Genomic DNA, 40,903 nt, shown 5'->3' on the forward strand with positions numbered 1-40,903 from the left:
AACTTCCTCCAGGGCGCCGGTCTTGCTGAACGGGGCTCCCCCGCAGCGGTCGCCGCAAGATCCTCCCGTGTCCTCCGGTGCCGGTCAGACACCGGGCGTCTAGCGAGCTAGACGATTGCTGCCGCCATTTACCGGCGGCTTGTATCTAGTCTGCTAGACGGACGTGATGAACATACGCCTGATCACACGTGGGATGTCAAGTAGATTGGGGTGTGGGAACCTCTCCTGCTGTGCGCCCGCTGGTCGCCTTCCCTATCTAGCCGGGTAGACAATGGAGGTGGTTCAATGATGAACATCAACGGCAGACAGGAGCAGTGATCGCGATGGGTGAGGCGAACCCCAGCAGCGGTCGGCACGCCAACACCCTGGCGGGACGCCTCGACTTCTTGATCGAGACGATCCACCCGGCGGGCCGCGGCCCCTACACCTATGCCGAGATCGCCGAGGGGAGCAGGAAGGGGGAGGGCCCCTCCGTTTCGCACGGCACCGTTCAGACGATCCACCGCGGAAGCAACACCAACCCCGGCCTCGACTCGCTCCGGGCCATCGCCCGGTTCTTCGGCGTGACCGTCGGGTACCTCGCCGACGGAGAGAACTTCCAGGCGGTCGAGCGGAGGATCGAGGAGCGCGTGGCGCAGCTGCGCAGGGAGATGGAGCGCGCCCAGGCGACCGACGAGTTCGCTCAGGCCCTGGAGGACGAGGACGTGAAGGCCGCGGCGTTCCGGCTGTCGGGCCTCTCGGCCCGTTCGATCAAGACCGTCGGGGCGTTCATCAAGCAGCTGCGCGAAGTGGAAGGGCTGCCGGAGGTCCCGCCGAAGAAGGGGCGCCGGAGGAGGTCGTGAGAGGAACTTCACTCTCATTTGGTGCATAGAAGACCTTTTCGGCACGGAAGTGCCCCGATGTCTTGTCATGCACCAAACAGATCATTCCGGCCGTCGGGGTGATCCGTTTAAGCTGCGAACCGGCGAGCAGCGCTCCGATGCGCTTCGCGGCCGTGAACGGAAAAGCCCTGCCTGGGCGCCCCGTCCACGGTGCCGGATGTGGAGGACAAGGGTCGGGTATGCGCTGGTGGAGGCGGGCAGACGCCCACTGTGCCGCCATAGCCGACCAGCTCGTCATCCCCCAGCCGTTCGATCTTGCAACCTTCTGCGCGGGCATCGCGGAACAGCGCGGCCGGCCGCTCATCCTCCTCCCGCTCGACGGCCCCCCGGACCCCTCGCTCCCGTGCGGCATCTGGATCGGCCTCGACGCCGCCGACCTGGTCTTCTACGACGCGGCAGCGGCCGAGATCCTCAAGGTGCAGATCATCCTGCACGAGATCTCCCACATGCTCCTCGGACACGTCGCGCCCGAACTCGCCATCGGCGACGGCGCGACCGAGGAAGAAGTCGACCTCGCGGCCCAGCACTTCCAGACCCTGCTGGCCCGGACCCACGACGCCGTCTCCGCCCTCGACCTGCCCGAACTGCCGGTCGCCTCCATCATCCGCGCGGAAGCCGCGCGCATCCGCTCCATGGCCACCCAGGCACAGCCCATCGACGACGAGCTCGGGCTCGACATCGACCGCATCGCCAGCCTCATGGGCCGCTCGAAGTTCGCGAGCCCGCAGGAGCGCCAAGCCGAGACCCTGGCCACTCTCATCCACGAGCGAGCCAGCCGCCACATGACGCACTCCACCTCCACCGAGGCGGAGGACCGTCTCGTGCGCCTCCATGACGCCCTCGGGCACCCCGTGCGAAACACATGGTCGTGAAGTGAAACGAATAGAAATCGCCGTCCTGGTCATGCTCTGGGCGGTCACCCTCTGGCGTGTCCCCTCGGCGATACGGACCGTCAAACAGAGAGCCCTGTGGGTCTCCATCGCGGGCCTCACGCTGTCCATGACCTTCCGGTACCCCGACGTCATGGACTGGGTGAACGCGCGCAGCGGCATCCCCAACGTCGCCACCCTGCTCAAGCACGTCTTCGGCATCATCGCCGCCGGCGCCGTCGTCGACTTCGTGATCGCGATCAGCCGCCCCGAGACCGACCGCAGGATCCGCCCCCGGCACCTGGTCGGCCTGACCGCCGTGGCCACCATGAGCGTCCTCTTCGGCTTCGTCCCGGAGCACCGGGTCATCGAGTTCTACGAGGAGAACGTCGGCAACGTCTGGGCCTCCCTGTACTACGCCGTCTTCATCGTCTACCTCGGCTACGCGATGGCGGTCGCAACCTGGCTCTTCTGGGACAGCGCCCGCCACGCCAGCACCCGGCCCCTGCGCGTCGGAGTCCGCCTCATGGGCATCGGCACCGCGATCGGTGTCCTGTACGCCGCCACGCGTGCGACCTACATGGTCCTGCGCCTCACCGGCCTCGCGGACAGCTCCAGCGACTCCGCGGCCGACGCGGTCACGGACCTCTGCAAGTACGTCTCCATCGGCCTCATCCTCGTCGGCAGCAGCCTGCCGGCCTTCGGCGTCGCCCGCAGATCCCTCCAGGACTGGCGCTCGCACCGAGACCTCCAGCCCCTGTGGCGAGACCTCACCACCGCAACCCCGGACATCGTTCTCAACGCCCCCCTCCCCCGCGGCCCCCGCGTGCGCCTGCACCGAACAGTCATCGAACTCCGCGACGCCGCTCTCGCGCTCGCCCCCTACGCCGACGAAGACCTCAAGGAACGGGCCGGTGCGGCGGCGCGCACCCGCGTCGCCCGTGACCCGGAAGCGGCCGCCGAAGCCCTCTGGCTCAAGGCCGCGATGGAGAACAAGGCCCGCGGCGCCGAACCCGTCACCGAAGCCGCCCCCACCAGCCACCAGGCCGACGACGAAGAGATCGCGGGCGCCGACTTCGACGCCGAGGTCGCCCGCCTCCTCCGGCTCTCGGAGGCGTTCTACTCGCCCGACAGCGACAGCGCCCTCGTCTCCAGCGTCCGTCAGGAACAGAAGTGACCCACGCCCCTCACGAGTCGCGGGCGGCTCGACTCATCACCGACGGCCTGGACCCGAAGACCTGGATCATCGCCGACACCCTCCTGATCGGATGGCACGCAGACGGGGTCACCGGAATCGGATGGGGACTCCTCGGATGCCTCTTCGCCGCCGTCATCCCCGTCCTCTTCATCAAGTACGGCATCCGCCGGGGACGCTGGGCTGACCGCCATCTCGGGCAGAAGCAGCAGCGCATCGCCGTCATGATCTTCATCCTCTCCTCGGTGGCCATCGGGATCGGCCTGATGGCCGCCTTCGGCGCCCCGCGTACGATGATCGCGCTGATCGCGGCCATGCTCGCCACGCTCGCGGTACTCCTCGCGGTGACCGCCGGCAGCGGAGAACAGGAGGAGTCGAGCCGCACCTGGAAGCGCAAGATCAGCGTCCACGCGGCCGTCGCCTCGGGCAGCGTCGCCATGCTCGCCCTCGCGTACGGGCCTTGGGCCCTTCTCGCCTACGGGCTCGTTGCCCTGGTGGGATGGTCCCGGGTGGAGCTCAAGGACCACACGGTCGGCCAGGTCCTCGCCGGCACCGCCACAGGAACTGCGACAGCCGGATCCGTCTTCTGGCTGCTCGGATAAGCCCCCGGCGGCAACCGAGAGCCACCGCGCCCCCGTCGACCGAATCGGTCGACGGGGGCGTCTGTTCGCGGGGCCGTGCCATGCCGACGGTCGGCCTCCGCCTGCGTACGCCTCGGCAGGCTGCTGGTACAGCCGCTGGAGACTGGGGTGCCCTGCGCGGAGTCATCTTGCGGCCCATCTGCGCGGCGTCGGCCCGGGACCTCGAAATGTGCGTTGACCAGGGGTTTCTCGTGATGAACAGCCTGGCCAGCCAGCCTGGAAAGTGGCCAACCGGGACTGCGCCGTCGAACCCTCGATTCATGTCCTCTGAGGGGTATGTCATTACTGTGAAGACAGATCTGGCAGGGTGTTGGGTATGCCCAAGGGAAGTGCAGCACCTCTTGAAGACCGAGACACCACGCCGATCGTGAGGCGGGTACGGAAGCGGCTCGCCGAGGCCGGCGACGGAGACTTGGAGCTCTTCCCGGCACCTGAAGACGTGTACGGGGTACTGGTCTACGTCCGGGAACACGAGTCACTCCTGGAGAAGCCGGTGGAGCGACTGGAGGCGCTGCGCAAGCGCACCCAGGAAGACGAGGAACGCCTCGCTGCGGCACGAGTCGCGCTTCAGGAGCACGCCCTCGACCGTGTCCTGCTCATTCGACGAATGCGCCAGCTGCTGGACGTCCAGGAGGCCGCCGTTCTCGACGCCTGCACCCGCGCCAAGATCACGGGCCAGACCGTGGCGAAGGCGATGGGTCTGGAGTCGCGCGGTGGCCCAGCACTCCGGCGAGAGCGCCTGCGCCTGGCGATTACCTCCGGATGGGAAGTACGAACTCCCCGCATCGCAAAGGAGCGAGAGGAGCAAGAGGCGAAGGAAAAGGAAGAGGTCATGTCGGGCCACGCCCGCGTGCGCCAGGTCGCGTTGAACCTCCTTTCCCACCGCCCTGCCTTCATCGAAGTCGAGGACTTGGATGAGTGGTGGGACGACCTCCAGTGGTACCTCGACGGCAACGACTCGGACTCCCTGGCGCAAGCGAGCGTGCTCACCCACCTGCGACTGATCGTCAGAGACCTCCGGACTCAGTCCATCCTGGCCTCGATGCCCCCGTCCGCCGACGCGCGAGCGCTCCAGTCGCTCGCCGAGGCGGAAGCAGCGACGAAGTGGTGACCTTGATGGCTGCCCCCATCAAGGACCGTGTATAGGTACGCAGTTCACCTGACCGTCTGCGGGCGCATGCCGAGAGGCATCTCCCCATGCGCAGCCAGCTGGCTGACAGGAGCCATGGGCGGGTAGGCCGCGTAAGTGTCCGGTTGAAGGCGGGCCGCCTGAGGAGATCGGGCCGGCGAGCAGCCGAGCCAGCCGTCCTGCAACGCAGCACATTCAGATTGGTAACTACCGTGTCGGAGCAACGTTGGCGGGGCGAAGTGACGCTTCGTACCTGCCGGGAGCGCGCGCGGTGTCGGTGACTGTGCATTTCCTGGAATGCCTGTCCCGGAATTCTGCGGCCCCCATCATTGTCTGCTGCATACCTGCGACCTGGCATTTGGTCTTGATGGCGTGCTGCCCGTGGAGCGAGCTGGTTGTGCTGACGGGCTGCTGGCCGACCGGGGCGTCTAGGATCCTCAAATGAGACGTAGCGTCTCGCTTCGACGTCTCGGCGTGACACCCTCTAAAGGTAACGAAATCGCAACACAAGCCTTCTGACCTGCGGTTTTCACAAAATCACATACCTCACTCACCTACTCACCCCGGAACTCAGCCCTTCGGTGGGGTGCGTGTGGAGTGAAGTGAGGGTGATGAAGGAGTCGCTCTGGGGTGCTCGACGGGTAGGGCACCGGGGGGAGTTTTTGTGCAGGGTTCATCCCTTGCTGACTGGCGATTAGGGGAACACTCAGTTACGAGAAGTGATCGCCGGAATGGATGGTTGGTGAGGGTGTCATCGGCAGTAGAGAGCTGGAAGGGGGATCTGAAAGGAGCACGTCACACTGACAACTGACTTCATGTGTCATCCCAGCCAGCCGCTCGGGAGTCGTGTAGTCTCACGCCGAGATCAGCCTGGCTGAGGTGCGATCTGTCGTGCAGGGGACGTCTCCCCTGCCGGAGGGGGGAACCCTCTGAGGCAGGTCCAGCACATGCATCCGACCGCCCCTAAGACTGCGGAGACGTCTTGGAACTCTTCGAATTCGCGGACCTCAGCGATCGACTTCCCGAGATCGCCGGTTTCGATGACGACACGACAGATGACGAGATTCGTGAACTCGTTGAAAAGCTCCGACCCCATCTGCGCAACGTCATAGGGGTCACTATCGGCAAGGGTGGCCAGGGTAAGACCACGCTCTCGTCGAACATCGCCTACATGCTCGCCGAAGAGCAGGAGAAACGAGCAAGGAACGGCAAGTCCGCCAAGCCGGTTCTCTATGCAGAGCTCGACGCCAACGGTAACGGTCGCCGCGAGTACGGCCTGCAAGGCGGCGAATTCGACGACAGTGGTGCCCGGTTCGTCCAGTCGATCGTCGCCGACGGGCCGTTCACTGTCGTCAAGAACGTCCGCCCGTACCTGGACACGACCATCGGCGGGCCGAAGATTGGTGACCTGAACCGGCACGTAAACCGACTGCACTCGGCGCACGGTAAGAGCGCCTTCCTGCTGCTCGCACTGCTGCTTGCGCAGATCTCGCACCATTACCGGTGGATCGTCCTCGACTTCTCGCCTGGCGACAAGGAGATCCAGAAGCTCGGCCTGGCCACCACAACCCATCTCGTTGCGCCGATCATGGACGACGACAACGGGACACTGGACGGCCTTTCCGCCCTCGCCCGTCTCATTCGCATGATCAACAAGCTGCTCAACCCCGAGGCTGCTCTCGCCGCCATCGCCTTCCTGGGCTTCCCCAAGGTTCACGACAAGCAGACATCGAAGCTGGAGCTCGTCCGCGAGAAGATCCTCAACCAGCTCAGCAAGGCCAATATGGACCCCGATTTGATGCTGAGCGAGCACATCCGCAGGGCCGAGGGTCTCGCCACCCAGTGCCGCAACCAAGGCCGCCCTGCGCGCGAGATGGCTCGCGCGGCCACGGGAACCCTTGTCCATCATGAGACGGAACAACAGGTCCCGCGTCCACGCGACGAAAAGGGTCGCCTCATTGACCCGGAGATGGCCGTGAAGCTCGCGGGCGACTACGGCACCGTGGCTGTTCAGATGATTGCGCGTGTACGGGCCCGCAATAACGAGCTGAAGGCAGCGGAAAACCAGCGTCAGGCGTCGAAGATGGAGGAGGCATCCGCATGAGCAGCACTGCACGAAGGGCCAACCAGAAGGCCGTGGCCGGCGGGTCCAAGCAGGAGAAGGAGACCACTGACCCCTCGAAGAAGGCCGCCACTCCGAACAAGCACCTCATCGTTCCCGACCTGGACTTCGATGGAGGCGACGATGACGACGATGACGACGATTACGGCCCGCCGAAGTTCGAGCCTTCGAAGAAGGGCGCCGCGACCCCCGCGCCTTCTCTGCCTCAGCAGGCAGAGAAGGAGCAGCTTCCCCCGGTGGTAGCCGAGCCTGAAGTAGCCGAACCGGCTGCCGCTGTCGCCGTCTCGGGAGAAGCCGAGATCCCGCAGCAACCGGAGAAGGTGCAGGCTCCTCAAGAGCCGGCTGCCGTCGACGCCCCGCGGCAGGAGGAGCGCGCCGAGCCCGAGCCGACCGCCGCGATCCAGGGCTCCTCAGAGCCGCTGCCCAAGGAGCCCGACGTGCTGGTGGGAGGCCCGGTGCAGCTTGCCTCTGCGGATAACCAAGTCCAGCGTTTGGCTGGTCAGGTCGGTGGGGTAGCCGTACCGGGCTCGGCGCTGGCCCCGACGCGCTTCTCGGACGGTACCCGTGGTGGGCACGCGACCGCCACGGAGGTCTACGGCGGGTCTACCGGTGCGAGCCTGCAAGTCCGCCGTCCTGGCCGACGACGGGTCCGAGAACCGTTCAACCCGGAAGTGCAGCCGAGCGGCCCCACCGCGGCCATGCTGGAGATGGCCGAGCGGGCACCGGGCTACGCGGCGCTGCTTACCGTCTACTCTGCCGCGCAGACGAAGATGGAGCCGTTCGGCGACCGGAACATCCATCTGTACGGGCTTACCGCCGACGATGCGGGTCTCCAAGTCGTGTCGGATAAGGCGCTGTTGAAGACCATCTCCGGTCACGAGCCGAAGCTGACGCTCGCGCACTACGTGGACGCGGCGCTGGAACCCGCTCTTGCTCCGCTTAACCCCTCAGGTACCGATCGCCAGGAGATGGAGGACGAGCGGGACTACGTGTGGCAACTGGCACAGGGCGCACTGAAGTACCGGAGGTACGTGCTCAGCGATCCGCAGACTGCGGCTTTGCCCAAGTACAGGGCCAAGAGCCTTCTGCGTACGCCCGTGAACGAGCGGTTCACTCGCATGCTCAACCTGATTGATTCACTTGCCGGGATAAACGCCAAGCCCTTCGAGATCGTCAGCGCCATTGTCGCCGGCTATCTGGAGAAGCTCCCGACGGAACAGGACGGCATGAAGAAGGTCTTCGAGAAACACCTGATGACCTCGATCCACTGATCCGAGCCCCTTTTAAAGCGTAAAGGGAGAAGAGCCAGCAGGGGAGCACGGCATGAGTCCGTGCCTCACTGGTCCGGCTCTCACTCAGGCCGCCGCCGAGTAACGATGCTCGGCGGCGGCCTGCTGCGCTCTCCAATGGCAGCGGGGTGGGCTACGTGCCGAAGGGGCTTCTTCGCTTGGATCGTCTGGGTCGGAAGCCACTGACTGGTATCCCGGCCCGAGCCGACGTGCGGCACGCCCCCGAGCCCCCAGGCTCGTATGAGTGCGATGCACGATCGCCTCCCACATCATGGTGTGCCCGCACGGCCGCGCCTACCGTGCGGGCATGACGACACAGGTGAACGGGGCAGCGGTCTTCGGCGCTGCGGGCCAGCGCGGGGAGAAGGACTACTACTGCGATGCCTACTCGGTGTTCCGCAGCGCGGCCGGGTCGGTGGGCGCGGTCGTGGTCGACGGGGTGGGCGACTCGGAGGAGATCGCCCGGGACATGGACCGTCTCGCCTGGGCGATGTCCCGGACGACCGCCCAACGCGGTTCGTCGGCCGGGATCATGGCCGGCCATCATCTGCTCGTGGACCGGGGCGCCGACGGGAAGGGGCCGAGCGCCGTGGCGGTCGCCGCAGACCTCCGGCCGGGACGACCCACCGGGGTTTCATGGGCCGGAGACTGCGCCGCCTTCGGCGCGAACGGAAAGGGCGGCCTGACCCGGTACACCGACGAGCAGACCGTCGGCGAGCAGCTGGCCCGCAACGGCGGTGTGCCCTTTGAGGTGTCCGAGTCCCACCGGAACTGGGTAGCCCTCGGCCTGCCCGAAGCGAGCGTGTGGACGGTCTACCGGGTAGAGATCCCCCCGGAGGACACCGTGATCCTTCTCAGCGATGGCATCGTCGACCAGCTTTCGCCCGGGGAGATGGACGCGCTGGTGCGGGTCAACGCCGAACGGCCGCCGCGGTTCCTGGCGCAGGCCCTGGTCGATGCGGCACGGCCATCCGGACGGCGGCGCCGGGATGATGCCACCGCCGTCGTCCTGCGGCCCCTGATGTAGGACGGACGCCACGGCAACCCCGGCGTTGCGGGCGGCGGAACACGCGGTCCTCATTCGGAGAGATGCCGGGCTCGGCCGTATCCCTCCGGTCTGCCGCCCGGAGACCGCTCAACCGGCCGCGGGTTCTTGCCGCATGGGGCCCGGAACGGCTCGTGGGGTGTGCCGGGTTCCGTGCCACCGTTCAACTCGGGTGCGCTCTGGCAGGGCTGTCGCATCGCTGCTGTGCTCGTGTCGGGAAGGACCTGAGGGCGCGCGTCTTGGCCGTCTGCGTCAGCCGGCGGGGACGGTCTCCTCACCTCGTGATCACGACGATGCGGAGGGTGGTGGCTTGGTGAGCGGTGGGCGGAGGTTCGGGACCGCCGGGTCAACTGGCGGGCGGGGAGGGTGGAGTGCGGTGGTGTTCGATCTGTTCGGCACGTTGGTGGACGCTCCGTCGGGGCCGGAGCGTGCCCGGCTCGCTTCCGGGCTGGAGTGCGCGCTCGGTGTCGCGCGGGGGCGGGCGCGGGAGGCGCTGTCCGCGTCGTGGCGGGCGCGGCACGAGGGGGCCCTGGAGACCGTGCCCGACATCGCACGGGACCTGGCCGGCCGGTGCGGGGCTCGGGGACCGGATCTGGACCAGGCCGTCGCGGTCCTGCGGGAGCACGCCCGAAGGCGACTGGAGGCGGCGGACAGTGTGCTGGGGGTCCTGGGCGGTCTGAGGCGGCGGGGGGTGCCGGTGGCGGTGCTTTCGGACGCGGCGGCGGAGACGGCGGAGGCGTGGCCGGTGTGCGCGCTGTCCGGGCTGGTCGACGCGGTGTTCTTCAGCTGTCGTGAGGGCGCGGTCAAGCCGTCGCCGGTGCTGTATATGAGGGTGCTGGCGGCTCTGGGTGTTCCGGCGGACCGGGTGCTGTATGTCGGGGACGGTGGCGGGGACGAGCTGGCGGGTGCGCGGAGGGCGGGGATGACGGCGGTGGGGGTGCCGTGCCGGGGCGGGGTGTCGGCGGTGGCGTACGGGGTGCGTGCGTGGTCCGGTGCGTGTGTGGGTGGGATGGAGGAGGTTCCCGGGCTGGTCTTCGGTGGTGTGCTGCCGCCGGTTCGGGTGCGTCCGGGCGCGTAGGAACGAGCGGGGAGGGCGGGACACCTGGTGTACGCCGGCCCGCCCTCCCCGTGTTGCCGTTCCCTACGGGGCGTGGGCGGCGGCCCGCGCGGGCTGTCTCCTGGTTCAGAGGTGCTGGTGGAGGCGTTCCAGGGCGGTGCGGGGGTGTTCGAGGACGGCGAGCGGAGGTGGGATGGGTTCGTCGAAGGGGTCGTGGCGGCGGCGGTGGAGGGCGGCTTCGACCAGGCGCCAGCAGGTGCTGTGCCCGACGACGGCGAGGGTGGTGTCCGGGGGGAGGGTGTGGTGGAGGTCGAGGAGGCGGGTGAAGACGCGGAGTTCGACGTCGCGCAGTGACTCGCCGCCGTCGGGCCGTACGTCGTACGCGGTGTCGGTGGCTGGCCAGTGGGGGTCGTGGGCGAGGTCGGTGAACGGGGTGAGGGTGTAGCGGCCGAAGTGCCGTTCGCGCAGCTGTTCGTCCGGTAGGGGGCGAACGCGGTGGGGCAGGCCGATGAGGTGGGCGGTGCGCAGGGCGCGGGGCTGGTCGCTGCTGTGGAGGGCGGTCGTGGGGCCGAGGGCGAGGGTCCGGCCGAGGTGTTCGGCCTGCTGGAGGGCTTCGGGGAGGAGAGGGGAGTCGGTGCGGCCCATGAGGATGCCGTGGGCGTTGGCGGTGGTGCGGCCGTGGCGGATCATCAGGAAGCGGCCCGGCGCGGCGGTCATGACGGGCTCCCGGCCGGGGTCCAGCCGCCGGCGGTGCTGATGATCACTTTGAGGCGGTCGGGGGCGGGCTCGGCGTAGGTGCGGTACGCGGTGGTGGCGTCGGTGACGGGGAAGGTGTGGGTGATCAGCAGTTTCAGGGTGTCGAGGTGGGTGGTGAGGTAGTCCGCGGCGGGGGCGAACACCTGCTGCCAGGGCGGGGTGATGCTGGCCTTCAGGGTCAGGTTGGCGCGCAGGAGCTGGTCGTAGGGGAGGGCGTATTCGGCGTCGTCGGGGACTCCGAGGGCGAGGACGGTGCCGCTGTGCCGGGTGGACGCGATGGCGTCGCGGAGCGTGCGCTGCTGGTGGCCGACGGCTTCGACGCAGATGTCGGCCGGCTCGTGGGCGCGGGTCCGGGTGGTGAGGGCGGCGGCGGTGTCCTGGATGTGGCGGGTGATGCCGAAGGCGCGGGTGATGCCCTGGCTTCGGGGGGTGGGGTCGACGCCGGTGACGCGGGCGCCGCGGCGGCTGAGGATGTGGGCGCAGATCAGGCCGATCGGGCCGAGTCCGATGACGGTGACGCGGGCGCCGTCAAGGTCGGCGTCGAGTTTCGCCGTCGCGTACAGCATGGTGGCGATGGGCTGGATGAGGGTGGCCTGGGCGTCGGTGAGGTGGTCGGAGTTGATCGGGTGGGTGGTGTCGCGGTGGGCCCGGTAGATCTCGGCGAGGCCGCATTCGTCGTCGGGCATGGCGAGGACCCGCTGGCCGGGGTGCAGGCCGGTGTCGGGGGCGGCTTCGGCGATGGTGCCGACGCATTCGTGGACGGGGAAGCCGGGCCGGCCGGAGCGCGGGTCGGCGGTGCTGCGGAACTTCGGCAGGTCGCTGCCGCAGAGCGCGGCGGCGGCCAGGCGGACGGTAACCTCGCCGGGCCGGGGCCGGGGCGCGGGGGTGTCGGGGACGGGCTCGAACGTCTGGGGCGCGCGAAGACGGAGGGCGTGCACGGCCGGGTTCCTTTCGTCGTGGGCCCGTGCCCCCGGGGCCGGCGGTTCAGGCGGTGCCGGGGCGGTGGAGGAGGGCCGTGATCTGGGCGGCGAGGGCCTGGATGTCGATGGTCTGGAAGTCGGTGGTGTCGACGGTGAGGACCGGTCCGGGCAGGTCCAGAGGCTCGTAGCGGCCGGCCAGCAGCTCGGCGCGGAATTCGGCGGCGTTCTGGTCGTCGCAATGCCCAGGGTGCCGCTCGGCGGAGGCGGAGCGGACGGTGAACCGCTCCAGCAGGACGGGGCCGTCGGCGACGCACTGGACCTGCACCACGGCGCAGCCGGTCTGGTCGATGAGGCGGCGGAAGTCCGCGGTCGCGTGGGTGCGGCGGAAGTTGGACTCGGTCACGCAGTCCGCGCCGGCGGTCAGCGCGGCTTCGAGGAGGGTGAACAGCACGGTTGCGGACGCGGCCCCGAGTTCTTTGGAGCGTTGCCGGTCGGACCAGCCCAAGGTGTCGAAAAGCGCCTCTTTGATCATGTCGCGGCTGTAGAGGGGCAGGGTCAGCAGCTTGGCGAGCTTGGTGGCGAGGGTGGTCTTCCCGGTGCCGGGGGGTCCGGAGACGATGACGACGACGGGCTGGCGGGTGGGGGGCACAGGAGGGCCTTCCGGGACGGGGTGAGCGTGAGGTCGGCCGGCGTCTGCACGTGGAGCCAGTCGCCGGTGAACTCCGCGAAACCTACCGCCCGGTGGGGTGTGAGCGCGGCCAGAGCGCGGGTGTGGCTGATCGGTTCGGGGCCGGTGCGCATGAGGGCGAGGACCTGGGGGGTGATCAGGTAGGAGTCGACGACTTCGAAGGCGCCGTCGTCGCGGTAGGGGGTGCGGTGCCAGGAGGCGACCGTGTCACCCGAGGGGGTGAGGGTGTGGTGGGACTCGGTCCTCCACCGCCGGCTGCCGACGGCGATGGGCCGCCGGTCGCGGGTCCACTGCGCGAGCAGGAGGGGCAGCAGCCGGGTGTAGGGGAGCAGCACGTTCCCGGCGATGATCAGCACGGGCGGGGGAAGGCGGTCGGCGAGGTGCAGCACCCCGGCCGCGCCGGGCTCGCTCTCCTGCACGGCCCGGATCCGCGGGTCGATGCGCTGCTGCCAGCCGGGAACCGCGTTCTCGACGTCCACGGCGCGATGTCCGGTGAGCAGCCGGATCGGGGCCGGGGCAGGAAGCGCGGGACATGCCTGGGTCAGGACGAGTTCGAGGAGCGGCGTGCCGGCAACGGGGTGCATGGTCTTCTGCCGGGTTCGGCCGGCGGGGCCCAGGCGGCTGCCCAGCCCGCCGCACAGGACGATCAGCGCGGTCACCGGCCGGTTCACCCCTCGCACTGGGGCAGGACGCGGGAGGCGAGCCATTCCAGCAGGTGGAGGTCCTCGGTGCAGACACCGAGGTGGGTGACTCCGGCCGCGGCGCGCCGCCGGAGGGCGTCGGCGACCTGGCCGGGGCTGCCGCCGACGGTCCACCAGTCCCCGTCCGGCTCCAGCGGCACGGCGGGGCCGAGGGCACGGATCTGGAGGTGGAACCCGCACAGGGGCGCGCCGGGCGGGCGGGCGGCGCGGGCCGTGGCGATCTGGGCGGCGACCGAGTCGGCCGACGGCGTGACCCCGTGCAGGCGGCGCCGGGTGGGAACCGTCAGCGCGACCTCGTCGGCGTGCCGGGCCGCCAGGCGCAGCAGCGCGGACGTGCCGGCCGCGACGATCAGCCGGGGCGCCTGGGTGCCGTCGGCCAGGGTCCGCGCCAGCGTGCCGTCGCGCCCGTCGGGGGCGGTGGTTCCCGGGAGCGGCCACGCCTGCCGAAGGAGTTGGAGGGTTTGTTCCAGGGCGCGGATCCGCGCGCCGGCGGGACGGGCGGCGGGAGCGAGGACGTCGAGGTCGGCCGGCTGCCATCCGGCGCCGATGCCGAGCTCGAAGCGGCCGCCGCTGATCTGCTGGAGGGTCACCGCGCTGCGCACCGTGTGCGCGGGCAGGCGCAGCGCGTCTAGGACGGTCATGGTGCCGAGGGCGATGGTGGTGGTGTCGGCGGCGATCCTCGCCAGCAGGGCGAAGGGGGCGGGGACCGCGGCCGTCCCATGGTCGTGGGGGCGGGTGAGGTGGTCTGGCAGGGTGAAGGAGGCGTAGCCCATCGCCTCGATCTCCCTGGAGGCCCGTACGGTCGTCGTGATGTCCTGTCCGGGGGGCGGGGTGTACTGGACGCCGATCCGCGGTCGGGTCACGGGGTTCCTCCCAGGGCGACGAGGTTGCTGACGGGCGGGTAGAGCGCGGGCACCCGGGGCGCGGGTGGGGTCAGGACGACCGGCTTGTAGCCGAGTTTGGTCGCCGCCTGATACGGCCACCGCTCCTCCGGTCCCGGTCCCGGTCCCGGCCCCGGGGCGGGTCCGGAGCCGGTCGTGCCGCGTACGAGGTGCTGGAGGAGGGTGAACAGCTCGACGCCCAGCGCGAAGTTGTCCGCCTCGTCCTTCGGCAGGTGGGCGTGGGGCAGCGCGAGCGCCTGGGCGATCCGGCCGTGAAGGCCGGGCCGGAACAGCGCGTTCATCAGGAAGCTGATCTCCAGGCCGTAGCCGGGGGCCAGTTCCATCGCGGACCAGGCCGCCAGCGTCGCGCCCTGGTCGCCGTGCAGGAGGAAGGAGAACCGGCCCAGCCAGTGCTCGGCCAGGTGGTTTCGGCGGCTGGCCAGCCACAGCGAAAGCGCCCGGGAGGAACGGCCGCCGTGCTTGGTGACCTGCTCGACGGCCGCCTCCAGCTCCGCGAACCCGGCCGGGCCGAGCGCCTCGTGCAGGGTGGTCCGGGTCGGGGCGCACCCAGCCGGGAGACGTTCGGCGACCCGGGGTGCGGACGGCAGGCGCCGGGCCCAGGCCGCGTCCAGGAGATCCGCGAACCCCCACGTCCGCCCTGCTTCCGGATCCTGCGCCGCTTTGGCCAGGTCGGTGTCCACGGCGAGCCGGAGGCTGCCGCCCTTGGCGAACCGCACCCCGGCGAACCGCTCATCGGCACACGGCACCCCGGGAGCGCTGAAACCGAGCGCCCACGGGGCGAACAGCGCGAGGACGTTCTCCGGGTCGTAGACGAGATAGTCGCTGTCCACGAAGACGACGAACCGGCGCTCCCCGTCCCCCGGCTGGTCCGCGCGCAGCAGGGCCAGGCAGGACAGCAGGTGCTCGCTCTTCCCCGCGTCCGGGAGCGGCGCGCCGCCGTCGGCCCGCGCCAGGGGCCGGTGCGGGCCGAGGACCGGGACATCGAGAGGGGCGGTGAGCGCGGCCGGGGCCGGGCCGCCCTGGTAGCTGACCGCGAGCTCCACCCCCGCGAAGGTCTCCCGCAGGACAGCCAGCGCGCGGCACAACCGGATGGTGGTCGCGAAGCGGACGGGATCATGCCCGTGGCACAGGACGATCACATGGACCCGCAGCCCATGGCGGCGCATCGCCGCCGAGATCCGGTTCTCCGTCCGGGCCCGGGCGGCGGCGCCACGGCCCAGCAGCGTCTCCAGGTCCACGTCCACGACCTTGTCCGCAGCGGGGGCGAGCATCACTCCACCCCCCGCCCGGCGGTCTCGGCCGCCGCGTACATGCGGTCGATCACGTCGGCGACCATCGCCGCCTCCCGCCCCGGGCACAGCGGATCTCGGCCGTCGCGGACCGCGGTGACGAAGTCCTCGTACATCGACGGCCCCGGGCCGAGTACGGGAAAGGTGGTCTCCTCGTGCCGGCCCCGGTTCCCGCGCAGCAGGGTGAGCCGGTAGTCGCGGTAGGAGTCGCCGATGTTGGTGACCCGTACAGTGCCGCGGGTGCCGCGGATCTCCAGCAGGACGTCCTCGGCGCGCGGCAGGTGCCCCATGAAGCTGGTCTCCACCGACAGGACCGCGCCCCCGTCCAGGTGCAGCATCCCCACCGCGGTGTCCTCGACGTCCCCGCCGTCGGCCCGGCCGGCCAGGAGCCGGCGGCTCGTCGCCGCCGTCAGCTCCCCCACCCGCGGGAAGCCGAGCATCCACAGGACGAGGTCGATCCGGTGCGTGCCCAGGTCCAGCAGCACCCCGCCCCCGGCGGACGTGCGTTTCCGGTACCAGGACCCGGGCGCGTTGTCCCGGCGCAGCCACACCGTGCGGGCGAAGTACACCTGGCCCAGCACGCCGTCGCGCACCAGCTCCCTCGCCGCCCAGTGCGCCGGGTCCGCCCTGAAATCGTGCAAGGCCGCGAGCACCAGACCGCGTTCGTCCGCGAGGCGCACCAGCCCGGCGGCCTCCGGCCCGGTGAGCGTCATCGGCTTCTCCACCGCCACGTGCTTCCCGGCGAGCAGGGCCCGCTCGGCGAAGTCGGCGTGCAGTCCGTTGGGCACCGACACCACCACCGCGTCCAGCCCCGGGTCCTCCAGCAGCCGCCCGTACTCCGCGACCGCGACGCACCCCGGCCCCGCGTCCGCCCGCGCCGCCTCCCTCCGCGCCCCGTCCAGATCGCACACCGCGGCGACCGTCGCGCCGGGCGCCTGCTCCCAGCCCCGCACATGCCGCGCGCCGTGCCGCAGACCGACCACGCCGATCCGTAACCGCTCCTCCACCGTGCTCCTCCTTCTCCTCAGGGGCCCGTCGTGTCCCCCGGCCGTGCGAGGCCGGGGACCGGGCCCGTCCGAAGAAGACCACCACCACCGGGCCTGCCGGAAGACGCGACGGAGGTTGAACGGTTGCAGGCGCGACCACATCAATCCGCCCGGATTCAGGGGCACTTACGCTCGCGCCGAGAGGTGATGCGATGCCATCGAACCGTGCTCCCAACGCCGCGCTGCGCCACCTCGTCCGCGAGGCAGACATCAAGTACGAGGCGCTCGCCACCCGCGTCAACGCCCTCGGCATCCAGTACGGACTCGCCCTGCGCTACGACAAGACCTCGGTCAGCCACTGGATCCGCGGCACCGCACCCGCCGGCATCGTCCCGCTCCTCATCTGCCGCGTCCTGGCCGAACGCCTGCGGCGCACGGTCCACCCGACCGACGCCGGGTTCGCCCCCACCGGCACGAACGAAGCAGAAGCAGGTCTTGCCTACCATCCCTCGCTCGCCTCTACTGTGAAGGAGATCGAGCTTCTGCGGAGGTACGACATGGAACGCCGAGAGTTCCTGCGCTCCTCCACCTACGCGAGCGCGGCCGTCGTCGCCGCCAGCGGCCACTGGCTCGACCGCCCCCCGGACCCGCCGGCCACCCGCACCGCCACCTCACCGCGCGTCGGCACCCCGGACGTCACCCGCGTCCGCGCCACCCTCACCGCGTTCCAGGACCTCGACGTCGCCCACGGCGGCGGCCACACCCGCCCCCTGGCCCTCCACTACCTCCGCTCCGTCCTCGACCTCCACGACGGCAACTACACCGAGACCACCGGCCGCGCCCTGCGCCGGGCCACCGCCGAACTCCTCATCGCCATCGGCCTCATGTCGTACGACGTCGGCCACCACCAGGCCGCCCAGCGCTACCTCATCCAGGCCACCCGCATGGCCCAGGCCGCCGACGACCCCCCGCTCGGCGCCCGCGCCCTCACCATCCTCAGCCACCAGGCCCTCCACCTCGGCCAGCCCGCCCACGCCGTCGAACTCGCCCGCCGCGCCCGCAACGGAGCACCCCGGGCCACCCCCGGCGCGAAAGCGGTCTTCCATGTCTTCGAAGCCCGCGCGCACTCCGGCACCGGCGACATCCCTGCCGCGGAAGCGGCCATCAAACGGGCCGAACACCACTTCGCCCGCGCCCGGCCCGACGACGAACCCGACTGGACCCGTACCTACACCCGCGCCGAACTCGCCGGCGAGATCGCCTGGACCTACCGCGACCTCGGCCTCCCGGCCCAGACCCGCCGCTACGCCGCAGAAGCCGCCGCCCACCCGGCCACCATGCTCCGCGCCCACGGCTTCAACCACGCCCTCCTGGCCACCACCGCCCTCCAGGACAACGACATCGAACTTGCCTGCGCCCACGGACGCACCGCTCTCCACCACGCAGCCCAGGTCATGTCCGACCGCGTCCAGGACAGCGTCCACGACGTCCTCACCCGCCTCCGCCCCCACGCAGCTCACCCCCGGGTGAAAGACCTCGCCGACGAGTTCACCGCCGCCTTCCCCCACCGGTGACCCCGGGGAAGGACAGTCCCGTGCAGAGCGATCGCGTCCGTCCGTGGAGCGCCGACGGGGGCACACCTCGACCTCCTGCCCTCCGCCGCCGGCCCCCCAGGCTCGGGACAGCACCGGTATGGACACCGCACCAGGGCCGCCCGCTCCTCGGCCAACGGCCCGCGACGCAGCGAGCCCACCGACAAACACTGCTGAACCGGCAGCCACCCCCGGTCCGTGCCAGGAGTACGATCAGCAAAAGCTGAACGTGTTCAAAATGAAGGAGAAGGCCATGTTCGAGCGAACCGCGCCCATCCCGGCCGACTCGCCGGCCACGCTGCTGGGCCCCGCGGCCCTCGCCTTCGGCACCATCGCCGCCCTCGGGGTGACCGTCCCCGCGTTCTTCTTCCTGACCCCGTTCGCCGCGCTCGCCGGCGCCCTCGCCCTCACCTTCGGCGTGGCGGGCATCCACTACGGACGGCGCGGTGTCGGGCGCCTGTGGGTCGCGGCGGCCGGAACGGCCCTCGGCCTCATCGGGTTCGTCACCTTCATCGGGTTCCTCATGATGTTCGCCGCATAGCTGATCGGCTCAGTGCCCGCGATGCATCGCTGGATGGTGGGCCAACACCGTGCCGAGCATCTACGTACCCTGTCGCCCCGCCCAGGCCGACGGCACACTCCCGCGGCCGTCCGCAGGCACAGGGTGTGCGCCCGGCCGCGTCGACGGTGAGCCCCTGCGCACGGGCGAGCCCAGTGCTGGGGGACGCGTCTCACCCCAGGACAGGGGGACGTTCACCGTGCTCCACCGGTCCTCGGGCTGTTCGCTCTTGGCCGCCGCGCTGGATACACCCATCGGGATCACTCCAGGCGAAGAAGAAAGAGTGAAGGGAAGAGAAGGGGTGCCCGCCCCAGGGCGGGCACCGTGCGGCTACCGGGGTCCCGCGGCTTCGGCGAGGGCCCGTTCGACGTCGGGCAGCCGGTCCAGAAGCCGGGTGGCCGCCGCGTGCCGCAGCAGCCAGAACGCGTCGAGATCGTCCTGGAGGAGGCCGGGCTTGATGTAGTGCTCCTTCACCCCGTAGAGCGATCCCAGGAGCTGGATCAGGGCAACCCGGGCACAGCCGGTCACGTCCGCGGCCGCGTGGCGGGGGTTGGTGGTCTGGTAGGCGCGGACGAGCCGGACGCCGGCGCGGATCCAGTCGGGGTCGTGGACGACGGTCCGCGGGTCGAAAGCAACCCTCCCCAACTCGTAGGAGACCAGTTCGGGTGCGGGCGGAAGGAAGTCGAGTACCGCTGTCAGTTCCTCGCCCTCGAAGAGCACATTGACGACCGAAAGATCTCCATGGATCACCTGGGTCGTCAGACCGTCGGGCAGGCCCGTGATCAGTTCGGGCAGACGAGTGAGGGCGGCGCGGCGCTCCGTCAGGGTCCGGACCGCCTCGGTGTCGAACGTGTCCGGTACGGGGTGTTCGGCGATGAGGTCGAGGAGTTGGTCGACGTCCGTGGTGAGTTTCGCCGCCGGGTCGGTCGTACGCCACTTCGTCAGCCGACGTGATGCCCCGGCCGCTGCGGCCGGGTGGTCGGCGAAGGCGGCGTGGATGAGGCCCAGGGCGCGGCCGGCGGCCTTTTGCTGCCCGAGGGCCAGTCCGCCTTCCGCGGTGCGGCCGGGCACCCACTCCCAGAGTGAGGTGGCGAGGTCTCCGCTGGTGGCGATCGCCTCCCCCGTCCGGGTGGACCGTGGGACGGCGACGGGGACGCCGTGCTCCCCCGCGAGGCGGCTCTGGCCGATCGCCGCGCGCTCTGCCGCGAGGTCCGTCCCGGGCAGGTAGCACTTCACGAAGAAGGTCTCGTCGCCGTTGGTGGCGCGGTAGTTGACGGTGTTCTGCCCTGCGAGCAGTCGGGTGAGGCCGGTGTGTCCAAGGCCGTAGGCGTGCTCCAGCAGCACACGCAGTTTTGGTACCGGATCCGGGCCAGCGGCAGGGACGGGCGGGGTGGAGGGCGCGGGCACGGGCTGGCTCCTTCGGCGGTGCGTACTGGAGGGCGAACCCCCAGAGGCGTGGGCGGGATGACCGTGGCGGGGGACGGAGCCACCAGGCGGCCGGGTGCGGGGGTGAGTCAGGCGGGTGGTGGTGTTCGGCGATCAGCGACACGGCGCCCTCGGCCGGCACTCGGTCCGCCCAGGCACCCGGGGTTGCCGGGGCCTGACGGCGGGAAGCCGGGCCCACCCGGCGCCGAGCCGAGCCGAGCCGCCGGCCGCGTAACCTCCCCGCACGCCGGGTTGCGCAGACCTGGTCGGCGTCCCGCACGGTCGGGTGGTCCTGCTACGGCCTGTCCCCGGCGGCGGAGACCGAGGTGCGCCAGGGCGGGCGGGACAGCTGGCCGATCAGGAGCACCAGGGCGAGCATCCCCGTCACCGTGGCGCTGACCGGCCACAGCCACATCAGAACGGGATAGGGCAGCGCGTCGCTGTGGAGCCGGGCGTAGAGGACACCGATCGCGGCCGTTCCCGCGGCGCACAGGACCCGGACCGAACGGGTCGTCAGAGCGGTTGCCGCAGGGGAGGCGACGGCCAGGTTACCGATGACCGTGACGAAGGGCAGGAGCCACCACGCCGGGTTCCAGGTCCAGTACCGGTCGCCCACCTGCCACGAAGCCACCGCGGCCCAGGAGAGATAGACGCCGGAGAGAGCACCGGCGAAGACCGTGACAAGGGCCCAGAAGGCCAGATCGCCCGCATACCAGCCACGAGAGGTGCCGTCGGTATCACTCTGTGTCATGTGGGCAGAGTGCCACAATCGTGCTGCCGCCAGGGTGCGATCGCCGAGTCCGCCCGTTCCGGCTGCTGGGCGACAAGCCCGGCTGCCGCTGGCGGGCGTCCTGGCCGGAATCCAGCGAGCCAAGCGCCCCAGCGCTGGCGCGCGTGCTCGTTCGGCTGGCCGGCGTCAGCAGCGGCGCCATGCTGTTGGGAGTGCTCCGGGCTCCTCACGACGAGCGAAGAGGAGCGCCTGGTTCAGTCAGCGTGCACCACGGTGATGACCGACATGGTCAGCACGTTGCGACTGACCCAGAACACTACGGCGGCGCCCGCGAGTGTGGCCTCGCGCCGGTCTTCGTTCCCTTGCAGGGCCACCCCGAACACGTAGGGGTTCTCGGCGAGTCTGCCGACTTCTCCGAGGAAGCTCTTGCGGCGCTTCTCGCTCATCTTCTTCACGGAATCGGCGGCCGCGGAGCTGTACTGGACGCGGTAGGCCATCAGGACGCTCCCGGGGTGGGGCCGATCAGGGCGTGCAGGCCTTCGGACGAGATGAAGCCTTCCGCGTGCCCGTTCTCCAGCCGCTCGAACATCCCCTTCTGGAAGGCCCGTACCTGGGGGTCGGTCTCCTGAGCCCACCGCAGGAGCACGGTGAGCAGGTCCTCGGCGTGAGCCTCGCCGATCTCGGTGTCGAAGGCGTCCCGCTGCTCTTCGGGGAGCGCCGCCCTGATGGTGTTGATGCTGGCCGGCAGGACGACCAGCTCGCCGTCGTTGACGTAAGTGGTGAAAGTCGGTGGTGCGTGATCGGTCATCGGGTCCTCCGCTCCCCTGTATGGATCGGTCTCACTGTAGGGCGGGCGAGCTGCCGCACCGTACGGAACCGACACGCTGCGGGCGCGCGGCCGGCTCTGTGCGTCCCGGGCGTGCACGGCTGCCTCTCGGAGTTGCTGGGAGTGGTGCTCCACTCGGACGGGTGAACTCCCCTACGAGGCGTGCCTGTGGGCTCGGCCTCGGCGGGATACTGACCGGCCCGAGCCGAGAAACGGGCCTCGCGTCCCTGGAGAACAGGAGCGTGCTCCTTGTTCCTGGCTGCTGGAACTGACCGTGCCCCGTTCATGTTCTATGAGGAGTCCTCTGTTGCGTCGCTCCCTCACCGCTGTTGTCACCCTGCTCATGACCGTGGCGTCGCTGTCGCCCGAGGCGGCTGCGGCCGGGTCGGCCCCGGCGGCCGGAAAGGGCGCATGCGGCGCCAAGGCGATGGATCCGCACAAGTCGAAGGGCGAGGGGAAGAAGCAGGGCAGGAAGGTGATCCTGGCCAAGGTGAGCGCGATGTGCACCGGCACGAAGGTGCCGACCCGGCTCGTCATCGACGCGAAGCTCCAGAGGAAGACGAAAGGCGGCTGGAAGAACGCCACCAAGAACCGGTCGGAGGACTTCATGCCCGTAAAGTCGGGGAAGAAGTATGTGCTGCGTACGCACGACATTGACTGTCGAAAGGGTACTTTCCGGGTAACTTTTAGGGTTTCCGGGAAGGTGGACGGGAAGATGCGGTACGGGAACTGGGGCGCCGGGCAGCTGAGGCGGAATCCCTGTGGATGACGGAACCGAGCCCGCCCGGGCGGTGTTCCGCACGGCGGCCGCCGCGTACGGCGCGCCGCTGCTCGAATCCGCCGACTTCCTGGTGCTCCTGTCCACCGGCGGTGCCGGGAGCGACATCGTCGCTGCCGTCTCACCCGGGAACCTGCGGCTGTGGATCAGCGGCATCTATTGGACCGAGTACGACTGGGCCCCGGACGACACCGACGAACTGGACCAGCTGACCGAGGACATTGCCGCGGTGCAGCGCGGCGACGCCGTCTTCTTCTACCGGAACCTCGACGGCGAGATCGAGTACACGGGCGGGCGGCTCGGCGGCCACGGTGTGGACACGCCGTTCCGCGAGGAGACAGTGCTGCGGAGGACCCTCGGTCCGTGGCGAACGGCCGCTCGGTAGAGGCGGCGCCGGCGAGGTGCCGTCCAACGGCGGCGGGACTGTATGGATGGCTGCTGACGCTGGGGCGAGGCCGACCGAGGATGGGCATCTCGGCTCCTGCCGAGGACGGCTCTCGCTTGGTTCTCGCGCCGCCGGCCCGCCTCCCGCGCTGCCTGGCTCGTGGTTCCCAGTTGTTCAGATGGGCCCTTCTGCCGGGGCGACGGAGGTGGCGGGGGCGCGCTGGTACCAGGTGAAGTCCAGGGCCGCCGGGTTGAGGAAGCGCTGGCGGCGCGGGCCGAGCGTGCTTGTCCGCAGGCTCACCCGTGTGCTGAGGGGGAGGTTCTCGCGCTTGTGCCCCTGAACGGGGAAGTCGTCCTCGCAGTGGCTGGCGATGACCTCCCCGGCCAGGTGGAGCCAGCGGTCCCGGTCCGTGTCTGGGGCGGTGGCGAGCCGACGGGCGTCGGAGCGGCGCAGCCGTCCTCCGTCGGCGCCGAGTCCGGCGGGGCGCGTACCGCGCAGTTCGTGGGCGCGGCCGGGATCGAGTTCGGCTGCGATGGCGGTGAGTTCGAGGCCGCGAATCTCGTACTGGGTTTGGTGGAGTGCGGCTTGGTGGATCGCGAGACCGAGGAGGACCTGAGTCATGTGGGCGTCGAGCGCCGATCCTCCCGCCGGCGGATACAGCCGTTCGTAGAGTTCGCCCTCGGCGGGCAGGCTCCAGCCGAGGAGGCCGCGGGACCAGCCGAGACAGACGACAAGCGGCGGGGCGTGCTGGTCGTGGACTGCGGCGGCGCCGATGGTCCAGCGTGCCTCGGCGTCGAGGGTGCTGCCGTCGTCGTCCGCGCGGGGATCCTCCTCCTGGGCGGGGTCGTCCCCGGCGAGTTCGGGGACCAGGTTCACCGTGACCTGGGTGGGGTGCGGGGCGGTGACCTCGGTGCCCTGGAGGCGCAGGTGGTTCATCTGCCGGATCTGGGAGGCGGTGAACACGTCGTTGGCGGGCCAGGCCCTGGCGCACGCCTGGCTGGGGCAGACCGCTACCGCCGACCGGTCGCGGGCCTCCAGAGCGACACCGGCGGACGTCCCGCACTGTGGGCAGGCCACCAGCCGTGACCACTGCTCAAATGTCAGCGGATCAATGGCGGGCACCCGCAGAGGTTGGGTGAAGGTGAGGCGAACCAGCCCAACCTCTCCCGTTTCGCCGATTATTGTCTGGAGATCGGTGTGGTTTGCGTCCTCGGTCATCGGCACTCCGTCATCTATCTGGCGCTCTCGGCGGGACGCGGGAACCGCAGGCCGGGGGCCTGCTTTATCCCGGCGGCCCTTGGGCACCGCGCCACCGTGACTGCGTGGCCGGGTGGTCACGGCGGCGCGCGCCGGCCGTTCGGGCTCGGCGCCGGTCCGCCACTCCACCGTAGCGGCGGGCGGGCGTTCCCTCACACCGCCCGGCACCTCGTCACGATTCGTCCCTTCGGGGCGTGTGCCCGGTACGGTGTCCGTCACCATGGCGGGCCGGGTCACAGGCTGAACGGGGTGTGCGGCGGTGGGATGGACACGGACGGCGACCGAGGTGCTCCACGAGGGGCCGTTCCTCTCGCTGCGCCGGGACTCGGTGCTCCGGCCGGACGGCAGCAGGGGAACCTACGACCATGTCACCGTGGAGGACGGCGTGCGCGTGGTCGCGCTCGACGGTAAAGAACGGGTGCTGCTCGTCGAGGACGACTTCTACCTCCAGCAGCGTCGTGTTCTGCATCTGCCCGGAGGCGGCGCCGGCGGTCAGGACCCGCGGGACGCGGCTGCCCGGGAGCTTCGGGAGGAGACGGGCTACGTCCCCGGTGAACTGCGGTCCCTCGGCGTGATCGACCCGCTGCCGTCGACGACGGCCGCGCGCACCCACCTGTTCCTCGCCACGGGGCTCCGGAGCGGTCCCGCGCATCGTGACGACACCGAGATCGGCATGACTGTGCAGTGGTGGGAGTTCACGGACGCTGTCGAGGCTGTCCGGGCCGGCCGGATCACCGAGGCGGGCAGCGTGACCGCGCTGCTGCTGGCCGCCTCGGTCACGTCCTCATGACCCGGCCAACCGTGCCTTCGTCCCGCCTGCCCTACGCGGCGGCCCGGCGACGGACGGGTTCGGTGCCGCGGAACGTGGCCAGTTCCCTGCGGACATGATGGAGCGGGCCGGTCGCCGCGACGAGGGCGGCCTTCCCCACGGTGAACCGCGGCCACGCGCGTACCAGGTCGCCCGAGACCCACAGGCGGCTCATCTCGCTCGCCGGATCCGCCGCCACGGGATCGAGGGCGAACGTCTCGTCGCAGTACGCGATCCACTCCGGCCGCAGCTCCACCAGCCCCGTCACGGCGAGCAGTGCCTCGTGGGCGCGCTCGGCAACCGCCGTGCCCGGGTCCAGGACCTCCACCAGAGTTGTGAGCGCGGCGTGAACGGCCTCGCTGTCCGCGACCGCCTCGCCGACCACGGAATCAGGGTCCTGCCGCAGACCCGCCGCGAACGGCGCTCGGGTCTCCATCACCAGATAAGCCCGCCACGCGCAGTTCCGCACCGCCCGCGAGCCCTTCGCAGCTCTCCATCTGAGCACACGCCTCTCCCCCTGTCGGCACCATCTCACCGGCCGGGCCGGTGGGCCCTGTCCGGCGGTGGCGAGCATAGCCGCTGGGCCGGAGCACCGGTCGCAGACGGCCGAAGGGAACGTATCGGCTTCACCGGCGTGATCGGCTGAGCGGGATCTCTTCGACCACGTCCCAGGTGTAATAGCCCTTGTCGAGGTTCTGGCGCTGATTGACCAGGTGGATCCGGTCGATCGTGATGTCCAGCCGCGGGGGGCGCAACTGGCGCAGGGCCCGGTTGAGGTCACGGTCCGGGAAGTCGGCCCGGGCGTAGGCCAACGACGTGTGCGCCCAGAACCTGGCCTCCTTCGCGCGCAGGGAGATGCCGGGCACCTTCTCCATCGCCGTACGGGCGCGATAGTTGAGTTCGGCCATGTCGTCCTCCGGGTAGACGGCGACCGTGACGGCGGTGACGCCAGGCCACACCGGGCCGAGCTGGACCCGGAACGGGTTCATGCCGGCCACCTCGTCGCGCAGGGTGCCCCGCAACTGGTCCAGCTGGCCGTCGTCGACCGTGTGATGGATGCCCTGGACCGTGGAGTGAAGCCACCGTCCGGGTATCACGCCGAGCTTGTCGCGGTACCCGGCGAGCAGTTCGTGGTGGGCGCGGGCATACTCACGGAATTCCGGATACTCGCTCAGCAGTACGAGGACGTGCGGGAAGGGACCTCCGCCCGGCCAGATCCTCTTGGGGTCGAAGAAGGTCTCCAACGTCCTGCTCCTGTCATCTCGTCGGGCTGTGCTCCGGACGGTAGTGTCCGCAGACCGTTCTGTGCGGGTCGTTCACGAAACACCGGTGATCCGGAGCCGCGGCATCTCTTCGGCGCGCTGACCAGCCTTCTGGACAGGCCGAGAAGCAGTGGCCTGTTTCGGGCACTGGCCGACGCCTCCGCGTTCATGCCGGCTCCGCGCCGCTCTCCGGTGAACCATCTGGTGTCGGAGCAGGCGGGCTCCCCTCGACCGGACACGAACCGGCGAGACACGGCGAGGTGGATCTCAACGGGAACAAGCGCATGCAGGCAGCCGCCAGGAACCGCGCCGAACGACGCCGAGCGCACCAGCCGGCCATCTGCAACACCACGGTCCGCCCGCTGCGCTGACTCATGTCATCTCGCTGCCCGGTCCCGGCACACGCCGGGCTCGGGCTCCCGGCCGCCTTGTCTGCGACGGCCGCACCGTATAGGAGTGGCCTTCACAACGACCGACAAGGATGCCGCATGACGACGATCACCGAGCAGTCGCGGGCGTGGCAGGGCGAGGGCGGCCCCGCCGAGTGGACGCGGGCGTGGGACCGCACCCGCGAGCTGGTCGACACCCGCGCCGACCGCTTCAGCGAAAGCGACACGGACGCCGCGCAGAGGGACGGGATCTCTGCGCTGGCCACAGCCATCTACATCACGGCCCAAGAGCAGCGGGTCGAACCCGCTGCTGTGGCCCGAGAGGCGGTCGACGGCCTGATCCGCCGGCGCCCCGGGGAGACCGATCTCGACATCGTCCGGCGGTGGGAGGCGCGCCTGGAGAACCTGGGGCACGATGTCGACGAAAAGGCCGACCCGGTCTCCGCCTGTTGGCAGCGGCTGCGCTACGAGTACGACCCCGACGAGCGGTACTGGGACGATTCCCTCGCCCGCCATGGATATGCCCTTACCGCCGTCCACTACGTACTCGGCGACCATGTGGCGCTGGCTTTCTGAACCACTGTGCTGGCCCGCGCCGACCGGCTCACAGCCGACCAGGGCTCTCCGGCCCGTGGGGTGCAGCGACAGGACGCGCACGCCACACGCCCTGTGCCGGCCGAGCCCCGGGGTCGATCGCTGCCGCTGACCAGGGACTGCCTGCCGACCTCCCTCGTCTGCGGCTTCGGCGGCTCGGGGCTGGGCCGGACCGATGGAATCGGCCGGCGGCCCGACGCCGTCGCGGGCCTCGACCCCCATCAGCCGGATCACCCTCGACCACCCCGGCGGCAACCGCCGACATCGCCGGATCGCTGATGCTCAAGCCTCTTACAAATGAACCCTGTTCGCCCTCGGGACGCTACGGTGCTTGGCCATGAAGCCGTTCGTGTTCCAGCAGGCCGAGGACGTGTGGCCCGAGGGTGAGACCTTGCTCCACGTATACATCGCCCCCTCAGATCAAGATCGCGAGCTGACCGCGCTCGTGAAGCGCGGGCGAGAGGCACTGCGCGGCTTTCCGATCACGTGCGTGGAGGAGCGCTGGCTCCACATCACCGTTGACCAGATCACCGACCGCGTGGGGGCAGCGATACCTCCGGCCGAGCGTCAGCTCCTCGTAGCCGAACTGGAGAAGCAAATCGCGGTTGTCGCCCCGTTCGACATCATGGTCGGCTCACTCATGTCGTACGCGACCGGCGTGATCGCCGACGTCCATCCCGACGAGCCCCTCAACGGGCTCCACACCGTCGTCCGCGCCGCTATCCAGACAGTGCGCGGATCCCACGCGACGGGCTACCCGACCAAGGTCCCGCATCTCACCATCGGCTACGCGACTGAGGAATGCGACTCCGACCAGGTCCAGCGCAAGCTGCGCAACGAAGTACGCCCCGGTCACGCCCCGATGCGAGTGGACGCCGTCCACCTCGTGGACGTCACCGCGGACACCCAGGCCAAGACGATCACCTGGGAGCACGTCGCGACCATCCCACTCGGTGCCAACGGCTGAGGTCCGGCGGATCAGTTCGCCGGACCTGTCCGTACTGAGGGGGACCGCCTCGCGTACCAGCTGCGGCCTGGTGGATCAGGTTCTGCTGCGGGTGGCGATGAAGGCGGCCCACTCGCCAGCGGGTTGGGCAATCGAGTCGGCCGTGGCCCTCTGCTCGGCGGCGAGGTCGTGCCAGCGCCGTGCCTCGGCCCGGGCGAGCACGGCTTTCGGGTCGACCGCCGTCCAGCCCGGGCCCAGTGGAGAGCAGTCGGATCCCCCGCAGCGCGCCCCCCAACGGCCGCTGACCATCCACCACGAAGCCCGGCTAGGGCGGCTTCGGTTGCCTGCCGGAGGTCCGGCGATACGCTGGCCGGTCTCGTCCACCAGCCGGATCAGCGCCCTGGCCCGGGTGCCCAGCGGGCTGCCTTGGAGCGCCGGGACGCGGGAGGTTCCGTGGCCGTGGTCCGTTGTGGATGATGATCGCCTGGTTCAACGGCTTTGCCGTCGCCGGGCCACCGGCCTGAGCCGTGGTTCAAGAGCCTGGTGGCCAGGGCAGAGGCCCCGCCGGTTCAGTGGATTCCCCAGCGGGCGGTGTGGTGTCCGGTGCGCAGGGTGTGGAGGCGGTGGTGGAGTTCGCGGGCGGCGTGGGTGTCGCCTCGGTCGGCGCGGCGGATGAAGGCTCCGAGGGTGTGGAGGTCTCGCATTCCGATCAGGACGTTCAGGCCGGGCCAGGTGCGGGGGTCGTGGCCGTACGCGTGGGTGAAGGCGTCGATCTCGGCTTGGGTGCGGCCGAAGCGGAAGCCGCCCTGGATGGTGTTGGCGAGGTCGAGCTCGCGGGGACCGGTCGCGGCTTCGTCCCAGTCGCCGAGCCGGACGATTGTCCCGTCCCGGAGGGTGTTGCCGGGGTAGGCGTCGCCGTGGACGAGCCCGTGGCCGAGGGGGGTGTCCAGCTCCCGGTAGGCGTGGAGGGTCTCCTCGATCGCGGCGGTGAGCCAGGCCCGCTGGTCTTCGGCGACCGCGTTGCTGCGGTTGAGGGCGTCAGTCAGATGGGTGAGGGGCTGGTACTCCGGCAGTTCCACGGGCGGGCTGGGCAGGCTGTGGAGTTCGCGGAGGAGGGCTCCGAGGGCGCTCGCCGGGGGCGGGGCCGGGGGCTGGGGGTAGTGGACCCAGAAGGTCACGATGTGGTCGGGGCTCTGCACGGGCTCGCCCACGGGCTGAGCGGCGGGGAACCCGTGGTCGTGGAGCCAGCGCAGGAGGGCCCACGTCCGTATGGCCTCGTCGGCCTGGGCCGAGGGGCGTACCCGGGCGACGATGTGCTGCTCGGGGAGCAGGTACACGTCGGTGGCGTGGGTGCGGAGCGGGACCACCTCGCCTGTGGGCAGGCCGAGTTGGCGCCGGGCGTCGTGGACGGCCGTGTGAGGGGAGGTGCGCATCGTAGTCATCGGGGTGACGGTAGCGCGGGGGTGGCGCCGTCGAGGACCTGGAACGCGGTGATCGCGCCGGCGAGCTCCCGGGCGGTGGGGTTGGGCAGCAGCGGCGCGCGGCGCAGTGCGTGGGTGATGCGTTGCATGCCGTCGCCGAGCTGCTGGATGCGCTGTCCGGGAGGGAGGGCGAGGAGGGGTTGGAGGGCGGTGGCCGCTGCGTCGACGTCGCCCTGGGCGAGGCGGGCGGTGATGATGTCGACGGTGGCGAGGGCTTCGTCGCCGTAGGAGCGCTCCTCGCGGGGGCCGCGGAGGTATTGCTCGATCGCGCGGGTGGCGTGGTGTTCGGCCTGGGTGTGGTTGCCGAGCAGGGAGTGGGTCGAGCCGGTGTAGTAATCCTGTTTTGGAGCGGGAAAGGTGAGTATGCCGCCGAAGTCGGCGAGGGTGTCCGGCGCGGGGGTCTCGTCGCGGGCGGTGCTCATCCGTCGCAGCGCGCCAGCGGCGCGGTGGTGGTCGCCGATGCGGGCGGCGGTGCGGGCTTCGATGGCGGCGAGACGGATGCGGGACTCGCCGGCCGGGGCGAGGGCGGTGGCCCGGTCGATGTGCTGGAGGGCCCGGCGGGGCCGGGGCGACCATTCGGCGATCAGGGCGGCGGTCCCCGCGGTCCAGGCGAGCAGCCCGTGGTGGTCGGCCTGGCGGGCGCAGGTGTCGGCCGTGTGGACCTGGGCGAGGGCCGAGCGGTGGTCGCCGAGGTTCTGGGAGGCGTGGGCCAGGAGCAGGCAGGTGGTTCCGGCGAGGTAGAAGAGTTCGCGGGTGTGGCGGGGTTTCTGCCGGCCGTTCAGGAGCTGGAAGAGGTCGTTCCGGACCTCGGTCAGTTCGCCGAACAGGGGCAGGATCGGGGCGTGGACGTAGGCGGTGGCGATGCGGGCGAGGTCGTCCGACAGGTAGCTGAGCGTCTCGTCGGTGACGTTGGTGGTGATCGAGTTCGCGAACCCGAGCGATTCCCGGGCGGCCCTTCCTACGTGCCCGGGCACCGTGCCATCCGCCAGCGCTTCATGATCGGGAGCCGGGGGCGGGGAGTTCTTCCCGGAGGATGGCGCCTCCCGGGCGAATCCGAGGTCGGTGAAGGTGACCGGGCGGCGGAGGAGGGAGCTCATGATCTCGCAGAGGAGGACGGCGGTGTCCGGGCGGATCCCTCCGCCGTCCCGCCAGCGCTGGACGGAGACGTGGGTGGTGCCCAGCAGGGCGCCCCGCTGGGCTCCGAGGTCCCGCAGCCGTCTGGCGAGGCCCTTGCTCGACGCGCCCGCCTCGGTCATGAGCGAGATCAGCTTGTGGTTCGGTTCCCGGTTCATGGTCCCCCGCCGCCGTTCCGCCGTGAACGACCTCATCGTGACACACGCCACATCCCGCGGGGTGTTCACTTCCGAGCCCCGGGGCAGCCGCTTCATGGTCGCGCGAACCCCCTGGTGAACCTTCCGGAACCGCACAGGTGTGCCGTTGGCTGATCACACCGGGCACGGTCGCGCTGACGGGCTCCGAGCGCGGCCGTCGAGCCATGCCCGCGGGCGCGGCCCGGGCCTGAGTTCCCCGTGCTGGCGTGGGTACCGTCGGTGTGGTGGAGGCGAGTCCGCCCGGACCGTGCGTATGAGAGGAGTTGACCGGGATGACGAGCGATGTCGACGGGGCGGGCCGGGGGCTCACGCCCTCGACTGCGTTGCGGCTGATGGAACGGGCGTGCGGGATCGTGGGCCTGGACAGCCGGGACGCGTCCCTGATCCGGCTGGGTGAGAACGCCTTGTTCCGGCTGGCCCGTGCTCCGGTGGTCGTGCGGATCGCCCGCTCGCCGGAGTACCTGCCCCAGGTGGTCAACGAGGTCGCGGTCTCGCGCTGGCTGACCGGCGTGGGGTTCCCGGCGGCCCGGGTGTTCGAGGAGGTCGAGCAGCCGGTCGTGGTCGCCGGCCACCCGGTGACCTTCTGGCATCTGATCACCGAGGGCGTCCGGAAGGCGTCGTACGGGGAGTTGGGGAGGACGCTGAAGGCCCTGCACGCGCTGACGCCGCTGGACGGTGTCTGGCTGCCCCGGTTCGACGTTTTCGGGCGTACGGAGCTTCGGATTGAGCGCGCGCCGATCCCGGGCGGTGACCGGGCGTTCCTGCGCCGCCAGCTCCGACAACTGGAGGACGAGGTCGAGGCGCTGAGCTTCAACTCGGTGCGGACGCCGGTTCATGGGGACGCCCATGTCCAGAACCTCATGGTCGACGCCGACGGGCGGGTGATCCTGATCGACTTCGAGAACTTCTGCTTCGATCACCCGGAGTGGGACCTGATGGTCACGGCCGTGGAGCACCACAGTCTCGGGTGGCAGACCCCGGCGCAGTACGCGGACTTTGCGGCCGCGTACGGACGCGACCTCCACGACTGGCCGGGCTACAGGGTGCTGCGGGGGATCCAGGAGCTGCGGATGACGACGTGGCTCATGCAGAACGTGAGCGAGAGCGAAGGAGTGGCGGCGGAGTACCGGCGCCGGATCGCCGCGCTGCGGGACGACAGCACGCGCCGGAACTGGCAGCCCGTCTAGTCCTCGTCGTCCATCCGCACCAGGGCGCTGCGGACCCGGTCGTGGAAGTCCGCCGTGCGGGCGTGCCCGGCGTAGGCGGTGACCTCGTGCTGAAAGTCGGTGACGTAGCCCAGGAACCGGGCGGACTGGAGCGAGTCCCCTTCCTCGACGGCCCGGGTCGCCATGCTGAGAGCCTCGTCGAGTTCGCCGTGCAGGAGCAGGCTCTGGGCGAGGACCATCCGGCAGAAGCCGAGCGTGCGCGCGTACTGGGGGTCCGTCTGGTCAACGGCGCGCCGGGCGTGGTGCACGGCGCTGCGGTGCTGCCTCAGATCCCGGAAGCAGTGCGCCAGCTCGCCCTGTAGCTCGGCGGCGTTGAAGTAGGCGAGCCAGCCGGGATCGTCGCCGGTGTCCGCCTTCTCGAAGTGCCGCTCGGCTTCGTTCATCGCCCGCGCCGCGCCGACGCCGTCCTGGGCGCGGCCCAGTGCCCGGGCTTCCATCGCGCTGTAGAGGGCCATGGCCCGGGGCGTGGCGTGGTGGCGGGCGCCCTCGGTCGCGGCCCGGGCGAGCCGGACGGCCTGGTCTCGGTGGCCCAGGTAGTTGGCCTGGTGGCTGAGGTTGGACAGGATCCGGGAACCGGCCATCCGGTCGCCGGTCACCTGGGTCAGCCGGAGGGTCGAGACCAGGTAGTGGCGGGCCAGCTCGTGCTTTCCGGTGTCGTAGGCGGTCCATGCGAGGAGCTGCCCGATCTCGGTGGCCGCGCTGAACAGAGCGATCCCGACTTTCTCGCTGTGGCTCCCGGACAGGAGGGGCAGGACCTCGTGGCGGAAGTAGTGCCGCAGGGCCCGGTGCCCGTGACCTCCTCCGTAGAGGAAGTCGAGCTTCATGAACATCTCGCCGGCCGTTCGGATCGCGTGGACGTCCCGCATGCCGATGCGGCGGTCCGAAGCCGCCCCGGCGGGGATCCCATCAGGCCGTGCGAGGAGCCACGTCAGCACGACGGAGTCGAGCCCGTCACCGCTCATGTTCAGCGGGCCGACGACCATCGTGCCGGGGTCGGTCGCCGCCAGGCCGTCCAGGGCAGCGAGCGCTTCCCGGGGTGACGGCGGATATCCCCCGGCTGGCGGGGCGGTCGGCTCCGGCTCGTGGGCGAACCCCAGTTCGGCCAGGGTGAGCCGACGGTTCAGCAGTCCACTGAGCACGTCGCGGAGCAGCGCCGCGGCACGCGGCTGGATGCCCGAGCCAGCGCGCCACCGCTGCACGGAGACATGGGTCGTGCCCAGAGCTGCTCCCCGCTGATGACCTAAATCCCGCATCCGCTTGGCCAGGCCCTTGTTCGACGTTCCGGCCTCCGCCATCAGGGAGATCAGCAACTCGTTCGGCACGCATACCCCCAGGGACCAACCGGAACGCGACGACGCAGGCACACATGGTGACACACGCCCAACAGAGGGGGGTTCATGAGTGAACCCCCCTCCACGGAGACCGTGTTCATGTGAACCCCCCGGTGAACACTCCCGAACGGAACACCGCCGTCGTTGACTCTGCGGAACAGGAACGGCGGCCTCCGACCGCCGCTCGCAGCCGCTGCGCGAAGGGGTGAACGATGGCCGACCTCACGATCAGCCCTCCCTCAACGGCGAGCCGCGCCCTCGCACCTGACCTCCGGCACACCCCCCAGGCTCACAGGGCCGACCCCCGCCAGGGTGGATCAGGTCAGCAGACGGCTGGTGAACCCGGATGCGACCAGCGCTTCGTACGCCGCCCCGACGTCGCCGGGCATGTCCTGCTCGACCGCGAACCCGAGCCGCGGGTACTCGATGACCCGCTGGAGGTCGCCGACGAGCATGTCCACCACCAGGCGCTCGTCGCCGATGCTGGCGACGTAGTCCTCGAAGGCCAAGTCCTCCGAGGCACACACCACCTCCACCTCCGGCCACACCTTCCGGACGGTCGCGTACGACCGCCTCTGCATGTAGGGCTTCGTCACGAGGAGCACGGTCGTGGGGTGGATGCCGGCCTGGTCCAGGAGGGCGCGGCTGAAGGCGATGTTCTGGCCGGTGTTGGCGGCGTGCGGTTCGACGTGGATGGCGTGTTCGGGGACGCCGAGGGTGATGGCGTGCTCGGCGTAGTGGACGGCCTCGCCGCGAGGGAAGACTTTCGCGGTGGTGGGGCTGTTGCCGCCGGTGAAGACCAGGGCCTTGGCCAGACCCTGGTGGTAGAGGCCGGCGGTGGTGGTGGCGACGCCGAGGTCGTGGCTGCCCAGTCCGATGGCCACGTCCGCGGGGCGGAGCTGTTGGCCCATCTGGTGATAGTCCCAGATCAGGCGGGCCTGCTCGCGCTGGGCGTCGGTGATCGCCGGTGGGGTGCTGGTCACGGGTGTCCTTCTCGGGGGTCAGGCCCGGCCGGGTTCGGCGTGGGCGCGGATGGTGTCGATCGCGGCGAGCTGGTGGCGCAGCCCGACGCGGGCGGCGGTGTGCGCGGCGGTGTCGAGGACGCGCAGGCCCTCGTCGCGGGTCGCCGGATCGCTGATGAGGATGTGGCCGTAGGCGGTGTCGAGCCGGACCTGCGGCAGGGGGGCGTCGGGTCGGGTGGTGGTGCGGGCGATGCCGATGCAGGCGAGGGCGGCGGTCAGGTCGCCGGCGCCGCGGTGGGCGAGGGCGATCTTCTGGTGGGCGACCGACCAGTCCTCCGGCTCCTCCAGGGCTTCGAAGTCGCGGGCGGCGACGGTCATGATCCCGGCGGCGTGGGCGTGGTTGCCGTCCTTGCTGAGGGCGGTGCCCACCCACAGGCGGGCGCGGGCCCGGTCCCGGGGCGAGAGCCGCGGGTCGTCGGCGAGGTTCTCGTACCGGCGCGCGGCCGTGGCCAGTTGTCCGGCCATCTCCACGGTGACGGCGAGCGACAGGTCGATCTGGGCGATCCGGCGGGGGATGTCCAGCTGCCCGAACAGGGATCGCGCGGTGCTGTAGTCGCTGGCGGCGGAGAGCGGGCCGATCACGGAGCCCTGGTCCCGTTTGAGGTCGCCGAGCAGGGTGGTCGCGCGGGCGAGAAGGTAGAGGCCGCGGTCGTCCAGTGCGGTGGCGGGGAAACGGTGGGTCCAGCGGCGGATGAGGCTGTCGGCGAAGGTGAAATCCTGCCGGGCCAGGGCGACTACGGTCCGGTCGAGATCGTCGGCCCACGCCTCCAGGTCCGCGCCGGACGCCCGGCCGACCGTCACCCGACCACCGCCGTTCCGCCCCTGCCCGGTCCCGGGTCCGGTCTCGTCGTCGAGGAAGGTCTCGAACCGCTCGTGGGCGGCGGCGTCCGCGCGGGCGAGCGCGGTGTCCAGGATCGCCTGGGTGTCCGGCCGAGGCTGGGTGCGGGCGAGCAGCTGCTCCCACTTCGAGACCGTCCGGATGCCGACGCCGAGGTGCTCGGCGAAGACGCGGACGCTCATCCGCAGCGCGAGGCGCAGCGCGCGGGCCTCCAGCCCGCTCCATTGGTGCACGGTCGCCACAGGCCACTCCCCACGCGCTCGTTCCGTGGTCATCGAACCACGCGGCCTGGCCCGGGGGGTGCGCAAGTGCCACGGAAGTGCCACACCGGTTCCTTGGACGGCGCACCCGCGCGGGCCAGGCTGAGCCTCCCGATCCGATTCCGACACCGTGGGGCCGCCGTTGTGGGACTGCTCACCGAACAGCGCCTGGTCGTCCGGCCGGCCGTCTACGGATTCCTCCGACCCGGCAGGGCCTCGGCGGCCCGGCGCACCGCCCTGCGGCAGGCGCTCGCGGTGTACTGCTCCGCCCGGGAACTCGCCCTCGTGGACGTCTTCACCGAACACGACAGCGCCCCGGGCACGGAAGGCGCGTTCGCCAGGCTGCTCGACGCCCTGGCCACCGGCGCGTACGGAGTCGTCCTCCCCTCGCCCGCGCACCTGGGACCCCGCGGACAGGTCACCGTCCGGCGCACCCAGGTCGCCGGGACCGGTGCCCGCATACTCGCCCTCCGCGACGACGAGCACCCGCACTCCGGACCCTCCGGGCGGGTGCCCGCCCCGCGCCGGTGCGCCGACCTTCCGCCGCTCCCCGTTTCCGGGGGCCGTTCCCAGGAGGGCTCGTGGTGACAACCGCCGACCTCTACGTCTGCGACCCCGACCCGGCGGCGGCGATGGCCGCCCTGGACACGCTGTCCCGCACGGCCGCCGACCGGGGCTGCACGGTCCGGGCCGCGGTGGCCGATGTCACCGGGCGGGACACGACACCGGCGGACCGTCCCGGCTGGTCCCGGCTGTCCCCCATCGCTGGTCCCAGCGATGTCCTTCTTGTCCGCTCGCGGGCCGAGCTCGGCCGCACCGCCGCGCGCCGCGCCCCGGTGGCCGCAGCCCTGAAGAGGAACGGCATCGTGATCACCGCGGTGGAGCCGTCGCCGTGGGAGACCGCGGACTGGCTCCGCGTCTGGGGACGTCCGGACCGACCCGGTCCCGACGCGGGCGGTACGCCGCCGGTGGGGAAGTGCTGTGTGGTGTTCCCGGCGCTGGAGGCCCACACGGCCGTGATCCGGAGCCTGGCACGTCGGGTGCTGACCGGGTGGGAACCCCTGCTCGCCGAACGCGGCCCGGACGTGGACGCGGATCTGCTCCTGCTGGCGGTTCACGAGTTGGTCACCAACGCCATCACCCACGGTTCCGAGCCCGGTGACCCGGTGGTGCTCACGCTGGAGTGCGACCGTCGGCGGCTGTGCGCGGAGGTGGAGGACCAGTCCCCCAACCCGCCGCGACCGCGCCGGTCCCAGGACGGCGATGTGCACGGACGGGGTCTCGGCCTGGTCCAGAGCGTCACACGGACCTGGGGCCACGTCCCCGCCGTCAGCCGACCCGGCAAGAAGGTCTGGCTGAGCATCGACTTCGACCGGGCCCCCTGCTCCCGCGCCCTCGCGGGCGTGCCGTAACCCCCCGCCGCCGCCCCGCCTCTTCTCCTGCCCAGCCCTTCCTTCTGGAGTTCCGCATGACCCCGTCCATGCCGGCACCGACCCGGGTGTTACCCCTCGCCGGGCCCGCACCCGCAGGGCCGCGCCCAGACGGGCTACGGAGGGCCGACCGCGTACTCGGCCCGCTCCGGCGCCTGCGCCCGGGGCACGGCGCGCGGCCGATGGCCGCCCGCGTACGACGGCAGAGGCGGGGTCGGGTTCCCGTACCGCTGCTGTCCTGCCGGGTCCTGAACGCTACCGGCCGACTGCTGAACGCCGACCGGCCGTTCCCTCGTGACGAGGAGGCGTTCGCGGCTCTGCGCTGTGACCTCGACGGTCACATCCGCGCCCTGACCCGGGCGCTGAAAGCCCAGGGCGGGTACACCGCCGCTGCTCGCCGAGAGGCTGGCCGGGCCCGGTCCCTGCTCCTACGGGCCGAGGGCGAGACGGGCCTCACGGCGAGGATCACGATCGTGATGGCAGCGGAATCGGCCCGCGAACTCGCCCTCTTGGCGGACCCGGTGCTGGTCGTCCGGCCGATTGCGGCAGCGGGAGGTGTCCGACGATGAGCCGACAGGGGTCGCCGTGCCCGTCGACGGCCGCAGCGGACCGGGAGGCCCCGGGGGTGCTCCCGGACAGCCGCTGTTCAGCCGCGTTCGTGGGCGTCGCTCCAGTAGTCGGGGAGCATCTCGTCGACCCAGGCCGGGGTGCGAACCGCACCGCGGGGGCCCATGGCCGGGAACCAGGGCGCGAGGTCGTAGATGGGCGTGCCGACGACGGCGTCGAGGTCGGTGACGTGGAGGTCGAGGCCGTCCACGCGCAGCAGGCGGGGGAACGATGTGGCCAGCTGGTTGGGGCGGCGGTGGTTGCGGTGGACGAAGGTCCCGGTCGCCGGCCAGCGGGGGTCGTTGCGCGGGCTGCGGGCGTGCAGGGCCACGTCGGTGGGGCTGGCGTGGTGGAAGTGCCACACGATCTGGAGGTGGGAGAACTCCTCCAGTCCCTGGACGGTTTCGGCGGGGTAGTCGGGGTTGAGGCGGATGATCGCCTCGGTCCCGCCCTGGTAGTCGTCAGCGACCTTGGCGTGGCCGCCGACGACGGTGGCGATGGGATGGATCTCCAGCGGTGCGGTCACAGTTGCTCCCCGTCGTGTGAGTACCGGCCAGCCGGACCTGGTGTGTCCGGCGGCGGTCGGCGGTCAGCTTATGCGGCCCAGCGCGGTGCGGGCCCGGTCGTCGAGTTCGGTGACCGCGCTGCCGCCGCGGGCACGGATCGGGCTGAGGGCGCGGCGCATCTGGATGACGGTGTCGCGGGCGCGGCCGGAGTGGACGCCGTCCATGGCGGTCAGGGCTTCGCTCCAGGTGGCGCAGGCGGCGTCGAGGTGGCCTCGCTGGGCCTGGAGGGCTCCGAGGTAGCCGAGGGTGACGGAGTGGGTGCGGCGGAAGGTGTCCTTGCGGCGGGTGCGGATGCTACGGCGGAAGTGGGTTTCGGCGGCGTCGAGGTCGCCGAGCTGACGCAGGGTGCAGGCGGTTTCGTGGGCGAGGCTGGCCTCGCCGAAGAAGAAGACCCGCTGTGGATCGTCGCCGCTGCCCACAGCGCTGGCGTTGGTGAGGTCGTCCTCGGCGCGGCGCAGGGCGGCGAGGGCTTCGCGGCGCTGTCCGTCGGCGGCCAGGGCGCGGGCGTGGACGACGCCGAGGAGGGCGCGCTCGCGGGGGGTGGCCCGGGTGTAACGGCCGCGTCCGAGGGAAGCGGTGGCGAGGGTGACGGCCTGTCGGCCGTGGCCGAGGTCGGCGGCCTGGTGGGCCATGGCCCGCAGTACGTGCCCGGCGAGCGGTGCGTCGTCGGCTTCGGCGGCGAGGCGGACCGCGAGGGTGAAGTAGTGCTGGGCGACGGTGTGTTCGCGGCTGTCGAAGGCGGTCCAACCGGCGATGTAGGTCATCTCGGCGGCGGCGGAGTACAGGTCGCGCCGGATGTTCTCGCTGGTGGCGGGGCGGTTGAGGTGGTTCGTGAGGTCGGTGCGCAGGTAGGCGATCAGGGCGGTGCGGCCGTCGGCTCCGCCGCGTTTCTGGTCGCGCTGGGAGAAGAAGCCGGCCATCTCGCGGACGCTGTCGACGTCGGTGGCGCTCACCGGAGCGTTGGAGGGGGTGCGGCGGGCGGCGGCGCGGGCGGGCGCGGTGTCCCACCAGGTCTCGTCGGGCAGGGCGAGAGCGGCCAGGGAGTAGGCGCCGGTGGCCAGTATCTGCCGTCGTTCCAGGTCCATGTCCGTCTCCCCCAGTTCCAGCAGCAGGTGCCGGGTGTCGGTGCTCCAGTCGTGGGCCGCCGGCCCGGTCCGGGCGGGCGGGATGAGCCCGATCTCCGCGAAGGTGAGGGTGCGCCCGGCGCCTCGGGAGAGCGTCTCGACCAAGATACGGGCGGCGGCCTCCTGCGGGTGAGAGCCCAGGACCCACTGGGAGACGTGCGAGCGGGTCACCGTCGTCAGATCGGTGGCGCCGTTCTCCGCCGCCGTGATGCGGAAGTTGCGGGCGGTCTGCTCCTGCGACCAGCCGATCTCCCGGATCACGGCCGCCAGCGCCTCATTGCGTGTGCGTGCCACGGTCTACCCCCGTGCCGAAGACGATCTTTAGCAGCGTTAGCGGCTTCCACGCGCCCGGGGGGATATGCCCCGCCCCGGGAAGCCGGTTGGCTCAGCGTAGCCACCATCCCCAACTTCCGTGACGCAGCGCACGAGTTCCGCTGCTGCACGATCTCTCCCCGTTTCCACACCCCACCCCCTCTGCCTGAAGGAGGCGCCGTGCCGATGCCGCCCCGGCTCCCCGGAAATCACCCGCCCGCCCTGTCGGCCTCCGGCCCGCCGGTCACGACCGGCACCGTATGCGTCCATCAGCCGACCTGCCCGCCCGCCGACGCCATCAACCGGGACGCGGCCCGCACGGTCGCCTCCTGCCCCGAACAGGGCTGGAGCAGACTGTGCAACGGCGTACTGACGTTCGAGGACCAGGGAGAGCTCCTGCCGGACGGCGAGATCATCGCGCCCCGGCGGCTCGTCTCCGCGGAGGTGGCCGCGTGAGCAGCAGCGTCCGTGCGGGATCCTGGCCTCCCCGTTCCAGCGACTCTTCCGCGCTCCTGGCCGCGTATGTCAATGTTCTGGGCTGGCCGTTGTCGGCGGACGGCGCCCGGGTCGCGGCCGAGGATGTGGAGCGGGTGCGGGATCGCTCGCCGCAGGCGAAGTGGTCGGTCCTGTGCGAGCACCGGTTCGACGCGGTGGCCGTGCCAGCGAGGCCGGGGCAGGAGATGGCGCTGCTGGCCGAGCGGGACCTGGAGCAGGCGGGCGACGGGGCGGTGCTCCCGTGTCTCCTCGCCGGTGCGAAGCGGTACTTCCTCGTCCGTCCCGGCAGCGCGCGGGACATCGCTGCCGCGGGAGGGGTGCTGGTTCTGTTCGGGGAGCAGCGGCTCCTGCTCCCGCCGACGGTGGGGCTGCGGTGGGAGACGCCGCCGTGGAGCCGTACCCGGCGGGAGACGGTGGTGCTGCCGGATGCGGGTGTACTCGTCGAGCGGCTCACTGCCGCCGTGTCGGCCGTACGCCGGTGACGGCGGTGGCGCGTGCAGCCGGGACCCGGCCCGCGGTTACCGCTGGCCGGTCGTGGCCGAGATGTCCTTCGGGGGCGGCCGTATGGGGCGTGGTCGGCCGCGCCCCGGGTACGGCCGTACCGCCCGAGTCTGCCGGGGACGGTGGCGTCCTCCGGTCCGGCCGGGGGCCGTGAACCCCGACCGGCCCGCAGACGGGCCGTCCCGGAGCTCGATCGCTCCGGCCCCGGAGGCTGCCCCCGTGGCCACGGGTACGGAGATGCTCCGGGACGGCCCTGGGCCCGGCCCCGGGGACGGGTCCTGCGGTGGATGGCCTCCGCCGTACACGGGTCCCGTTCACCGGGCCGGGGAGCCCGCGGCGGGTGTCTGGTCTCGAAGGGC

General features: G+C 70.9%; 42 protein-coding genes. 21 read left to right on the top strand and 21 right to left on the bottom strand.

The window, feature by feature from the left end:
* The first annotated feature begins 323 nt into the window (after positions 1–323).
* The 9 genes from ACFVIM_RS07965 (at position 324) to ACFVIM_RS08005 (ending at position 10,249) form a co-directional block, all read left to right on the top strand.
* The gene (locus tag ACFVIM_RS07965; RefSeq protein WP_384299795.1) at positions 324–842 is read left to right on the top strand and encodes an XRE family transcriptional regulator; all 519 of its coding nucleotides are present in this window, start codon (positions 324–326) and stop codon (positions 840–842) included.
* Positions 843–1,060: 218 nt separating this feature from the next.
* Positions 1,061–1,753 carry a hypothetical protein gene (locus tag ACFVIM_RS07970; protein WP_384299796.1) on the top strand — a complete coding sequence of 231 codons (693 nt, stop codon included), beginning with the start codon at positions 1,061–1,063 and terminating at the stop codon, positions 1,751–1,753.
* A 1-nt stretch (position 1,754) separates the two neighbouring features.
* The gene (locus ACFVIM_RS07975; protein ID WP_384299797.1) at positions 1,755–2,927 is read left to right on the top strand and encodes an MAB_1171c family putative transporter; all 1,173 of its coding nucleotides are present in this window, start codon (positions 1,755–1,757) and stop codon (positions 2,925–2,927) included.
* On the top strand, positions 2,924–3,547 hold the full coding sequence (locus ACFVIM_RS07980; RefSeq protein WP_384299798.1) for a phosphatase PAP2 family protein: 624 nt from the start codon (positions 2,924–2,926) through the stop codon (positions 3,545–3,547). Before ACFVIM_RS07975 ends, ACFVIM_RS07980 begins: the two co-directional genes overlap by 4 nt.
* A 355-nt stretch (positions 3,548–3,902) precedes the next feature.
* Entirely contained in the window at positions 3,903–4,697 is a 795-nt protein-coding gene (locus tag ACFVIM_RS07985; RefSeq protein ID WP_384299799.1) for a hypothetical protein, read from the top strand.
* A 1,000-nt stretch (positions 4,698–5,697) separates the two neighbouring features.
* Positions 5,698–6,819 (top strand): ParA family protein, encoded by a 1,122-nt coding sequence (locus tag ACFVIM_RS07990; protein WP_351495444.1) that lies wholly within the window; start codon positions 5,698–5,700, stop codon positions 6,817–6,819.
* On the top strand, positions 6,816–8,108 hold the full coding sequence (locus ACFVIM_RS07995) for a hypothetical protein (protein ID WP_384299800.1): 1,293 nt from the start codon (positions 6,816–6,818) through the stop codon (positions 8,106–8,108). The genes ACFVIM_RS07990 and ACFVIM_RS07995 overlap by 4 nt, the downstream gene beginning before the upstream one ends.
* A 325-nt stretch (positions 8,109–8,433) precedes the next feature.
* Positions 8,434–9,153, top strand: a complete 720-nt coding sequence (locus tag ACFVIM_RS08000; RefSeq protein WP_384299801.1) for a SpoIIE family protein phosphatase — start codon at positions 8,434–8,436, stop codon at positions 9,151–9,153.
* A gap of 394 nt (positions 9,154–9,547) precedes the next feature.
* Positions 9,548–10,249, top strand: a complete 702-nt coding sequence (locus ACFVIM_RS08005) for an HAD family hydrolase (RefSeq protein ID WP_384299802.1) — start codon at positions 9,548–9,550, stop codon at positions 10,247–10,249.
* 105 nt (positions 10,250–10,354) lie between these two features.
* On the opposite strand, the gene ACFVIM_RS08010 is transcribed toward ACFVIM_RS08005, so the two are convergent.
* The 7 genes from ACFVIM_RS08010 to ACFVIM_RS08040 are packed head-to-tail and all read right to left on the bottom strand — an operon-like array spanning position 10,355 to position 16,491.
* Positions 10,355–10,945: a histidine phosphatase family protein gene (locus tag ACFVIM_RS08010; protein WP_384299803.1), complete on the bottom strand. Its 591-nt coding sequence runs from the start codon at positions 10,943–10,945 to the stop codon at positions 10,355–10,357.
* Positions 10,942–11,922, bottom strand: a complete 981-nt coding sequence (locus tag ACFVIM_RS08015) for a zinc-binding dehydrogenase (protein ID WP_384299804.1) — start codon at positions 11,920–11,922, stop codon at positions 10,942–10,944. The genes ACFVIM_RS08010 and ACFVIM_RS08015 overlap by 4 nt, the downstream gene beginning before the upstream one ends.
* Positions 11,923–11,968: 46 nt before the next feature.
* On the bottom strand, positions 11,969–12,553 hold the full coding sequence (locus ACFVIM_RS08020) for an AAA family ATPase (protein ID WP_384299805.1): 585 nt from the start codon (positions 12,551–12,553) through the stop codon (positions 11,969–11,971).
* Entirely contained in the window at positions 12,460–13,263 is an 804-nt protein-coding gene (locus tag ACFVIM_RS08025) for an NDP-sugar synthase (protein ID WP_384299806.1), read from the bottom strand. The genes ACFVIM_RS08020 and ACFVIM_RS08025 overlap by 94 nt, the downstream gene beginning before the upstream one ends.
* The gene (locus tag ACFVIM_RS08030) at positions 13,260–14,156 is read right to left on the bottom strand and encodes an LLM class flavin-dependent oxidoreductase (protein ID WP_384299807.1); all 897 of its coding nucleotides are present in this window, start codon (positions 14,154–14,156) and stop codon (positions 13,260–13,262) included. The genes ACFVIM_RS08025 and ACFVIM_RS08030 overlap by 4 nt, the downstream gene beginning before the upstream one ends.
* Positions 14,153–15,466, bottom strand: coding sequence for a hypothetical protein (locus ACFVIM_RS08035; RefSeq protein WP_384299808.1), 1,314 nt, complete (start codon positions 15,464–15,466; stop codon positions 14,153–14,155). Before ACFVIM_RS08035 ends, ACFVIM_RS08030 begins: the two co-directional genes overlap by 4 nt.
* On the bottom strand, positions 15,466–16,491 hold the full coding sequence (locus ACFVIM_RS08040; RefSeq protein ID WP_384299809.1) for a Gfo/Idh/MocA family protein: 1,026 nt from the start codon (positions 16,489–16,491) through the stop codon (positions 15,466–15,468). Before ACFVIM_RS08040 ends, ACFVIM_RS08035 begins: the two co-directional genes overlap by 1 nt.
* A gap of 191 nt (positions 16,492–16,682) precedes the next feature.
* Between ACFVIM_RS08040 and ACFVIM_RS08045 the strand changes: the two genes are divergently transcribed.
* Positions 16,683–18,044: a transcriptional regulator gene (locus ACFVIM_RS08045; RefSeq protein WP_384299810.1), complete on the top strand. Its 1,362-nt coding sequence runs from the start codon at positions 16,683–16,685 to the stop codon at positions 18,042–18,044.
* 271 nt (positions 18,045–18,315) lie between these two features.
* On the top strand, positions 18,316–18,603 hold the full coding sequence (locus ACFVIM_RS08050; protein ID WP_384299811.1) for a hypothetical protein: 288 nt from the start codon (positions 18,316–18,318) through the stop codon (positions 18,601–18,603).
* A 348-nt stretch (positions 18,604–18,951) separates the two neighbouring features.
* Here the strand turns inward: ACFVIM_RS08050 and ACFVIM_RS08055 are convergent, their stop codons facing one another.
* The 4 genes from ACFVIM_RS08055 to ACFVIM_RS08070 form a co-directional block, all read right to left on the bottom strand.
* Positions 18,952–19,965: a phosphotransferase enzyme family protein gene (locus tag ACFVIM_RS08055; protein ID WP_384299812.1), complete on the bottom strand. Its 1,014-nt coding sequence runs from the start codon at positions 19,963–19,965 to the stop codon at positions 18,952–18,954.
* Positions 19,966–20,341: 376 nt separating this feature from the next.
* On the bottom strand, positions 20,342–20,797 hold the full coding sequence (locus ACFVIM_RS08060; protein ID WP_384299813.1) for a hypothetical protein: 456 nt from the start codon (positions 20,795–20,797) through the stop codon (positions 20,342–20,344).
* 233 nt (positions 20,798–21,030) lie between these two features.
* Complete coding sequence (locus tag ACFVIM_RS08065; protein ID WP_384299814.1) at positions 21,031–21,273, bottom strand: type II toxin-antitoxin system RelE/ParE family toxin; 243 nt, start codon at positions 21,271–21,273, stop codon at positions 21,031–21,033.
* A complete protein-coding gene (locus tag ACFVIM_RS08070; RefSeq protein WP_384299815.1) occupies positions 21,273–21,584 on the bottom strand; it encodes a hypothetical protein in 312 nt (103 codons plus the stop codon). The genes ACFVIM_RS08065 and ACFVIM_RS08070 overlap by 1 nt, the downstream gene beginning before the upstream one ends.
* A 325-nt stretch (positions 21,585–21,909) precedes the next feature.
* On the opposite strand from ACFVIM_RS08070, the gene ACFVIM_RS08075 reads away from it, so the two are divergent.
* Together ACFVIM_RS08075 and ACFVIM_RS08080 are read left to right on the top strand one after the other, a co-directional pair.
* Complete coding sequence (locus tag ACFVIM_RS08075; RefSeq protein ID WP_384299816.1) at positions 21,910–22,371, top strand: hypothetical protein; 462 nt, start codon at positions 21,910–21,912, stop codon at positions 22,369–22,371.
* Positions 22,364–22,765: a hypothetical protein gene (locus tag ACFVIM_RS08080; RefSeq protein WP_384299817.1), complete on the top strand. Its 402-nt coding sequence runs from the start codon at positions 22,364–22,366 to the stop codon at positions 22,763–22,765. The genes ACFVIM_RS08075 and ACFVIM_RS08080 overlap by 8 nt, the downstream gene beginning before the upstream one ends.
* 174 nt (positions 22,766–22,939) lie before the next feature.
* Here the strand turns inward: ACFVIM_RS08080 and ACFVIM_RS08085 are convergent, their stop codons facing one another.
* Positions 22,940–23,983 (bottom strand): hypothetical protein, encoded by a 1,044-nt coding sequence (locus ACFVIM_RS08085; RefSeq protein ID WP_384299818.1) that lies wholly within the window; start codon positions 23,981–23,983, stop codon positions 22,940–22,942.
* 298 nt (positions 23,984–24,281) lie between these two features.
* Between ACFVIM_RS08085 and ACFVIM_RS08090 the strand changes: the two genes are divergently transcribed.
* Positions 24,282–24,812, top strand: a complete 531-nt coding sequence (locus ACFVIM_RS08090; protein ID WP_384299819.1) for an NUDIX domain-containing protein — start codon at positions 24,282–24,284, stop codon at positions 24,810–24,812.
* 31 nt (positions 24,813–24,843) lie between these two features.
* Here the strand turns inward: ACFVIM_RS08090 and ACFVIM_RS08095 are convergent, their stop codons facing one another.
* Both ACFVIM_RS08095 and ACFVIM_RS08100 read right to left on the bottom strand, forming a co-directional pair.
* Positions 24,844–25,266 (bottom strand): hypothetical protein, encoded by a 423-nt coding sequence (locus tag ACFVIM_RS08095; protein WP_384299820.1) that lies wholly within the window; start codon positions 25,264–25,266, stop codon positions 24,844–24,846.
* Between the two features lie 190 nt (positions 25,267–25,456).
* Positions 25,457–26,074, bottom strand: coding sequence for a 2'-5' RNA ligase family protein (locus ACFVIM_RS08100; protein ID WP_384299821.1), 618 nt, complete (start codon positions 26,072–26,074; stop codon positions 25,457–25,459).
* 506 nt (positions 26,075–26,580) lie between these two features.
* Here ACFVIM_RS08100 and ACFVIM_RS08105 point away from each other — a divergent pair.
* Positions 26,581–27,057 (top strand): hypothetical protein, encoded by a 477-nt coding sequence (locus tag ACFVIM_RS08105; RefSeq protein ID WP_384299822.1) that lies wholly within the window; start codon positions 26,581–26,583, stop codon positions 27,055–27,057.
* A 355-nt stretch (positions 27,058–27,412) separates the two neighbouring features.
* The gene (locus tag ACFVIM_RS08110; protein WP_384299823.1) at positions 27,413–28,042 is read left to right on the top strand and encodes a 2'-5' RNA ligase family protein; all 630 of its coding nucleotides are present in this window, start codon (positions 27,413–27,415) and stop codon (positions 28,040–28,042) included.
* A 548-nt stretch (positions 28,043–28,590) separates the two neighbouring features.
* Here the strand turns inward: ACFVIM_RS08110 and ACFVIM_RS08115 are convergent.
* The gene (locus ACFVIM_RS08115; RefSeq protein ID WP_384299824.1) at positions 28,591–29,463 is read right to left on the bottom strand and encodes a phosphotransferase; all 873 of its coding nucleotides are present in this window, start codon (positions 29,461–29,463) and stop codon (positions 28,591–28,593) included.
* Complete coding sequence (locus tag ACFVIM_RS08120) at positions 29,460–30,794, bottom strand: XRE family transcriptional regulator (RefSeq protein WP_384299825.1); 1,335 nt, start codon at positions 30,792–30,794, stop codon at positions 29,460–29,462. Before ACFVIM_RS08120 ends, ACFVIM_RS08115 begins: the two co-directional genes overlap by 4 nt.
* Before the next feature lie 311 nt (positions 30,795–31,105).
* Between ACFVIM_RS08120 and ACFVIM_RS08125 the strand changes: the two genes are divergently transcribed.
* A complete protein-coding gene (locus ACFVIM_RS08125) occupies positions 31,106–32,020 on the top strand; it encodes a phosphotransferase (RefSeq protein WP_384299826.1) in 915 nt (304 codons plus the stop codon).
* Here ACFVIM_RS08125 and ACFVIM_RS08130 read toward each other — a convergent pair.
* The 3 genes from ACFVIM_RS08130 to ACFVIM_RS08140 all read right to left on the bottom strand — a co-directional run bounded on the left by ACFVIM_RS08130 (position 32,017) and on the right by ACFVIM_RS08140 (position 35,492).
* Complete coding sequence (locus ACFVIM_RS08130; protein WP_384299827.1) at positions 32,017–33,381, bottom strand: sporulation protein; 1,365 nt, start codon at positions 33,379–33,381, stop codon at positions 32,017–32,019. The genes ACFVIM_RS08125 and ACFVIM_RS08130 overlap by 4 nt on opposite strands.
* 326 nt (positions 33,382–33,707) lie before the next feature.
* On the bottom strand, positions 33,708–34,373 hold the full coding sequence (locus ACFVIM_RS08135; protein WP_384299828.1) for a YdcF family protein: 666 nt from the start codon (positions 34,371–34,373) through the stop codon (positions 33,708–33,710).
* Positions 34,374–34,391: 18 nt separating this feature from the next.
* Positions 34,392–35,492 carry a helix-turn-helix domain-containing protein gene (locus tag ACFVIM_RS08140; RefSeq protein ID WP_384299829.1) on the bottom strand — a complete coding sequence of 367 codons (1,101 nt, stop codon included), beginning with the start codon at positions 35,490–35,492 and terminating at the stop codon, positions 34,392–34,394.
* A gap of 162 nt (positions 35,493–35,654) precedes the next feature.
* Here ACFVIM_RS08140 and ACFVIM_RS08145 point away from each other — a divergent pair, with 162 nt between their 5' ends.
* Positions 35,655–36,098, top strand: coding sequence for a hypothetical protein (locus ACFVIM_RS08145; protein ID WP_384299830.1), 444 nt, complete (start codon positions 35,655–35,657; stop codon positions 36,096–36,098).
* Complete coding sequence (locus tag ACFVIM_RS08150) at positions 36,095–36,922, top strand: ATP-binding protein (protein WP_384299831.1); 828 nt, start codon at positions 36,095–36,097, stop codon at positions 36,920–36,922. Before ACFVIM_RS08145 ends, ACFVIM_RS08150 begins: the two co-directional genes overlap by 4 nt.
* Positions 36,923–37,586: 664 nt before the next feature.
* Here the strand turns inward: ACFVIM_RS08150 and ACFVIM_RS08155 are convergent.
* The gene (locus tag ACFVIM_RS08155) at positions 37,587–38,072 is read right to left on the bottom strand and encodes a TrmO family methyltransferase (RefSeq protein WP_384299832.1); all 486 of its coding nucleotides are present in this window, start codon (positions 38,070–38,072) and stop codon (positions 37,587–37,589) included.
* 63 nt (positions 38,073–38,135) lie between these two features.
* Positions 38,136–39,530 (bottom strand): Tat pathway signal protein, encoded by a 1,395-nt coding sequence (locus tag ACFVIM_RS08160; RefSeq protein ID WP_384299833.1) that lies wholly within the window; start codon positions 39,528–39,530, stop codon positions 38,136–38,138.
* Between the two features lie 240 nt (positions 39,531–39,770).
* On the opposite strand from ACFVIM_RS08160, the gene ACFVIM_RS08165 reads away from it, so the two are divergent.
* Both ACFVIM_RS08165 and ACFVIM_RS08170 read left to right on the top strand, forming a co-directional pair.
* Positions 39,771–40,004 (top strand): DUF5999 family protein, encoded by a 234-nt coding sequence (locus tag ACFVIM_RS08165; protein WP_384299835.1) that lies wholly within the window; start codon positions 39,771–39,773, stop codon positions 40,002–40,004.
* Positions 40,001–40,525: a hypothetical protein gene (locus ACFVIM_RS08170; protein ID WP_384299834.1), complete on the top strand. Its 525-nt coding sequence runs from the start codon at positions 40,001–40,003 to the stop codon at positions 40,523–40,525. Before ACFVIM_RS08165 ends, ACFVIM_RS08170 begins: the two co-directional genes overlap by 4 nt.
* Positions 40,526–40,903: the final 378 nt, after the last annotated feature.

Origin of the sequence: Streptomyces sp. NPDC057638 (assembly GCF_042800315.1) — a bacterium.
Classification (GTDB): Bacteria; Actinomycetota; Actinomycetes; order Streptomycetales; family Streptomycetaceae; genus Streptomyces.

Bases quoted from the DNA above. Each gene is read 5' to 3' on its own strand.
- ACFVIM_RS07965 (WP_384299795.1), top strand. From the start codon at position 324: ATGGGTGAGGCGAACCCCAGCAGCGGTCGGCACGCCAACACCCTGGCG.
- ACFVIM_RS07970 (WP_384299796.1), top strand. From the start codon at position 1,061: ATGCGCTGGTGGAGGCGGGCAGACGCCCACTGTGCCGCCATAGCCGAC.
- ACFVIM_RS07985 (WP_384299799.1), top strand. From the start codon at position 3,903: ATGCCCAAGGGAAGTGCAGCACCTCTTGAAGACCGAGACACCACGCCG.
- ACFVIM_RS07995 (WP_384299800.1), top strand. From the start codon at position 6,816: ATGAGCAGCACTGCACGAAGGGCCAACCAGAAGGCCGTGGCCGGCGGG.
- ACFVIM_RS08000 (WP_384299801.1), top strand. From the start codon at position 8,434: ATGACGACACAGGTGAACGGGGCAGCGGTCTTCGGCGCTGCGGGCCAG.
- ACFVIM_RS08010 (WP_384299803.1), bottom strand. From the start codon at position 10,945: ATGACCGCCGCGCCGGGCCGCTTCCTGATGATCCGCCACGGCCGCACC.
- ACFVIM_RS08035 (WP_384299808.1), bottom strand. From the start codon at position 15,466: ATGCTCGCCCCCGCTGCGGACAAGGTCGTGGACGTGGACCTGGAGACG.
- ACFVIM_RS08045 (WP_384299810.1), top strand. From the start codon at position 16,683: ATGCCATCGAACCGTGCTCCCAACGCCGCGCTGCGCCACCTCGTCCGC.
- ACFVIM_RS08050 (WP_384299811.1), top strand. From the start codon at position 18,316: ATGTTCGAGCGAACCGCGCCCATCCCGGCCGACTCGCCGGCCACGCTG.
- ACFVIM_RS08060 (WP_384299813.1), bottom strand. From the start codon at position 20,797: ATGACACAGAGTGATACCGACGGCACCTCTCGTGGCTGGTATGCGGGC.
- ACFVIM_RS08065 (WP_384299814.1), bottom strand. From the start codon at position 21,273: ATGGCCTACCGCGTCCAGTACAGCTCCGCGGCCGCCGATTCCGTGAAG.
- ACFVIM_RS08070 (WP_384299815.1), bottom strand. From the start codon at position 21,584: ATGACCGATCACGCACCACCGACTTTCACCACTTACGTCAACGACGGC.
- ACFVIM_RS08085 (WP_384299818.1), bottom strand. From the start codon at position 23,983: ATGACCGAGGACGCAAACCACACCGATCTCCAGACAATAATCGGCGAA.
- ACFVIM_RS08095 (WP_384299820.1), bottom strand. From the start codon at position 25,266: ATGGAGACCCGAGCGCCGTTCGCGGCGGGTCTGCGGCAGGACCCTGAT.
- ACFVIM_RS08105 (WP_384299822.1), top strand. From the start codon at position 26,581: ATGACGACGATCACCGAGCAGTCGCGGGCGTGGCAGGGCGAGGGCGGC.
- ACFVIM_RS08110 (WP_384299823.1), top strand. From the start codon at position 27,413: ATGAAGCCGTTCGTGTTCCAGCAGGCCGAGGACGTGTGGCCCGAGGGT.
- ACFVIM_RS08115 (WP_384299824.1), bottom strand. From the start codon at position 29,463: ATGACTACGATGCGCACCTCCCCTCACACGGCCGTCCACGACGCCCGG.
- ACFVIM_RS08120 (WP_384299825.1), bottom strand. From the start codon at position 30,794: ATGAACCGGGAACCGAACCACAAGCTGATCTCGCTCATGACCGAGGCG.
- ACFVIM_RS08125 (WP_384299826.1), top strand. From the start codon at position 31,106: ATGACGAGCGATGTCGACGGGGCGGGCCGGGGGCTCACGCCCTCGACT.